56 protein-coding genes are annotated in these 56,740 nt (G+C 63.8%); 17 read left to right on the top strand and 39 right to left on the bottom strand.

Annotated features, from left to right (window positions below):
• Positions 1-123: 123 nt before the first annotated feature.
• The 19 genes from AU465_RS32155 to AU465_RS32245 form a co-directional block, all read right to left on the bottom strand.
• Positions 124-2,265, bottom strand: a complete 2,142-nt coding sequence (locus AU465_RS32155) for a sodium-translocating pyrophosphatase (RefSeq protein ID WP_192256945.1) — start codon at positions 2,263-2,265, stop codon at positions 124-126.
• A gap of 278 nt (positions 2,266-2,543) precedes the next feature.
• Positions 2,544-3,293, bottom strand: a complete 750-nt coding sequence (locus AU465_RS32160) for an ABC transporter permease (protein WP_192256947.1) — start codon at positions 3,291-3,293, stop codon at positions 2,544-2,546.
• Positions 3,290-4,225, bottom strand: coding sequence for an ABC transporter ATP-binding protein (locus tag AU465_RS32165; protein ID WP_192256950.1), 936 nt, complete (start codon positions 4,223-4,225; stop codon positions 3,290-3,292). Before AU465_RS32165 ends, AU465_RS32160 begins: the two co-directional genes overlap by 4 nt.
• Positions 4,222-5,385, bottom strand: a complete 1,164-nt coding sequence (locus tag AU465_RS32170; RefSeq protein WP_192256951.1) for an ABC transporter permease — start codon at positions 5,383-5,385, stop codon at positions 4,222-4,224. The genes AU465_RS32165 and AU465_RS32170 overlap by 4 nt, the downstream gene beginning before the upstream one ends.
• Positions 5,386-5,708: 323 nt before the next feature.
• Positions 5,709-6,620: a glycine betaine ABC transporter substrate-binding protein OsmF gene (gene osmF, locus AU465_RS32175; RefSeq protein WP_192256953.1), complete on the bottom strand. Its 912-nt coding sequence runs from the start codon at positions 6,618-6,620 to the stop codon at positions 5,709-5,711.
• Between the two features lie 159 nt (positions 6,621-6,779).
• Positions 6,780-8,000, bottom strand: a complete 1,221-nt coding sequence (locus tag AU465_RS32180) for an MFS transporter (RefSeq protein WP_192256955.1) — start codon at positions 7,998-8,000, stop codon at positions 6,780-6,782.
• Positions 7,997-8,491 (bottom strand): transcription antitermination factor NusB, encoded by a 495-nt coding sequence (nusB, locus tag AU465_RS32185; protein WP_192256957.1) that lies wholly within the window; start codon positions 8,489-8,491, stop codon positions 7,997-7,999. The genes AU465_RS32180 and nusB overlap by 4 nt, the downstream gene beginning before the upstream one ends.
• Positions 8,488-8,982, bottom strand: coding sequence for a 6,7-dimethyl-8-ribityllumazine synthase (ribH, locus tag AU465_RS32190; protein WP_192256959.1), 495 nt, complete (start codon positions 8,980-8,982; stop codon positions 8,488-8,490). Before ribH ends, nusB begins: the two co-directional genes overlap by 4 nt.
• A gap of 138 nt (positions 8,983-9,120) precedes the next feature.
• Positions 9,121-10,110 (bottom strand): methyltransferase, encoded by a 990-nt coding sequence (locus tag AU465_RS32195; protein WP_192256961.1) that lies wholly within the window; start codon positions 10,108-10,110, stop codon positions 9,121-9,123.
• 132 nt (positions 10,111-10,242) lie between these two features.
• Positions 10,243-10,860 (bottom strand): riboflavin synthase, encoded by a 618-nt coding sequence (locus AU465_RS32200; RefSeq protein WP_192256963.1) that lies wholly within the window; start codon positions 10,858-10,860, stop codon positions 10,243-10,245.
• Between the two features lie 61 nt (positions 10,861-10,921).
• A complete protein-coding gene (ribD, locus tag AU465_RS32205; protein WP_192256965.1) occupies positions 10,922-12,049 on the bottom strand; it encodes a bifunctional diaminohydroxyphosphoribosylaminopyrimidine deaminase/5-amino-6-(5-phosphoribosylamino)uracil reductase RibD in 1,128 nt (375 codons plus the stop codon).
• 2 nt (positions 12,050-12,051) lie between these two features.
• Positions 12,052-12,531 carry a transcriptional regulator NrdR gene (gene nrdR, locus AU465_RS32210; RefSeq protein ID WP_059184872.1) on the bottom strand — a complete coding sequence of 160 codons (480 nt, stop codon included), beginning with the start codon at positions 12,529-12,531 and terminating at the stop codon, positions 12,052-12,054.
• A gap of 214 nt (positions 12,532-12,745) precedes the next feature.
• Entirely contained in the window at positions 12,746-13,336 is a 591-nt protein-coding gene (locus AU465_RS32215; RefSeq protein WP_192257075.1) for an invasion associated locus B family protein, read from the bottom strand.
• 96 nt (positions 13,337-13,432) lie between these two features.
• On the bottom strand, positions 13,433-14,746 hold the full coding sequence (gene glyA, locus AU465_RS32220) for a serine hydroxymethyltransferase (RefSeq protein WP_192256967.1): 1,314 nt from the start codon (positions 14,744-14,746) through the stop codon (positions 13,433-13,435).
• Positions 14,747-14,875: 129 nt separating this feature from the next.
• On the bottom strand, positions 14,876-16,516 hold the full coding sequence (locus AU465_RS32225; RefSeq protein WP_192256969.1) for a Na+/H+ antiporter: 1,641 nt from the start codon (positions 16,514-16,516) through the stop codon (positions 14,876-14,878).
• A 224-nt stretch (positions 16,517-16,740) separates the two neighbouring features.
• The gene (locus tag AU465_RS32230) at positions 16,741-17,994 is read right to left on the bottom strand and encodes a L,D-transpeptidase family protein (RefSeq protein WP_192256971.1); all 1,254 of its coding nucleotides are present in this window, start codon (positions 17,992-17,994) and stop codon (positions 16,741-16,743) included.
• Between the two features lie 354 nt (positions 17,995-18,348).
• A complete protein-coding gene (ldtR, locus tag AU465_RS32235; protein WP_013896002.1) occupies positions 18,349-18,864 on the bottom strand; it encodes a transcriptional regulator LdtR in 516 nt (171 codons plus the stop codon).
• Positions 18,865-19,104: 240 nt separating this feature from the next.
• A complete protein-coding gene (locus AU465_RS32240) occupies positions 19,105-19,527 on the bottom strand; it encodes a DUF6163 family protein (protein WP_192256973.1) in 423 nt (140 codons plus the stop codon).
• Entirely contained in the window at positions 19,524-20,567 is a 1,044-nt protein-coding gene (locus AU465_RS32245; RefSeq protein ID WP_192256975.1) for an enoyl-CoA hydratase/isomerase family protein, read from the bottom strand. Before AU465_RS32245 ends, AU465_RS32240 begins: the two co-directional genes overlap by 4 nt.
• 167 nt (positions 20,568-20,734) lie before the next feature.
• Between AU465_RS32245 and AU465_RS32250 the strand changes: the two genes are divergently transcribed.
• From AU465_RS32250 to AU465_RS32260, 3 genes are all read left to right on the top strand, one after another.
• Complete coding sequence (locus tag AU465_RS32250) at positions 20,735-21,550, top strand: DUF2066 domain-containing protein (RefSeq protein WP_192256977.1); 816 nt, start codon at positions 20,735-20,737, stop codon at positions 21,548-21,550.
• A 228-nt stretch (positions 21,551-21,778) separates the two neighbouring features.
• Positions 21,779-22,810 (top strand): porphobilinogen synthase, encoded by a 1,032-nt coding sequence (gene hemB, locus AU465_RS32255; protein ID WP_192256979.1) that lies wholly within the window; start codon positions 21,779-21,781, stop codon positions 22,808-22,810.
• A 153-nt stretch (positions 22,811-22,963) separates the two neighbouring features.
• Complete coding sequence (locus AU465_RS32260; protein ID WP_192256981.1) at positions 22,964-23,611, top strand: dihydrofolate reductase family protein; 648 nt, start codon at positions 22,964-22,966, stop codon at positions 23,609-23,611.
• A 141-nt stretch (positions 23,612-23,752) separates the two neighbouring features.
• On the opposite strand, the gene ppk2 is transcribed toward AU465_RS32260, so the two are convergent.
• The gene (gene ppk2, locus AU465_RS32265) at positions 23,753-24,673 is read right to left on the bottom strand and encodes a polyphosphate kinase 2 (RefSeq protein WP_192256983.1); all 921 of its coding nucleotides are present in this window, start codon (positions 24,671-24,673) and stop codon (positions 23,753-23,755) included.
• 266 nt (positions 24,674-24,939) lie between these two features.
• On the opposite strand from ppk2, the gene AU465_RS32270 reads away from it, so the two are divergent.
• A complete protein-coding gene (locus AU465_RS32270) occupies positions 24,940-25,983 on the top strand; it encodes an aldo/keto reductase (protein ID WP_192256985.1) in 1,044 nt (347 codons plus the stop codon).
• Between the two features lie 40 nt (positions 25,984-26,023).
• Here the strand turns inward: AU465_RS32270 and AU465_RS32275 are convergent, their stop codons facing one another.
• The gene (locus AU465_RS32275) at positions 26,024-26,995 is read right to left on the bottom strand and encodes a glycosyl transferase family 90 (RefSeq protein WP_192256987.1); all 972 of its coding nucleotides are present in this window, start codon (positions 26,993-26,995) and stop codon (positions 26,024-26,026) included.
• A 170-nt stretch (positions 26,996-27,165) separates the two neighbouring features.
• On the opposite strand from AU465_RS32275, the gene AU465_RS32280 reads away from it, so the two are divergent.
• On the top strand, positions 27,166-27,318 hold the full coding sequence (locus AU465_RS32280; protein ID WP_192256989.1) for a hypothetical protein: 153 nt from the start codon (positions 27,166-27,168) through the stop codon (positions 27,316-27,318).
• A 34-nt stretch (positions 27,319-27,352) separates the two neighbouring features.
• Here AU465_RS32280 and AU465_RS32285 read toward each other — a convergent pair whose 3' ends face one another.
• Together AU465_RS32285 and AU465_RS32290 are read right to left on the bottom strand one after the other, a co-directional pair.
• Positions 27,353-27,613, bottom strand: a complete 261-nt coding sequence (locus tag AU465_RS32285; protein WP_192256991.1) for a DUF982 domain-containing protein — start codon at positions 27,611-27,613, stop codon at positions 27,353-27,355.
• Between the two features lie 59 nt (positions 27,614-27,672).
• A complete protein-coding gene (locus AU465_RS32290; protein WP_192257077.1) occupies positions 27,673-28,338 on the bottom strand; it encodes a GntR family transcriptional regulator in 666 nt (221 codons plus the stop codon).
• Positions 28,339-28,458: 120 nt separating this feature from the next.
• Between AU465_RS32290 and AU465_RS32295 the strand changes: the two genes are divergently transcribed.
• Both AU465_RS32295 and AU465_RS32300 read left to right on the top strand, forming a co-directional pair.
• Positions 28,459-29,712, top strand: coding sequence for a multidrug efflux MFS transporter (locus AU465_RS32295; RefSeq protein ID WP_192256992.1), 1,254 nt, complete (start codon positions 28,459-28,461; stop codon positions 29,710-29,712).
• Between the two features lie 39 nt (positions 29,713-29,751).
• Positions 29,752-30,126, top strand: a complete 375-nt coding sequence (locus tag AU465_RS32300; RefSeq protein ID WP_192256995.1) for a DUF423 domain-containing protein — start codon at positions 29,752-29,754, stop codon at positions 30,124-30,126.
• A gap of 23 nt (positions 30,127-30,149) precedes the next feature.
• On the opposite strand, the gene AU465_RS32305 is transcribed toward AU465_RS32300, so the two are convergent.
• Both AU465_RS32305 and AU465_RS32310 read right to left on the bottom strand, forming a co-directional pair.
• On the bottom strand, positions 30,150-30,287 hold the full coding sequence (locus tag AU465_RS32305) for a hypothetical protein (RefSeq protein ID WP_192256996.1): 138 nt from the start codon (positions 30,285-30,287) through the stop codon (positions 30,150-30,152).
• 57 nt (positions 30,288-30,344) lie between these two features.
• Positions 30,345-30,488 (bottom strand): hypothetical protein, encoded by a 144-nt coding sequence (locus tag AU465_RS32310; protein WP_192256997.1) that lies wholly within the window; start codon positions 30,486-30,488, stop codon positions 30,345-30,347.
• 177 nt (positions 30,489-30,665) lie between these two features.
• Here AU465_RS32310 and AU465_RS32315 point away from each other — a divergent pair, with 177 nt between their 5' ends.
• Positions 30,666-31,745 (top strand): LacI family DNA-binding transcriptional regulator, encoded by a 1,080-nt coding sequence (locus tag AU465_RS32315; RefSeq protein WP_192256999.1) that lies wholly within the window; start codon positions 30,666-30,668, stop codon positions 31,743-31,745.
• A gap of 54 nt (positions 31,746-31,799) precedes the next feature.
• Here AU465_RS32315 and AU465_RS32320 read toward each other — a convergent pair whose 3' ends face one another.
• Positions 31,800-33,005 carry an OpgC family protein gene (locus tag AU465_RS32320; protein WP_376774931.1) on the bottom strand — a complete coding sequence of 402 codons (1,206 nt, stop codon included), beginning with the start codon at positions 33,003-33,005 and terminating at the stop codon, positions 31,800-31,802.
• Positions 33,006-33,268: 263 nt separating this feature from the next.
• On the opposite strand from AU465_RS32320, the gene AU465_RS32325 reads away from it, so the two are divergent.
• Both AU465_RS32325 and AU465_RS32330 read left to right on the top strand, forming a co-directional pair.
• A complete protein-coding gene (locus AU465_RS32325) occupies positions 33,269-33,928 on the top strand; it encodes an alpha/beta hydrolase (protein ID WP_192257001.1) in 660 nt (219 codons plus the stop codon).
• Between the two features lie 106 nt (positions 33,929-34,034).
• Positions 34,035-34,763 carry a calcium-binding protein gene (locus tag AU465_RS32330; RefSeq protein ID WP_192257003.1) on the top strand — a complete coding sequence of 243 codons (729 nt, stop codon included), beginning with the start codon at positions 34,035-34,037 and terminating at the stop codon, positions 34,761-34,763.
• Between the two features lie 3 nt (positions 34,764-34,766).
• Here AU465_RS32330 and sthA read toward each other — a convergent pair whose 3' ends face one another.
• Positions 34,767-36,155, bottom strand: a complete 1,389-nt coding sequence (gene sthA, locus AU465_RS32335) for a Si-specific NAD(P)(+) transhydrogenase (protein WP_192257005.1) — start codon at positions 36,153-36,155, stop codon at positions 34,767-34,769.
• Between the two features lie 197 nt (positions 36,156-36,352).
• Here sthA and AU465_RS32340 point away from each other — a divergent pair, with 197 nt between their 5' ends.
• The 3 genes from AU465_RS32340 to AU465_RS32350 all read left to right on the top strand — a co-directional run bounded on the left by AU465_RS32340 (position 36,353) and on the right by AU465_RS32350 (position 38,748).
• Positions 36,353-36,823 carry an RDD family protein gene (locus tag AU465_RS32340; protein WP_192257007.1) on the top strand — a complete coding sequence of 157 codons (471 nt, stop codon included), beginning with the start codon at positions 36,353-36,355 and terminating at the stop codon, positions 36,821-36,823.
• Positions 36,824-36,963: 140 nt separating this feature from the next.
• On the top strand, positions 36,964-37,728 hold the full coding sequence (locus AU465_RS32345; RefSeq protein WP_192257009.1) for an arginyltransferase: 765 nt from the start codon (positions 36,964-36,966) through the stop codon (positions 37,726-37,728).
• Positions 37,729-37,851: 123 nt separating this feature from the next.
• On the top strand, positions 37,852-38,748 hold the full coding sequence (locus AU465_RS32350) for a DMT family transporter (protein ID WP_192257011.1): 897 nt from the start codon (positions 37,852-37,854) through the stop codon (positions 38,746-38,748).
• Here AU465_RS32350 and AU465_RS32355 read toward each other — a convergent pair.
• The 5 genes from AU465_RS32355 to parC all read right to left on the bottom strand — a co-directional run bounded on the left by AU465_RS32355 (position 38,736) and on the right by parC (position 44,906).
• Positions 38,736-39,935 (bottom strand): AI-2E family transporter, encoded by a 1,200-nt coding sequence (locus AU465_RS32355; protein WP_192257013.1) that lies wholly within the window; start codon positions 39,933-39,935, stop codon positions 38,736-38,738. The genes AU465_RS32350 and AU465_RS32355 overlap by 13 nt on opposite strands.
• 219 nt (positions 39,936-40,154) lie before the next feature.
• A complete protein-coding gene (locus AU465_RS32360) occupies positions 40,155-41,891 on the bottom strand; it encodes a guanylate cyclase (protein ID WP_246506607.1) in 1,737 nt (578 codons plus the stop codon).
• Between the two features lie 56 nt (positions 41,892-41,947).
• Entirely contained in the window at positions 41,948-42,265 is a 318-nt protein-coding gene (locus AU465_RS36880) for an adenylate/guanylate cyclase domain-containing protein (RefSeq protein ID WP_246506608.1), read from the bottom strand.
• 92 nt (positions 42,266-42,357) lie between these two features.
• Positions 42,358-42,654 (bottom strand): hypothetical protein, encoded by a 297-nt coding sequence (locus tag AU465_RS32365; RefSeq protein WP_192257014.1) that lies wholly within the window; start codon positions 42,652-42,654, stop codon positions 42,358-42,360.
• Entirely contained in the window at positions 42,651-44,906 is a 2,256-nt protein-coding gene (gene parC / locus AU465_RS32370; RefSeq protein ID WP_192257015.1) for a DNA topoisomerase IV subunit A, read from the bottom strand. The genes AU465_RS32365 and parC overlap by 4 nt, the downstream gene beginning before the upstream one ends.
• A 394-nt stretch (positions 44,907-45,300) precedes the next feature.
• On the opposite strand from parC, the gene AU465_RS32375 reads away from it, so the two are divergent.
• Complete coding sequence (locus AU465_RS32375; protein ID WP_192257016.1) at positions 45,301-46,491, top strand: aq_1923 C-terminal domain; 1,191 nt, start codon at positions 45,301-45,303, stop codon at positions 46,489-46,491.
• 97 nt (positions 46,492-46,588) lie between these two features.
• Here AU465_RS32375 and aspS read toward each other — a convergent pair whose 3' ends face one another.
• Positions 46,589-48,379: an aspartate--tRNA ligase gene (gene aspS, locus AU465_RS32380; RefSeq protein WP_192257081.1), complete on the bottom strand. Its 1,791-nt coding sequence runs from the start codon at positions 48,377-48,379 to the stop codon at positions 46,589-46,591.
• A 116-nt stretch (positions 48,380-48,495) separates the two neighbouring features.
• Entirely contained in the window at positions 48,496-49,254 is a 759-nt protein-coding gene (locus tag AU465_RS32385) for a DeoR/GlpR family DNA-binding transcription regulator (protein ID WP_192257017.1), read from the bottom strand.
• 111 nt (positions 49,255-49,365) lie between these two features.
• Between AU465_RS32385 and AU465_RS32390 the strand changes: the two genes are divergently transcribed.
• From AU465_RS32390 to rnd, 3 genes are all read left to right on the top strand, one after another.
• The gene (locus AU465_RS32390) at positions 49,366-50,598 is read left to right on the top strand and encodes an MFS transporter (protein WP_192257018.1); all 1,233 of its coding nucleotides are present in this window, start codon (positions 49,366-49,368) and stop codon (positions 50,596-50,598) included.
• A gap of 134 nt (positions 50,599-50,732) precedes the next feature.
• Complete coding sequence (locus AU465_RS32395) at positions 50,733-51,971, top strand: MFS transporter (protein WP_192257019.1); 1,239 nt, start codon at positions 50,733-50,735, stop codon at positions 51,969-51,971.
• 68 nt (positions 51,972-52,039) lie between these two features.
• On the top strand, positions 52,040-53,191 hold the full coding sequence (gene rnd / locus AU465_RS32400) for a ribonuclease D (RefSeq protein WP_192257021.1): 1,152 nt from the start codon (positions 52,040-52,042) through the stop codon (positions 53,189-53,191).
• Between the two features lie 46 nt (positions 53,192-53,237).
• On the opposite strand, the gene AU465_RS32405 is transcribed toward rnd, so the two are convergent.
• The 5 genes from AU465_RS32405 to AU465_RS32425 form a co-directional block, all read right to left on the bottom strand.
• Positions 53,238-53,657 (bottom strand): MAPEG family protein, encoded by a 420-nt coding sequence (locus tag AU465_RS32405; RefSeq protein WP_192257023.1) that lies wholly within the window; start codon positions 53,655-53,657, stop codon positions 53,238-53,240.
• A gap of 11 nt (positions 53,658-53,668) precedes the next feature.
• Positions 53,669-54,214 (bottom strand): hypothetical protein, encoded by a 546-nt coding sequence (locus AU465_RS32410; protein WP_246506612.1) that lies wholly within the window; start codon positions 54,212-54,214, stop codon positions 53,669-53,671.
• Between the two features lie 43 nt (positions 54,215-54,257).
• Positions 54,258-55,760, bottom strand: a complete 1,503-nt coding sequence (guaB, locus tag AU465_RS32415; RefSeq protein WP_192257025.1) for an IMP dehydrogenase — start codon at positions 55,758-55,760, stop codon at positions 54,258-54,260.
• Between the two features lie 140 nt (positions 55,761-55,900).
• Complete coding sequence (locus tag AU465_RS32420; protein WP_192257027.1) at positions 55,901-56,350, bottom strand: PIN domain-containing protein; 450 nt, start codon at positions 56,348-56,350, stop codon at positions 55,901-55,903.
• Positions 56,347-56,592 (bottom strand): type II toxin-antitoxin system Phd/YefM family antitoxin, encoded by a 246-nt coding sequence (locus AU465_RS32425; protein WP_192257029.1) that lies wholly within the window; start codon positions 56,590-56,592, stop codon positions 56,347-56,349. The genes AU465_RS32420 and AU465_RS32425 overlap by 4 nt, the downstream gene beginning before the upstream one ends.
• Between the last annotated feature and the right edge of the window lie 148 nt (positions 56,593-56,740).

The following is a 56,740-nucleotide window of genomic DNA, read 5'->3' on the forward strand; positions in this document are numbered from 1 at the left end:
GTCGACAATGCTCAAAACCGAGCCGCCGCCCCTTGACCCATTAGAGAACGAAACCGGTTGGTCGAAAAGCAAAGCCCGCGGGATTGCTCCCGCGGGCTTCTGTCCTGAAATAGGCGGCTTGGCTCAGCCGTGCGCGAGCACGGCCAACAGCAGCAGGGCCACGATGTTGGTGATCTTGATCGCCGGGTTGACGGCAGGGCCGGCGGTGTCCTTGTAGGGATCGCCGACGGTGTCGCCGGTGACGGAGGCCTTGTGCGCCTCGGAACCCTTCAAGTGCTTGACGCCGTCCTTGTCGGTGAAGCCGTCCTCAAACGACTTCTTTGCGTTGTCCCAGGCGCCGCCGCCGGAGGTCATCGAGATGGCGACGAACAGCCCGTTGACGATAACGCCGAGCAGCGAGGCGCCGAGCGCGGCGAAGGCCGAGGCCTTCGAGCCCGAGATCAAGAGCACGCCGAAATAGACGACGAGCGGCGCCAGCACCGGCAGCAGCGACGGGATGATCATTTCCCGGATCGCAGCCTTGGTCAGCAGGTCAACCGCACGCGCGTAGTTCGGCTTCGACGTGCCGGCCATGATGCCCGGATCTTCCCGGAACTGCCTGCGTACCTCTTCGACAATCGAGCCGGCCGCGCGGCCGACGGCCGTCATGGCGATGCCGCCGAACAGGTACGGGATCAGGCCGCCGAAGATCAGGCCGGCGACGACGTAAGGGTTGGAGAGGTCGAAGGAGACCGCACCCATGCCCTGGAAGTAAGGGAACTTGTCGCCATTGGCGGCAAAGAATTTCAGGTCGTTCGAGTAGGCGGCGAACAGCACCAGTGCGCCGAGACCGGCTGAGCCGATGGCATAGCCCTTGGTCACTGCCTTGGTGGTGTTGCCGACGGCGTCGAGCGCGTCGGTGGATTGACGAACTTCCTTGGGCAGACCGGCCATTTCGGCAATGCCGCCGGCATTGTCGGTGACCGGGCCGAAAGCGTCGAGCGCCACGATCATGCCGGCGAGGCCGAGCATGGTGGTAACGGCGATCGCGGTGCCGAAAAGGCCGGCGAGCTGGTAGGTGGCGATGATGCCGCCGACGATGACGATCGCCGGCAAAGCGGTCGATTCCAGCGAGACCGCCAGGCCCTGGATGACGTTGGTTCCGTGGCCGGTCACCGACGCCTGGGCGATCGAATTCACCGGCCGCTTGTTGGTGCCGGTATAGTATTCGGTGATCACCACGATGAGCCCGGTCACAGCCAGGCCGATCAGCCCGCAGATGAACAGGTTCTTGCCGGTGACGGCGACGCCGGCGACCGTGCCGATCTCGCCCCAGCCCAGCACCGCCGACGTGGCGATTGCGAGGCCTACGATCGACAGCAGGCCGGTGACGATCAGACCCTTGTAGAGCGCGCCCATGATCGAGCCGTTGGACCCCAACTTGACGAAGAAGGTGCCGACGATCGAGGTCAGGATGCAAGCGCCGCAGATGGCGAGCGGATAGAGCATCGCCGCACCCAGCACGGCAGTGCCGCCGAAGAAGATGGAGGCCAGAACCATGGTGGCGACGACGGTGACGGCATAGGTCTCGAACAGATCGGCGGCCATGCCGGCGCAGTCGCCGACATTGTCGCCGACATTGTCGGCGATGGTGGCCGGGTTGCGCGGATCATCCTCCGGAATACCGGCCTCGACCTTGCCGACGAGGTCGCCGCCGACGTCGGCGCCCTTGGTGAAGATGCCGCCGCCGAGACGGGCGAAGATCGAGATCAGCGAAGCGCCGAAACCGAGCGAGACCAGCGCGTCGATGACGACGCGGTCATTGGGCTGAAGGCCCATGGGCCCCGTCAGGATGAAGTAGTAGATCGAGACGCCGAGCAGGGCGAGGCCGGCGACCAGCATGCCGGTGATGGCGCCGGACTTGAAGGCGATGTCAAGGCCGGCGGCGAGGCTGTTGGAAGCAGCCTGCGCGGTGCGCACATTGGCGCGCACCGAGACATGCATACCGATGAAGCCGGCAGCGCCCGAGAGCACGGCGCCGATCAGGAAGCCGATCGCCGAGGTGATGGAGAGCAGCCACCAAGCAAGCAGGAGCACGACGATGCCGACAACGGCGATGGTGGTGTACTGGCGCGCTAAGTAGGCCTGGGCGCCTTCGCGAATGGCGGCGGAGATTTCCTGCATGCGCTGGTTGCCCTGATCGGACGCAAGGACCGAACGTGTCGCCCAGATGGCGTATAGAACTGACAGCAAGCCGCAGGCGATGACGGCGGTAATGATGGTCATTGCCGGATTTTCCTCGATTGATGGCCCAAAAGAACCCCTCCCTGGGCCGTTGGATCGGGTGTGAATGCCGCCAAGCGGAATCCACCCCTTGGCTGCGGTGTATGCGAAACAGGGCTCGGAACGTCAAGATATTGTTCGGTTTTTGCCCGGCTTTCGCCCGAAAGACGAAGACGGCGACTCACCGGCAGGCGCCGCCGTGCTTTTAGATCGATTGAAATGACGTACCGTAAATCAGCCAGCGCGCAAGTCGCCGTCGGGCTGGATGACGAAAATCAGCACTATTCTGCTTCCCGCCCCATGCGGCGCGCGGCGTAGCGCTCGATCGCCGACAGGCCGTCATAGATCAGCACCGCAAGCGCCGCGACGATCAGGCCGCCCTGCAGCACGAAGGCCAGGTTGTTCGAGATCAGGCCGGCGATGATCACCTCGCCCAGCGTCTTGGCCGCCACCGTGGAGCCGATAGTGGCGGTGGCGAGGCTGATGACCACGGAAAGCCGGATACCGCCGAGGATCACCGGGGCGCTGAGCGGCAATTCGACCTTCATCAGCCTTTGCCAGCCGGTCATGCCGGCGCCGCGCGCGGCTTCCATCACGTTGCCGGGCAGCGTGGTGAGCGCGGTCAGTGCGTTCTCGAAAATCGGTAGCAGCCCATAAAGGAAGAGCGCGATCAGTGTCGGCTTCTCGCCGAAGCCGACCGCCGGCACGGCGAGCGCCAGCACCGCGACCGGCGGAAAAGTCTGGCCGATGTTGACCAGGCTGCGCGACAGCGGCAGGAACTCGGCGCCGGCGGGCCGGGTGACCAGGATGGCGAGCGCGACGGCGACGATCGTCGCGGCAACCGTGGCGACCAGCACAGTCCTCAGATGCAGCAATGTCAGCGTCAGCAGGCTGCCCTGGTTGTAGATTGCAGGCGCGCCGTTCTCGGTCAGTGGCCTGAGCAACGGCTCGAACCAGCCCGGGCTGGCGATGAAGACCACCAGCAGCACCAGAAGCGCCAGCCTCAACAACGCGGGCAGCCAGGCCCTCATGCGGGCCTCGCGCGTTTCACCAGCCCTTCAACGGTGACGCGTCCGAGCGGCTTGCCGTCAGCACCCTTCACAGGCAGTGCCGGACGGCCTGTCCACAGAAGCTCGGCCAACGCGTCGCGCTGGCTGGCGTCGCCGGGGATCGCCTCGCCCTCGGCGCCGCCGGGCTCCACGGCATCGCGCACACGGCCGAGCGACAGGAGCCGGAACGGCCGCTCGCTGGAGCCGACCAGGGTTTCGACGAAGCCATTTGCGGGCCTTGCCAGGATCTCCGCCGGTCTAGCGTATTGCAGCAGCTTTCCGGCATCCATGACGGCGATCTTGTCGCCCATATGCACCGCCTCCTCCATGTCGTGGGTGACGAGGACGATGGTGGTGCCGAAGCGCTTCTGGATCGCCAGCAGATCCTCCTGCGCCTTGGTGCGGATGATCGGGTCGAGCGCGCCGAACGGCTCGTCCATCAGAAGTACGTTGGGCTCGGCGGCGAGCGCGCGGGCAACGCCGACACGCTGCTGTTGGCCGCCGGAGAGCTCATGCGGATAGCGCGGACCATAGGCCTGCGGATCGAGCTGGTAGAGCGTCATCAATTCTTCGACGCGCGCCTTGATGCGGTCCTTGTCCCAGCCGAGCAGAAGCGGCACGGTGCCGATGTTCTGCGCCACCGTGCGGTGCGGGAACAGGCCATGGCCCTGGATGGCATAACCGATGCTGCGGCGCAGTTGGTACCCGGGCAGCGAGCGATTGTCGGCGCCGTCGAGCTTGATCACTCCGGCAGTCGGCTCGACCAGCCGGTTGATCATCCTGAGCAGCGTCGTCTTGCCGGAGCCGGAGGTGCCGACGATCACGGCGATGGTACGCGGCTCCACGATCATCGAGACATCGTCGACGACAGCCGTTCCGTTGTAGCGCTTGGTGATGCCTTCGATCTCGATCATTCGGAGTCTGCCCTGCGCTTGGTGGAGGTCATTTCGATGACCGCGTCGAGGATAATCGCGGCTGCAAAGGCCAGCGCCACGGTGGGCACGGCGCCGAGCAGCACAAGGTCCATCGCCGTCTGGCCGACGCCCTGGAAGACGAAGACGCCAAAACCGCCGCCGCCGATCAGCGCCGCGATGGTGGCAAGGCCGATGTTCTGCACCAGAACGATGCGGATGCCGGTCAGGATCACCGGGAAGGCGAGTGGGAACTCGACATCGAACAGGCGCTGCCGGTCGGTCATGCCCATGCCGCGGGCGGCATCGTTGGCTGCGCGGGGCACACCGGCAAGGCCGACCACGGTGTTCGCCACAACCGGCAGCAGCGAGTACAGAAACAGCGCGACGAAGGCCGGCGCGGTGCCGATGCCCCTGATGCCGGCCGCCGCCGCGCCCGGCACATGCGCGGCGATCCAGCCGAGCGGCGCGATCAGCAGGCCGAACAGCGCTATCGACGGGATGGTCTGGATGATGTTGAGCACATTCAGCACCCCTGCCCGCAGCGCCTCGACGCGGTGGCAGAGGATGCCAAGCGGAACGCCGGCGACCACCGCAGCTGCCAGCGAGCCGAGCGCCAGCGTGATGTGCTTGGAGCCCTCCGCCCAGAAACTGTCGGCGCGGCTGGCATATTCCTTGAGAATGGAAAGGCTGTCCCAGCTTCCCGAAACGAGCAGCGCGCCGATGGCGAGCGCAGCGACGGCAAGAACGCCGACGCGGGCCGATGGCGAGAGGTCCAGCCTGGTGAGCACATCGGCCAAAAGCAGCGTGAAGGCGAAGATCAGCAGCCAGAAACCCGAGGCCGGCGCGATACGGGCGAAGGTGTTGCCGGCGGGCGTCAGGAGGCCGCCGGCAACGCCGATCAGGATGGCGAGGGCTGCAAGAGTAATCACGCTGGCGGCGAGCCTCAGAACAAGCGGCGTCCTCAATAGCGCGACAATGCCGCCAATGATCAATATCGCCAGCAGCAGGGTGCCAAGCGCCGCGGGCAGCGCTTCGAGTACCGAGCGCGCCTGTCCCGGCACGATGCGGTTGGCGCGGAACGTGGCGAAGGGTGCCGCGAAGGCGGCGTAGGCAACGATCGCGGCGATCACCACGCCGAGCTTGTCGAAGCGCAGGGTCATGACCGCCCCTCAAGAGAGGAGATCAGCGACTTTCCAGGCAGCAGCCACTCTTTGGAGATTTGCGAAAGGCGACGCGAGATCTGATCTCCCCCCTTGCGGGGGAGATGGCCGGCAGGCCGGAGGGGCGTGGGAAGGATCGCCAGCTTTCGAATTTCAGCTCGCCTGCCGAGACATCTCCCGGGGGGCGTAGCTGCGATAAGTCGATAGGTCGGCGGGACAGCACCCCCCTCTGTCCTGCCGGACATCTCCCTCGTAAGGGGGGAGATCAGCAGCTCCACCGGCCCCACCATTCCAACCCGCACTTGTGCCGCGATCTCTGTCTGTTACTTCAGGAAGCCGTTCTTCTTGAGGAAATCTTCCGCTACCCCCTTCGCCGGCTCACCACCCAGTTGGACGCGGCCGTTGAGCTGTTGCAGCGTGACGAGGTCGAGCTTGGCGAAGACCGGCTTCAGCAGCGTATCGATTTCCGGATGTTCCTTCAGCACCTGCTCGCGGATGATCGGCGCCGGCTGATAGACCGGCTGCACATTCTTGTCGTCCTGGAGCACGACAAGGCCAGAGGGCTGGATGCCGCCGTCGGTGCCGTAGACCATGGCTGCGTTGGCGCCGTTGGTCTGGTTGGCGGCGGCGGCGATGGTCGCGGCCGTGTCGCCGCCGGAAAGCGTGATCAACTGGTCCGGCTTCAGCTTGAAGCCGTAAGTGGTCTGGAAGGCAGGGAGCGCCGCCGCCGAATTGACGAACTCGGCCGAAGCGGCAAGCACGACCTTGCCACCGCCCGAGACGTATTTGCCGAAATCCGACAGGGTGGTGAGCTTGTTCTCGTCGGTCACCTCTTTGCGCAGCGCGATCGCCCAGGTGTTGTTGGCCGGCGACGGCGACAGCCAGACGATCTTGTTGGCATCATAGTCGAGCTTCTTGGCGGTCTCGTAGGCCTTTGCGGCATCTTTCCAGATCGGATCGTCCGCCTTCTGGAAGAAGAAGGCGGCGTTGCCGGTATATTCGGGATAAATGTCGATCTCGCCGGCGGTGATCGCCTTGCGCACCACGGGCGTCGCGCCAAGCTGGATGCGGTCGGTGGTCTTGATGTTGTTGGCGTTCAAGACCAGCTGGATGATGTTGCCGAGCACACCACCCTCGGTGTCGATCTTCGAGGAGACAACGACCTGCGCATTCGCAGAGGCTGCGGTGATGCCGAGCGCGATCGCTGCTACGGCGAGCTTTCCGATTGAAAACATTGTGAAAATCCCTTGCTGTGAACCGAGAGGTCGATGGCCGCATATGAGCATGGCTTTAACACGCCGTCGGGGCACACGGTTTCATAACTAGCGAGACGCGCGCAATAATTTTGTTCCCGGCGCAACTGGCGCGCAGCGCCGGGTCCTGACAGCGTAATGTCAGTTAGCGCTGCGCAAGCCTGGCAGCCTCAAGGCGCCGAGCGCCAGGAAGCAGAGCACGACAACCGGGAACACGACCCAGTTCAGCATGGTCCAACCCCAGGCATTGTAGATCGCGCCCGACATCAGCGAAGCAAAGGCAACGGAGCCGAACAGAACGAAGTCGTGGAAGCCCTGCACCTTGCCTTTTTCGGATGGATGGTAGCTCGCGGCGACCATGGCGGTGGCGCCGATGAAGCTGAAGTTCCAGCCGAGGCCGAGCAGGATCAGCGCCGTCCAGAACTGCCATAGCGCAAGGCCTGAAAGCGCCACCACGGCACAGCCTATGAGCAGGACCAACCCGATGGCGACGATGCGCTCGGCGCCGAAGCGGTGGATCAGCGAGCCGGTGAAGAAGCTCGGCCCGAACATCGCCATGACATGCCAGGAAATGCCGAGCGTCGCGTCGTCCATCGACAGGCCGCAGCCGACCATGGCGAGCGGCGCTCCGGTCATGACGAAGCTCATCAGCGCGTAGCTGCCGACGGCGCAGAACAGTGCCGCGACAAAGCGCGGCTGGGTGGCGATCTCAGCCAGCGGGCGGGCATCGCCGCCGGCGGCCTCACTGGCGCTGCTCGTGCGCCTGGACGTATGCAGGAAGGAAAGGATGATCGCGCCGAGGGCGGCCAGTATGAGGATCGATGCAAAGGATCCGGCAAACATCACCGGCGCCAGCAATTCACGGGTGTAGATGACGATCTGCGGCCCGAGGATGGCGGTGACGATGCCGCCCGCCAGCACGAAGGAAATGGCGCGCGCCTTGAATTCCGGCGGCGCGTTGTCGGCGGCGGCGAAGCGGAACTGCTGGACGAAGGCGCCGCCGACACCGATCACGCCGAGACCGAAAGCAAACAGCCAGAAGCTCGACTGAAACAGCGCCATCGTCGCGATCAGGCCGCCGAGCGCGGTGATGACGGTGCCGGTCATGAAGCCGCCGCGGTGGCCGAGCCGGCGGATGATGGCGGCGGCCGGCAACGCGCCGAGCGCCACCCCGAGATTGAAGCCGGTGACCGGCGCCGTCGCCAGCGACTTGTCGGGGCCGAGCAGATACTGTCCGGCAAGCGCGCCGAGCGAAATGGCGATCGGCGCGGCCGAGCCCACGACCGCCTGGGCGGCCGCGAGGAGCACTGCCGTGCGGCGCGCTTCCCTGCCGGCGCCAGCGACGACCGCTATGGCGGTCACGATGCGTCCTTGCCGCGTCCTTCGCCGCGCACCCGGCGCGAGACGCGATCGAGCACTGCGTTCACCAGCTTCGGCTCGTCTTCCTCGTAGAAGGCCTTGGCGATATCGACATATTCCGAGACGATGACGGCCACCGGCACGTCGTCGCGCTTCATCAGCTCGTAGACGCCGGCACGCAGGATGGCGCGCAGCGTCGAATCCAGCCGCGATAGCGGCCAGTCATCGGTGAGTGCCTGGCGAATGACAGGATCGATGGTCTTCTGGTTCTCGACGACGCCGGTCAGGATGGCGCGGAACCACTGCGCATCCGCTTCGCGATAGAGCGCGCCGTCGACTTCCTTGCCAAGGCGGAAGGCTTCGTACTCGGCGGTGATCTCGAAGACGCCGCTGCCGGCCACATCCATCTGGTAGAGCGCCTGGACGGCGGCAAGACGGGCGGCGCCGCGCTTGTTGGCGTGGCGCACCGCACCGGTGTGGGCAGGCTCGCTCACGATTGGGCTCCGAATTTCTCTTTCAGCGCGATCATGGTCAGCGCCGCGCGCGCGGCGAAACCGCCCTTGTCGCCTTCCGTTCGCCTGGCCCGCGTCCAGGCCTGCGCATCGTTCTCGGTGGTCAGGATGCCGTTGCCGATCGCGATCGCTTCCTGCACTGAGAGGTCCATGAGCGCGCGGCTCGATTCATTGGCGACGATGTCGAAATGATAGGTGTCGCCGCGGACGACGGTGCCGAGCGCGACGAAGCCGTCATAATGCGTGCCGCCTTCGGCGGCGCCGTCCAGCGCGAAGGTGATGACGGCCGGGATTTCCAGCGAGCCGGGAACGGTGACGACGTCATAGGTGGCGCCGGCCTCGTCCAGCGCGCAAGTCGCGCCTTCGAGCAGCGCGTCGGCGAGGTCGTCGTGGAAACGCGCCTCGACAATAAGCAGATGCGCCTTCGCCTTCGGACGAATGAACGCTTTGCCGTGTTGGGATATGCCTGCCATAAAAGTCTCCGGGGGGTTGCCGGTGACTTAGGCCGAAGCCGGGTTGATCGCAAGCACAAGATTGCCGAACCGACACCGGCCAGCATCTCTCGACGGTTTCGGGTCCCGCGCGGCGCGATCTTTCAGAACGTTCTTTTGCTAGACAGGCGAAGCCTCGAGGATCGAGATCGGCGCCCGGGTGCCGATCACCCGCTCGAGCTTCAGTCCGGCGCTTTCGAACAGGCGGGCGTATTGTGTCTCCGTCCGTTCCAGGCCGCCGGTGACCGCGAGCATGACTACATCGATGGCCTTGATCTGATCCGGCTCATCGCCCGGAGGCACGAGCGTCTCAGCCAGGAGCACCCTGCCATGCCGTGGCATGGCCTCGCGGCAACGCCGCAGGATCAACCCGGCACGTTCGTCGTTCCAGTCGTGGATGACCTTTTTGATCACGTAGATGTCGCCAACCGGGACACTCTCGAAGAAGTCGCCTGCGACGAAGTCGGTGCGCGGCAGATCGCCACCGGCGCCCCGGCGCGCCGCCGCCACGCCGGAGGGCAGATCGAATAGAATGCCGCTCAAATGAGGATTGCGGGCAAGGATGGCCGAGAGAAGCTGTCCATGCCCGCCGCCGACATCGACAATCCGCGTATATCGGCCGAAATCATAGGCGTCGGCCACTGCCTCGTTGCCGCCTTGGCTCAAGGCGACCATGGCTTTCTGAAACAGGGCAGCCTGCTCCGGGTGGGCCGAGAGCCAATCGAACCTCGGGCTCCCGAATACCTTGTCGAAGGCGGGCTTTCCCGTGCGGACGGAATGCAGAAGCTGCTCGAATGCAAGGTAGGCCTCACTGTTGATCATCCGGATGAAATCACGCGGTCCGGGCCGATCGGAACGCAGCACCGCGCCAACTTCCGTCAACGCAAAATGACGAGGGCGATTTTCAGTGAACACCCCCTCCGGCGCCAGAAGCCGCATCACGCGGTAGAGGGGTTCCGCATCCACCTTCGTGGCGGCTGCCAAGTCTTCAACCGACTGCTCGCCGGAGACTAGAAGATCGGGAATTCCGAGTTCGATAACGACGCGCAGCGCCTGTGACACAGCAAATCCGAAACCAAGTCTCACGACTTGTTGCGACGGGCTGCTCACGGTTTTCCCCTCCGGCCAAGGAGAGAGCTTATGTGGGGTGCGAACAGAAGTGAAGCCCTGCAGAACGGCGGATTTGCCCGTCCGGTGTCAGCAATCCGGGCCGCCGCCTCGCCGGAAACCGCACGGCTGTGCTCAAAGCCCCTCTTTCGCCGCCTCCGCCAGGCGCGCGGCGTAGCGGGCCATGGTGTCGATCTCGAGGTTGACGCGGTCGCCGGTCTGGCGCTCGCCCCAGGTGGTGACGCTCAGCGAATGCTGGATCAAAAGCACGTCGAAACGGGTGCCTTCGACCTTGTTGACGGTGAGCGAGGTGCCGTCGAGCGCGACCGAGCCCTTCGGCGCGATGAACTTCGCCAAATGCCGGGGCGCTTCGAGGGTGAAGCGCACGGCATCGCCCTCCTCCTTGCGCTCGACCAGCTCGGCCGTGCCGTCTACATGACCGGACACGATGTGGCCGCCGAGTTCGTCACCGATCTTCAGCGCCCGTTCGAGATTGATCCTGGTGCCGGATTTCCAGCTCGAAGCGCTGGTCAGCCTGAGCGCTTCTTCCCATGCTTCGACCTCGAACCAGCGCGCGTTCGAGCCTTGCTCGGGTAGTGCGGTGACGGTCAGGCAGACGCCGCCGCAGGAAATCGAAGCGCCGATCGCGATCGTTTCGGGGTCGTAGGCCGTATCGATGCGCAGACCGACACCTTCGCTGAGCGGCTTCACACTCGCGACAGTGCCGACGTCCGTGACAATTCCTGTAAACATCAGATCGCGTCTTCCAGCTTGACCATGATCCTATCCAAAAACCGGTTCCCACTTTTTGGGATCACGGTCGTACCCATTCGGCGTAGGCATCTTCGCCGAAGCGCATCTCGCGCAATTTGCGGAAACCTGCGGGGATATGGTCGGCGTCGATCGGCGATGCAATGCCGTCCTCGCCGATCGCTTCCGGCCCCTGAAACAGCACAATGCGGTCAACAAGGTCTTCTTCCAGGAAGGCCCTGGCCACCTGCGCGCCGCCTTCGACCAGCACGCTCGCCATGCCGAGTGCTGCCACGTCCTCCAGCAACTCCGGCAAGGCTATCTCGCTTTCATAGGTTTCCGTGCCGATGAAGCGCACGCCGGCGCGTTCGAGAGCCGCTCGCCGATGCGGATCGGCTTCGAGGCATGCCGCGACATAGAGCGGCACTCGGTCGAGGCCGGACACCAGCTTCGATGTCTCCGGCAGCCGGATCTGGCGGTCGAGAATGATGCGCGCCGGCGAGCGGTTCTCCAGTCCCGGCAGGCGCACGGTCAGCGCCGGATCGTCCTCAAGTGCGGTACCGATGCCGACCAGGATGGCATCGGCCTCGGCGCGCATCAGATAGACCTCGCGTCTGGCGATCTCGCCGGTGATGGCGACTTGGCCGGCGCCTTTCCTGCCGATCTTGCCGTCGCTCGAAAGTGCGAGCTTCAAAGTCACTTCCGGGCGTTTCTTCAATGACCGGATCAAATAGCCGGCCATCTGCTCGGCAGCTTCGGTGGCGAGCACCTTCTCCGCCACCTCGACGCCGGCGGCGCGCAGGATGGCGTAGCCCTTGCCGGAGACGCGCGGATCGGGGTCGCTCGCCGCGCCCACAACGCGCGCGATGCCCACATTGACCAGCGCGTTGGCGCAAGGCGGCGTGCGGCCGTGATGCGCGCAAGGCTCCAGCGTGACATAGGCGGTGGCGCCGCGCGCCAGCTCGCCGGCCTCGGCCAGCGCTTCGGTCTCGGCATGCGGCCGGCCGCCAACAGCAGTCACACCGGTGCCGATGATCATCGGGCCAGCGCCGTCGTCGCGCACGATAATCGTGCCGACGGAAGGGTTGGTCGAAGTGCGGCCGGCGTTGCGGCGCGACAGCCTGATGGCGGCCGCCATGAAGCGGCGGTCAAGGGCCGCTTGATCGGCCTCGGTCAGTCGAGATCCAGCCATGATCAGCCGGCGTCCTCCTCGGTCTTTTCCTCGTCGCCTTTCAGCTCGCCCAGCAATTCGTGAAAATCCTTGGCTTCACGGAAATTGCGATAGACCGAGGCGAAGCGGACATAAGCGACGTCGTCGAGCGACTTCAATGCCTCCATGACCAGCCGGCCGACCTCGCCGGAGGCCACTTCCGTCTCGCCGGAGCTTTCGAGCTGGCGCACGATGCCGGTCACCGCGCGGTCGATGCGCTCGGGGTCGACGTTGCGCTTGCGGACCGCGATCTCGACCGAGCGCAAAAGCTTGTCGCGATCGAACGGCACCTTGCGGCCAGACTTCTTGATGACGACGAGATCGCGCAGCTGCACGCGTTCGAAGGTGGTGAAGCGGCCGCCGCAATCCGGACAGACGCGGCGCCTGCGGATCGCCGCGCCATCCTCGGCGGGACGCGAATCCTTCACCTGCGTATCTTCGGACTGGCAATAGGGGCAGCGCATGGAGAGCCTTCGGTTCGCGATTCTAGAGCATGATCCCGAAAAGTTGCAGACTTTTCGGAGAAGATCATGCTTCAAAAACAAAATCTTAGAGCGAGATGGCGATCCAAGGAAGCGCCATCTCGCTCTAGTGGGCGAAAGGCTTAGAGCCTTTTAAGCCTCAGAGATAGCGAGGCGCGAGGAAGATTGCCAGCGCCCTGCCCGACCGGCCGTCGTGTCAGGGCGTGACGTCCTTTGTCTGGAACCCACAGGACGTGCCGAGATTGCGATAGGCCTTGGTGAAGCCGTCCATCGGGATGCTGGCGACGGTCTGCGTGCCGAAGACGACGTCGAGCGAGGTGACTTTTCGCATGGCGCGCAGCAAGGCGAGGCTGGTCTTGGCCTGGTTGTCGACCGTCCAGCTTGGTCGGCCGTTGACGGCATCGTTCGAATAGACTTTCGCGGAAACCTTGACGCCGGGATCGCCGAAGGTCGCGGCGATGTTCTTGCCGGTCGGCAGGTCCTTGTTGTCGACAGTGATCATGATCGCGGGATAGGCATCGGGCGGCAGGGCGTCGCCGGTCGAGATCGACAGCGTGAGAGTGCCCGCATTGCCGATGCCGTCGACGAAAGCCGTGGAGGCTGCGCAGGTCTTGTGCGCGTCCTGCCCGGTATCGAGCGTGTCAAAGATAGTCGTCCACCTGCCGAAGGTGCTGGTCGCCGGCAAACTCGAATCCGGCTGTGCTTGCTGCTGGGCGACCGCGCCGGACACAGTGAAACCGGCCAGCGAGCCGAACAGGGCCACGGCGGCAAGACGGAAAATGCGCATCATCAAGTCTCCAGTTCGGAGCGCCGTCCAATCAGGACGGCGCTCTGCCGGCGGATAAAAGATGACGCGCGGCGCTCGGTCAACCAAGCGGGGGGGTCAACCAAGATAGGGGTAGAGCGGGAAACGATCGGTCAGCGCCGTGACCTTGGCCTTGACCGCAGCCTCGACCGCCGCATTGCCTTCGTCCGAATTCGCCACCTTCAGCCCGTCCAGCACCTCGGCGATCAGCTTGCCGATCTCGCGGAACTCAGCCTGACCGAAGCCCCGCGTGGTGCCTGCCGGTGTGCCGAGACGGACACCGGAGGTGACGAACGGCTTTTCCGGATCGAAGGGGATGCCGTTCTTGTTGCAGGTGATGTTGGCGCGCCCGAGTGCGGCCTCGGCGCGCTTGCCGGTGGCGTTCTTCGGACGCAGGTCGACCAGCATCAGATGGTTGTCGGTGCCGCCCGAGACGATGTCGAGGCCGGTTTCCTGCAGGCTCGAAGCCAGCGCCTTGGCGTTGGCGACGATGCTCTCGGCATAGGCCTTGAAGCTCGGCTTGAGCGCCTCGCCGAGCGCCACCGCCTTGGCGGCGATGACATGCATCAGCGGGCCGCCCTGAAGCCCCGGAAAGACGGCCGAATTCATCTTCTTGGCGATCTCCTCGTCGTTGCACAGGATCATGCCGCCGCGCGGGCCGCGCAGCGACTTGTGCGTGGTCGTGGTCACGACATGGGCATGGGGCAGCGGCGACGGGTGCATGCCGCCGGCGACGAGGCCGGCGATGTGGGCCATATCGACCATCAGATAAGCACCGACCGCATCGGCAATCTCGCGAAAACGCTTCCAGTCCCAGATGCGCGAATAGGCGGTGCCGCCGGCCAGGATCAGCTTCGGCTTGGTCTCGTGCGCGGTCTTCTCGATCGCGTCCATGTCGAGCAGATGATCGTCCTTGCGCACGCCGTAGGAGACGACCTTGAACCACTTGCCGCTCATGTTGACCGGCGAGCCGTGGGTGAGATGGCCGCCGGAATTCAAGTCGAGGCCCATGAAGGTGTCGCCGGGCTGCAAGAGCGCTAGGAACACGGCCTGGTTCATCTGGCTGCCGGAGTTCGGCTGAACGTTGGCGAAGTTGCACCCGAACAGCTTCTTGGCGCGCTCGATGGCCAGTTCCTCGGCCACATCGACGAACTGGCAGCCGCCATAGTAGCGCTTGCCCGGATAGCCCTCGGCATATTTGTTGGTCATGATCGACCCCTGCGCCTCGAGCACGGCGCGGGACACGATGTTTTCCGAGGCGATCAGCTCGATCTCATGGCGCTGGCGGCCAAGCTCGTTGCGGATGGCGCCGAAAATTTCCGGATCGGCATCGGCAAGCGTGGTCTCGAAGAAGGATTCGAATTTGCTGGAGGCTGCCGCGGCATTTGACATGGCTTGCTTTCCCTTGGGGCCGGAGGTCTTGCGAGGTCGCCGCGCCATTAACACAGTTGTTTGGAGCCCGCCACGTTTGCGGCGCGAAATTTGCTGGTCGGATTGCGCCAAAGCAAATCGGCTGAAACGTTATTTCCTGTCCTGCCGGCTCTTGAGCAGGGCTTCGGTCAGCGTGATCTCGGAAAACAGCGCCCGCATCGTGTGGTCGTTGATTTCGCGGCTGCGGAACATGGCGCGCACGGCGGCGCGCTCCGCCTCGATGCCGGCGCGCCTCAACTCCAGCTCCAGCCGTCCTGCTTCGCGCGCCTCGGCGCGCGCTTCATCGGCTTCGTCGGAGGCCGCGATGCGGCGGCGATAGCCGGCAACGATGCTGTCGGCGACCGCAAGCCGGGCCTCGGCCGCCTCGCCTTCGCCGCCCTCGCTGGCGAGGCTCTCGATCCTAGCGATGGCCGCATTGGCGGCGCCGACACGCGCCCGTCGCTCCTCGGCCGCGCCCGGATCCTCGCCCGGCTCGACCAGCCCGCGTGCGATCCTCGGCAAGGCGAGGCTGGCGATGACCAACGAGCAGATGATGACGCCGGCGGCGAGGAAGATCACCACGTCTCGCGCCGGAAAGGGCGAGCCGTCCTGCAGCGCCAGCGGCAGCGACAGAATGCCGGCCAGCGTGATCGCCCCGCGAACACCGGCCACCGACCCGGCAAGCCTGACACGAAAACCGAAGGGTTCGGCCTTGCGCTTGCCCAACCGCGCCGCGATCCCCGCAGCCATGTCGCCGATCCAGATCCAGAGAAAGCGCAGGCCGATCAGGCATAGGGTCAAAAGCAAAATGGTCAGCGCCGGCTCGAACAGCCAGTGCCGGCTGGTGAGCTCCGGCGGGACCTTGCGGATGATGTCGGGGAGCTGGAGGCCAAGCAGGATGAAGAGAGCGCCATTGAAGATGAAGGTCAGCGTCGACCACAGCGACATCGCCTGGATGCGCGCCGAGACCGCCAGATGACGGAAAATGCCCGAGGTCCCGGTGAGCAGGCCGGCGGTGACCGCGGCCAGGATGCCGGAGGCGCCGACATGTTCGGCGATGAGATAGGCGACGAAGGGCAGCAGGATCATGACCAGCACCTGCGCCTCCGCCGGCGTGCCGCCGATGCGGCCAAGCACCTGCAGCGCCTTGGCGGCGATGAACAGCGCTGCGATGCCGGCGAGGATGCCGGTCGCCACAGCATAGAGAAAACTCAGCGAGGCGGCGACGAAGGAGAAGCTGCCGGTCAGCGCCGCCGCGACGGCAAAGCGGAACATGACCAGGCCGGAGGCGTCGTTGAGCAGGGATTCGCCTTCCAGTATGTGCATCAGCCGCGCCGGAACGACATTGCGGTCGACGATCGAGGACACGGCGACCGCATCGGTCGGCGACAGCACGGCGGCCAAAGCGAAGGCCACCACCAACGGGATGCTCGGCACCAGCCAGTGCAAGGCGTAGCCGAAGCCGACGATGGTGAAGAAGACCAGTCCGATCGCGAGATCGAGGATCGGCCCGCGCAGCTCGGTCAGCTCACGTTTCGGCGCCGCGAAGGCGTCGCCGAACAGAAGCGGCGGGATGAATACCAGGAGGAAGAGTTCCGGATCGATCTCGACATGCAGGCCCCGCGCCGGCCAGGCAAGAGCGGCGCCGATCGCAATCTGCAGCATGGGTAGCGGCATCCGCACCAGTCGCACCAGCGCGCCGGACAGCGCCACGAAAGCGAGCACGACGAGAATGAAGACGGCGACTTCCATGATGCGATTCCGGCTCTGAGGCCGACCATGCGCAATTGCCGGCGTCGCGTCCAGCCGCTGAGGGGCGACGGGAGATCTCGGGGACCCTGGGCATCGCGGAAGCGACAGCACGCTTCCATGTCGACAATGCCCGGCGCAGGCGGTGGCGCCGGTCAACCAGCGACTGATCCAAACAAAAAAGGCCGCTCATATGAGCAGCCTTTTTCATATTTTATATCAGCCGCTTACAGCGCAGAGGTAATCTGCAGCTCGCTGTTGCCGTCGAGGCCGTAGATGTCGTCGCGGAACTGCACGACGCCGGGTCCGGTCGACCACGCCGACAGATAGAGGAAATGGACCGGCACCGGATTGACGACCTCGACCGGCGTGTTCTCGCCGGTCTTGATCGTCGCCTCGAAATGCTGGCGGTCCCAGCCGGGCGTGTCGCGCAGGATCCAGGTGACGAGATCGCGCACGTTCTGGACACGCACGCAGCCGGAAGAGTCGAAGCGCATCAGCTTGCCGAACAGGCTCTGCTGCGGCGTGTCGTGCATGTAGACACCATCTGGGCTTGGGAAGTTGATCTTGACCGAAGCCATGGCGTTGTTGCCGCCCGGATCCTGGCGGAAGCGGTATTTCGCGGCATCGTCCGTCGACCAGTCGATCGACATCGGATCGACCTCGCTGCCGTCCGGCGCGAACAGGCGGATGTGGCTGTCCTTGAGGTAGTTGGGATCCTTCCGCATCAGCGGAATGATGTCCTTGCGCACGATCGAGACCGGCGCGTTCCAGTACGGATTGACGATGATCTCGTTGATCTTGGAATTCACGATCGGCGTCTGGCGGTCGATCTTGCCGACGATCGCGGTGTGGCGAAGCACGACGCGGTCGTTCTCGACCGCTTCCACCTGCGCCGCCGGAATATCGACCAGCACGTAGCGGCTGCCCAGCGTGCCAGCCTTTTCCTTCAGGCGCTGCAGATTGGTCTGCAACTGGCCGAGCCGAATCGGAGCCTGGACGTTCATGGCCGCATAGGTGTATTTGCCCATGGCGCCATCGGCCGGCAGGCCGTGGCGAAGCTGGAAGCGCTTGACAGCCGAGTCGACATAGGAATCGAAGGCCGTCGAAATGCCGGCGCTCTGCGACAGGTCGCCCGAAATCATCAGCCGCTTGCGAAGCGGCACGACATCAGGATCGTCGACGCCGAGCTGCAATTTCTTGGTCGCCGGCACCTGCTCCCAGCCGCCCTGACCGACGATGTTCTGGTACTGCGCCACCGCCTGCTCGGTGAAGGCGACGGTCTGCAGGCTGAAGATCGGTAGCGTGGAGGCAACCTTGCCGCCCTCGCTGGCGCGGGCATCGAACTGATCGTCCCAATTGCCGCGGGCCGAGGATTTCAGGATATCGCCGATCACGTCCTGCGCGCTGGCGTGGCCGGCGACCATGGCGGCGGCGAGCGCGGAGGCTCCGGAAAGGAAGAAACGGCGGCTGGTTCTCATGGACGTTCCAGACATTCTAGCTGTATCTAATCTCGCTCAGTTCGCTCTACTGGCGGGTTGCCCGCACTCTAGGATCGGCAATCTTAACAATTAGCCAACCATGACCTGCATCACATGGGGCGTGAAACACGCTGTGGCGATGTGGGCTCGAGTAAGCGCACGGCCCTCGCCCGCGGCATCACCCGCATCCTCGCTTTCACTGGGATTATGGCGGCAACGTGGCCTTGGCCCGCGATTTGCCTCCAACGGCGCGATGAATGAAAAGGGACCGATGCTTTTCTGCACCGGTCCCGGATTGCTTGCCCCGGCCGCGCTTCTTCGGCGCGGCTTCGATGTCTCAGATTTCGAATGCGCTTACATCCGGTAAGCGATGGTGTCGTTCCAGAAGCGATCCAGGCGCTGCAGCGCGCGGTTCATCTGCTTGAACTCGTCGGTATTGATGCCGCCGACCTGTTCGATCGAACCGACATGGCGCTCGTAGAGGCCGGCGACGACGTCGGCTACCTCGTTGCCCTTCGGCGTCAGCGAGACGCGGACCGAGCGGCGGTCGATGCGCGAGCGCTGGTGGTTGATGAAGCCGAGGTCGACCAGCTTCTTCAGATTATAGGAGACGTTCGAGCCGAGATAATAACCACGCGAGCGCAGCTCGCCGGCGGTCAACTCCGAATTGCCGATGTTGAAGAGCAGCAGCGCCTGGATGGCGTTGATGTCGGAGCGGCCGTTGCGGTCGAACTCGTCCTTGATCACGTCAAGCAGACGGCGATGCAGACGCTCCACCAGCTGCAGCGATTCCATGTACAGCGAACGGATCGCCTCGCGGCGATCGTCGGAAACGTTGGCGGTCTTCGCCGCCGGACGCGAATTGATCATTGTCTTTGCCTCTCGTTTGTCGCCCGGTGATTTTTTTGTTCTTCACCTTGATCGCGACACTATCGAATACTCATAAAATTCGACTTAAACGCCAGGGCTAACAAGAGCTTACCGGTAAGTGGTTTCGAAAGAGGCTTAACGAACGGTCACGCGAGCAAGAACAATTAACCTAAAGATTTAGCCAATGGTTTTTGGGCAAATCGCTGACCCGAATTTAGGGTCCCGGGGCCGTCCGGCAACCTATTGCCGAAGCTGGCGCTTCTGCAGCCAGATCGTCACGCGGAAGATGATATAGAGCAGCGCCACGCAGGCATGCGAAACGACGATCAGCAGCCGGTGGCCGAAGAGATCGGGAAAGCCGGCATACATGACGGTCTCGGTCGCCGCGCAGATGAACCAGATGACCGGCCCCCAAGAGGCGAGCATCCAGAGGCCCGCGGCGGCGAAGGGAAAGAAGACTGCGAGCGTGGCCGCCGCCACCTGCCAGTGCACCGGCATCAGGTCGAAGCGCCAGAGCTCGCCGGGATAGATGCCGATCAGCCGGATCCAGTAGAGAATGCCGAAGAGCAGGCAATAGCCGGCAATCAGGCGCTGGAACCAGGCGAAGATGACCTCGGTGGTCGAGGGCTGCAGCACCACGCGCCTGGAGGTGAGCTCGCTCACAGATCGAGCTCCCCAGCCCCGAGCGGCGCGAAATAGGCATCGACGTCGGCTGCTTCGACCGCATCGATGCTTGCCGGCCGCCACTCGGGCCTCGAACCCTTGTCGATGATGGCGGCGCGGATGCCTTCGTAGAAGTCATGGCCGGCCAGCATGCGGTTGAGGATGCGGAACTCCATCTTCATGCACTCGTCCATCGACAGCGTCAGTCCGGCGCTGATCTCGCGCCAGGCGACGTTGACGCTGGTCGGCGATCGCATCCTGATCGTCGCCAGGGTCTTTGCGGCGAAGGTGTCGGCAGCGGCAGCCTCCTCGAGGCTGGCGATGACGCCGGCGAGAGAGGTTTTCGAAAAATGCCGGGCGATCGATTCCAGATCCTGCCGCTCCGTCTCGCGCTTGGCAGGCGTGAAGAAGCCGCGCAACTCCTCACCCGGATCTCCCGATAGCGCCAGCTCGTCGAGCAGGCCGGCCTGGTCCTCGGCCTTGATGGTGTGCGTGGCAAGCCCGGACCACAGCGCATCGCCATGGCGGATGCGATTTCCCGTCAGCGCCAGATACATGCCGAAGCTGCCGCCGAGATCGGGTAGCAAATGGCTGGCGCCGACATCGGGAAAGAAGCCGATACCGACTTCCGGCATGGCGAACTGGGCGTTCTCGGTCAGCACGCGATGCGAGCCGTGGAAGGAGATGCCGACGCCGCCGCCCATAACGATGCCATCGATCAACGCGACATAGGGTTTCCTGAAGCGCGCGATGCGGGCGTTGAGGCGGTACTCGTCGGCGAAGAAGTCGACCGGCGGCTTGCCGGCGCGGCCGGCCTCGTAAATGTGCAGGATATCGCCGCCGGCGGAAAACGCCCTGCCCTCGGCCTTGACGACGACGACGCTCACGCCGGCATCGCCCTCCCAGGCGTCGAGCGCCGTGCCGAGCGCCTTCACCATGCGGTGGGTGACGGCATTGAGCGCTTGCGGCCGCGTCAGCGTGACGACGCCCGCCTTGCCCAAACGCTCGAAGCGAATCTCGTCGCCTCCGCCAAAATCCATCACCAGAGAATCCTTCTCTCCGCCCTCCCAGGGGGATTGAAGTGCTAAAGGCGGCATAGGGATGCGTCAATGGCGGCATCGCCGCGCTGGCGGCCAGCCGCGTCCGGTGTTAGGTAACCGGCAAAGTGTTGCGCCCACGCGGCCCGACAGATTTCGAGCAAATCGACATGGCTGGATTTTCTCGTCTCGTGGCTGGATTGGCAGGTCTCCTTTGCCTGGGAGTTCCGCCGGCCGTCGCCGCGCCAGCCTCCGAACTCTACCAGGCGCAGACCATCGTCACCGGCACCGACGAACCGAACCGCGAGATCGGCTTCAAGGATTGCCTGGACAAGGTGCTGGTCAAGGTTTCCGGCGATCAGCGGCTGACGCAGAAGCCGGAAATGCTGGCGCTGCGCAACAAGGCGGCCGACTTCGTCCAATCCTTCCGCTATCACGACCGGCTGGAAGGCATTCCTATCCATGACGAGCAAGGCACGCATGACCGGCCGCACGACCTCACCTGCCTCTACAAGCCAGCCGTGGTCGATAAACTCCTGGCGCAGCTCGGCAGCAAGCCCTGGCACGGCGAGCGGCCGTTGATCGCCGTCTTCCTCACGACTGAACAGGGCGCGAGACATTTCGCGCTGACGGCCGACGAGGATCGCGGCGCAACGATGCGCGAATCCTTCGCCAACGCTACCGGTCCGCTCTTGATGCGCGTTACCTTTCCAAAGGCCAGGCAGCTTGCCGGGTTAGATGAGAAGGCGCTCTCCGCGACGGATATGGCAAGGCTCGACCAACTCGCGAAAAAGGCGGGAGCGGCCCGGGCGCTCGCCGGCAGCATCGTGTGGAGCGACAAGGAACTCGGTTGGATCGCCGACTGGCGGCTGGCCGATCGCGGCAAGACATATCAGTGGCAAGTGCGCGGCGTCAGCTTCGACGAGGCTTTTCGCGTGGCTGTGAGGGGCGCAGCGCAGATTTTGTCGGGCAATGGGCAGCCGTAACGCGAAGGTTCCTCGCCCCCACGAGAGTGAGGGAGAGGTGGCTCGGCGAAGCCGAGACGGAGAGGGGGAGCGCCCTACGAAGGCCCCTCTCCGGCCGCTTCGCGGCCACCTCTCCCCCGCCTGTGGCGCGGGAGAGGAACTTGCGGTTCAGTTCCTGGCACAATCGTGTCGCATTGGTCAGCGGCGGACGTGCGTGGTAAAAAGCCCGGTCGAAAGAGAGTTTTGGCGATGAACAAATTCACACCCGCAAAGCCGGCCGGCGCGCGCAGCATCGACGAAATCACCGGCAGCCGGCGGCTGCGCCGCATGCGCAAGGCCGACTGGTCGCGCCGGCTGGTGCAGGAAAACCGGCTCTCGGTGAACGACCTGATCTGGCCGATCTTCGTCGTCGACGGCAGACAAGTGCGCGAGCCGATTGCCGCCATGCCTGACGTCTATCGCCTGTCCGTCGACCTCGCGGTCAAGGAAGCGGAGCGCGCCGCCAGGCTCGGCATCCCGGCGATCGCCACTTTCCCCAATATCGAGCTTTCGCTGCGCGACCAGACCGGTTCACACATCCTCGATCCGGAAAACATCATCAACCGCGCCACGCGCGCCATCAAGGACGCGGTGCCGGAGATCGGCATCATCACCGACGCCGCGCTCGATCCGTTCACCAGCCACGGCCATGACGGCATTTTGCGCGACGGCATCATCGTCAATGACGAGACCGTCGAGCAGGTCACAGCCGCAGCCGTCATCCAGGCGGCGGCGGGCGCGGACATCATTGCGCCGTCCGACATGATGGACGGCCGCATCGGCGCGATCCGCGACGCGCTCGATGCCAACGGTTTCCAGGACGTGGCGATCATGTCCTATGCGACGAAATTCGCCTCCGCCTTCTACGGCCCCTATCGCGAGGCCGTTGGCACCGCAGGCCTGCTCAAGGGCGACAAGAAGACCTACTATATCGACCACGCCAATTCCGACGAGGCCGTGCGCGAGGCCGAGCAGGATCTGGCCGAAGGCGCCGACATGCTGATGGTGAAGCCGGGGCTCCCCTATCTCGACATCATCCGCCGGCTGAAGGACGAATTCCAGATGCCGACCTTCGCCTACCAGGTTTCGGGCGAATATTCGATGATCAAGGCCGCCAGCGCCAATGGCTGGATCGACGGCGAAAAGGCGATGCTGGAATCGCTTCTCGCGCTCAAGCGCGCCGGTTGCGACGGCATCCTCACCTATTTCGCGCCGACCGTGGCGGAGTTGCTGAGGGGCTAGGCTCCCTCCTCTGCCGCTTTTAATTCTCGCTGCGTCGCCCGGACGTCCGCTCGGGTGAGTTGATTTTGCTCGCCGGAGATACTGCTTGCATTCCGCAATCAGTTAAGCTACTCCATAACTGCTTGCAAATTACAACTGGCTTAGGAGGCAACGATGTCCAAGCTGCGTGTCAATGCTTTCACCCTGTCGCTCGACGGCTACGGCGCCGGTCCCGATCAAACTCTCGAAAACCCGCTCGGCGTCGGCGGTGAGAACCTGCATAAATGGATGATCGGCACCCGCACCTTTCGCGAGATGGTGGTCGGCAAGGACGGCGGCACCACCGACATCGATGACAGCTTCACCGTGCGCAGCTTCGAGAATGTCGGCGCCTGGATCCTCGGCCGCAACATGTTCGGGCCGATCCGCGGCGATTGGCCCGACGAGAACTGGAAGGGCTGGTGGGGCGACAACCCGCCCTATCACGTGCCGGTCTTCGTGCTCACCCACCACAGGCGGACGCCGATCGTCATGGAGGGCGGCACGACGTTTTACTTCGTCACCGACGGCATCCATTCAGCGCTCGAACAGGCAAGGGCCGCGGCCGGCGGCAAGGACGTGCGCGTCGGCGGCGGCGTTTCGACCATCCGGCAATATCTCCAGAAGAAGCTGATCGACGAGATGCATCTCGCGATCTCGCCGATCCTGCTCGGCTCCGGCGAGCATCTTTTCGCCGGCCTCGACATGCTGAAGCTCTGCTACCGTTGCACCAGCCAGGTCGCGACGGCGGATGCCACGCATGTGATGATCGAAAGGGCATAAGGGGCTCCCCTTCTCCCCTTGTGGAAGAAGGTGTCACCGAAGGCGACGGATGAGGGGTGTTCCAGATTGGCGATAACCCTCATCCGTCTCGGCGCTGCGCGCCGATCCACCTTCTCCCGCAAGGGGAGAGGAGAAGTGCTCTCAGTACTTCTCCGGCACGTAAAGCTCACGCGGCAGCACCTGGCGCTCGTATTCGGGATTGAAGACGCGTTCCGGCAGCGTGATCTCCTCGTGCGGCACCTCCTCATAGGGCATCTGCTGCAACAGGTGGTCGATGCAGTTCAGCCGCGCCCGCTTCTTGTCGTTGCCCTCGACGATGAACCAGGGCGCTTCCTTGATGTTGGTGCGGGCAAAGGTCTCTTCCTTGGCCTTGGTGTACTGCTCCCAGCGCACCCGCGACTGCAGGTCCATGGGCGACAGCTTCCACTGCTTCATTGGGTCGTGGATGCGCATTAAAAAGCGCATCTGCTGCTCCTCGTCGGTGATGGAGAACCAGTACTTCACCAGCGTGATGCCCGAACGCACCAGCATGCGCTCGAATTCCGGCACGTCGCGGAAGAATTCTTCCACCTGCTCGGGATTGGCAAAGCCCATCACACGCTCGACGCCGGAGCGGTTGTACCAGGAGCGGTCGAACAGCACGATCTCGCCGCCGGCTGGCAGGTGCGGGACATAACGCTGGAAATACCATTGCGACTTCTCGCGCTCCGTCGGCGCCGGCAGCGCCACCACTCGGCAGATGCGCGGATTGAGCCGCTGCGTGATGCGCTTGATGACGCCGCCCTTGCCAGCGGAGTCGCGGCCTTCGAAGACCACGACCAGCTTCTTCTTGTGGTAGGCGACCCAGGACTGCAGCTTGATCAGTTCGGACTGCAACCGCAACAGTTCGCGGAAGTAGGTCAGGCGCTCGATGGAAGGCGGATGCGCGTTCTTGTAGATCCTGGCGATCTCGAGCGACAGCGCAGGCTCGGAAATCTCCAGCTCATAATCCTCGTCGAGCGTGTCCTCGAGCTCGGCCTCCAGCCAATCCTTGGCTCCGGAATTCGTTTTGAGTTCGTTCATTGCGCAGCTCCTGCCTGTCGGCCACCATCGCCTCGGATGCCTTCCAGCCATTGGCCGGAAACGCAACTCCGTAAGCCGACTGAGATACAGGCCCGCAATGACGGTTTTATTGCAAGCGCACACCGGCAACCGGGGATAGCCGATATGTGATCGGTCCGTATCGATGGCGAGGCGACAAGCCGCTCGAATTGTCCTACAAATGCCCCCGCTTCTTTCCGGCGCACGCCACGGCGCGCCTCTTCAAAACAAAATCGCGAGGACCAGACATGGAATACCGCACCCTTGGCCGTTCCGGCCTGAAGGTTTCGACATTGACCCTTGGCACGATGACCTTCGGCGGCGCGGGCCCGTTCGCCGCTGTCGGCAATTCCGATCTTTCGGAGGCCAGGCGCATCATCGACACCTGCATCGACGCCGGCATCAACCTCATCGACACCGCCAACGTCTATTCGAACGGCATTTCCGAGGAGATCGTCGGCGAAGCACTCGGCGGCAAGCGCAAGAACGATGTGCTGATCGCCTCCAAGGTGCGCATGCGGATCGGCAACGGCCCCAACGACGAAGGCCTGTCGCGCCATCATCTGATCCGCGAATGCGAGAGGAGCCTGAAGCGGCTGAAGACCGATGTCATCGACATCTATTTCCTACACGAATGGGATGGCGTCACGCCGCTGGAGGAGACGATCGCCGCGCTCGAGACTTTGGTCGGCCAGGGCAAGGTCCGCTATGTCGGCTGCTCCAACTATTCGGGCTGGCAGGTGATGAAGGCGCTCTCTATCAGCGACAGCCACCAGCAGCCGCGCTTCGTCACGCAGCAGATCCACTACACGCTGGAAGCGCGCGAGGCGGAGTACGAGCTGCTGCCGATCGCGGTCGATCAGGGCCTTGGCGTGCTGGTGTGGAGCCCGCTGGCCGGCGGCCTGCTTTCCGGCAAATACCGCAGCGACAGCCCGACCGCGCGCCAGCTCGGCGGCTGGTCCGAACCACCAATCCGCGACGAGGACAGGCTGTGGCGGATCGTCGACGTGCTGGTCGAGATCGGCAAGGCGCGGGGCGTTTCGGCGGCGCAAGTGGCGCTTGCGTGGCTGCTCGGCCGCCCGGCCGTTTCCTCGCTGGTGATCGGCGCCCGCAACGAAACCCAGCTCAAAGACAATCTTGCCGCGGCAAGCCTGACGTTGTCCCTGGACGAACGCCTGCGCCTCGACGCCGTCAGCAGGCCGCCGGTGCTTTACCCATACTGGCACCAGCAGTTCACCGCCAAGGACCGCTTCGGCCCGGCCGATCTGGTGCTCGACCGCAGCGACATCTGAAAGCTTTGCGAAAGTGTCCCGCGCCCGAAAAGGCGCGGGATCAGCCCGATATAAACCGCCAGACTTCCGGGTCGGGTTCGATCTGGCCGCTCAGCACGAAATATTTGTAGAGGACGAGCAGCGAGACCGCCCGCTCGTCCTTTTCGTTGCTGAACCGGCGGCAATAAGCGTTGGCTGCCGTTACGATGCGTTGAGCTTCCGCCGGATGCTTTTCGAAATAGGCGATCTTGTCGGCGACGTCCGAAAAATCCGGCGCCAGCGGCGCGTAGTGCACATTGGCCTCGAGTTCAGCTTCGGCGAACCAGGTCTCGTAAGTCGGAGGCGGCATCAGGCAGAGCGAATTCGAGCTCATGATCCATTTCAGGTTCGTCGCCACGTCGTTGCCTTCGAGCGAGACTATGTAGCGGAACTGCCGCTGCTGCGGGATCGTGAGATACGGCTTGCGGTAGTTCTCCGGCGCGCTCGGCTTGGGCGAGCCCACATCGCAAAGCGGCAGGTCGCGCACGGCATCGACGAACCGCTTGCGGATCGGATTGTTGAAATCGCCGCGCCAGACCGCCATTGGGCGCTTGTCGGCGAAGGACAGATTGTCCCTTGGCATGTTGAAATGGCGGAACTTGTCGAGCTTCATGATCACGGCGTTGCCGTTGCCGTCGCGGATCGGCCGATCCTTGACGATTGCCGGCATCGCCGGCACGTCGACGACATCGCCGAACTCGAGATCGATGAGCAGGTCGCGATCGAAGTAGCGGGCGAACTCCTTCAGGTCGTAATAGTACATGCTCCCGAATTTGGGTATTCGACCGGCCGGGATGGCAGCCGGGCTCGGCACGAAGCTATGGTCGAGCTTGTTGTAGTAATTGACCCGGTCGCGGACCGTTTTGCTGGAGAGCTTCGCCTGCTGCAAGCGGCCGGCCAGGCGCTGGCGAAAGAGAGCCTGCGGCACCACATCGCGCGTGATGTTGCGTACGAAATAAAATACCCGCGCTGCGGTGCGTAAGGGCGAGGCCATGCGTCCGTCGTTTCAGTAGTGCGGTGTTGTTCCCCGCACCTCCTACAGCATTGCGCCGCACATCTTGCAAGCCCCGGCCGCGATGCCCAGGCAAGCCAGCCGCGCCTTATAGCTGTTGTGTTTGGCGGCCAATGCTCCTAGCAAGGACGCACAAAATGAAAGGAAGCGATATGGCCCGAGCACCGAATTACGGTCAGGAACGCAAGGAGCGCGATCGGCAAAAGGCTGCCAAGAAGGCCGAGAAGCTGGCGGCAAAGGCCGCAGCCAAGGAGCGTTCGAGACCCGAGGACAAAACCGACGTTGGAGCGGAGGCGACCGAATAGAGCCCGGCAGCCAGTCCGGTACGGGTTCGGTGCGCTAGCCCGGCGCCTTGTCGCTGACGAAGACGTTCACTTCGCGGGCTGCGGCAATGAAAGCGCGCCGCGCGCCCATAGCGGGCTTGTCGCCCGCCAAGGCATCGTGACAGGCCTGCAGCGCTTCGCGGTGCTTTGGCGTGCGCTTTCCGGGCCAGCTGTTGAGCAGGTAATCCGAAGCCTCGCGGGCCGAGCGCAAGAGCTGATTGGGCCCAGCCGTGGCCGACTTGACGGTCACCGGTATTTCAAAACGGTTGTTTTCCATCGCCGCTCTTACGCCATCGACGTGTGCGAAGCGAGGCCCAAAATGCCTGCACGGGCCAATCAAGCGGCAACGACGGCGAAGCCCCTGGCCCGCAGGCCGCGCCGGTCGTCATGCAGCGACGTCACCAGCCGGTCGCGGCTGCCCGTGATATGGGCCGAGAGCAGCCGCGCCGCCTCGTCGGCGTCACCAGCCCGCACGGCCGCCAGGATGGCATGGTGCTCGGCCCAGGCGCGGCCGAGAGCCGCCTCGTCGCGCACTTCCAGCCAGCGCGCGCGGGAGAGCCTAGTCATTGCATCGCGGACTCCCCTAAGCAGGAATTCATTGCCGGAAAGCCTGGCCAGCTCGATGTGAAAATCCATGCCGACGCGGTGCCATTCCTCGCGCGGCGTGTCGGCGTCGCAGGAATCGAGCATCGCCGCGATCACTTCGACACCGCTGCGATCCTCAAGCGCCGCCGTCAACCGCACCGCCGCCACCTCGACAGCCTCGCGATAGACGGCGATCTGGCCAAGCTCGGCGAGATTGATCGGCGCCACCGTCCAGCCGCGGCCGTCGCGGCCTATCAGCCCTTCGGTCTCAAGGCGCAGCAGAGCCGCCCTGACCGGCGTGCGTGAGGCGCCGAAGCGGCTTTCGATCCAGCGCTCGGTCAGCCGCTCGCCCGGGCCGATCTCCAGTCCGAGGATCATCTCGCGGAGCTGCCTCTCGACATTCTGCATCTGCGACATCGTCGTTCCGCTCTTCTTCGGCGCCGCATTGACAGCGGCTGGGTTGAGGTTCATGAGGATACCGCTGTGGTATCCCCAAATGGTATCCAGAACAATCCAGGATTTTCGGACAGGCAGAAAATGGCTGAGAATGGCGTGGAACAGAGCGACTACAACATCCATTGGCGGCGCAATCTCGCGGTCTGCTTCGCAGGCTCGTTCAGCACGCTGATTGCCATGACGCTGCTGTTGCCCTTCCTGCCGCTTTACGTCGAACAGCTCGGCGCCGAGGGACACGCGGCGATCGTGCAATGGTCGGGCATTGCCTATGGCGCCACCTTCTTTGCCGCGGCGCTGGTCGCACCCTTGTGGGGACGACTCGGCGACCGTTACGGCCGCAAGCTGATGCTGGTGCGTGCCTCGTTCGGCATGGCGATGTGCATGTCGCTGACCGGCATGGTGCAGAGCGTGTGGCAATTGGTGCTGCTGAGGCTCCTGATCGGCTTTGCCGGCGGCTACTCTTCGGGATCGACGATATTGGTGGCGATGCAGACGCCCAAGCAGCGCTCCGGCTGGGCGCTCGGCGTGCTGGCGGCCGGCATCACGGCGGGCTCGCTGGTCGGCCCGCTGCTCGGTGGCGCGCTGCCGCCGGTGATCGGCATCCGCGCCACCTTCCTGCTGTCCGGCGGCGTCATCTTTCTTGCCTTCCTGGCCACGACCTTCCTGATCAAGGAAAACCCGCGTCCAGTTGCGGCCAACGCCGCTTCGGCGGCGAAATCGAAGAGTGGCTGGTCGCAGATCCCCGACAAGCGCCCGGTCGCCGCGATGCTGACGACCGGCATGCTGCTTGCCTTCGCCACCATGTCGATCGAGCCGATCATCACGGTTTATGTGCAGCAGCTCGTCGAGGACCAAGGTAAGGTGACGATGGTCGCGGGCGTGGTGATGTCGGCGGCAGCACTCGGCACCATCCTGTCCTCTTCATGGCTGGGCAAGCTCGCCGACCGCGTCGGCCACTGGAATGTCGTCGTCGGCGCCCTCGCGATCTCGGCGCTGCTGCTTATTCCACAAGCTTTCGTCACCGACGGCTGGCAGCTGATCGGGCTGCGCTTCCTGATGGGCCTGGCGCTGGGCGGCTTGCTGCCCTGCATCACCAGCGTCATCCGCCACAACATCCCGGACGGCGTCGGCGGCAATGTGCTTGGACTGTCGATCTCGGCGCAGTATGTCGGCCAGGTTGCGGGACCGCTCGCCGGCGGCTTCGTCGGCGGACATTTCGGAATGCGGGCGGTGTTTTTGGGCACGTCCATGCTGATGGCGCTGGGTGCGGTCTATAACTGGACTGTCCAGTCGCGGCGGGCGCGGCATATGCTGCTCGAAGCCGGCGAATCCTGATCGGCTCGCCCGCTCGACCGAAGCATGGAGTCATTCAACATGAGCCTCGCGGGGCAATCCTCAAACGGCGGCAGCCGTATCCTCGTGCTGGCAGGCGGCCTCGTCGGCGCGGCAGGCGTGGCGTTGTCGGCGGCGGCCGCGCATCGCGGCGGCGCCTTCACCGGCACGGCGGCGTCCTTCCTGTTGATGCATGCGCCGGTCTTCCTCGCCATCGGCCTTATCGGCGGCAACCGGTGTCTCAGGATCGCAAGCCTGGCGCTGCTCGTCGGCCTGCTCCTGTTCTCGGGCGATCTTCTCGCCAGAGACTTCCTGGGCTCGCGGCTGTTTCCGATGTCGGCACCTATCGGCGGCACTCTGCTTATCGCCGGCTGGCTGGCGATTGCCGTCTCGGCGCTGTGGCGCCCCCGATCTTAAACCGACCGCCTGACGCGGCGGGATTACCCGCGCCCGGGACGAAGCTTGCGCCTGCGCGTCGCCGGCTCCGCCGCGCGCTGCCGCTCCGGCCGGTCGGTCGCCGGCGAAATGCCCCAATAGTTGCGATAAATGTCCTGGAAAAGATGGCTGATCGGATGCATGACTGACCTCCAATTATTGAATCGATCCAATCGATCGACGTGAAAAAGACTGACTTCTTAGGCGCGCTTGCGCTCCACGATGAAGCGCAATTCACGCTTCCATGGGCTTGCCTCGCCCCGGCGCCGTTCGCTCAGCGCGGCCGAGGCAATGCCCCAATCGTTGCGGTAGACGTCCTCGAACAGATAGTTGACCGGATGCATGGCACCCTCCTTCTGGAATTTTGCTCCAACCCATCTAAACAGATTGGATCGATTCAAATCATATACCTCGCACCGCCTGAGTCAAGCGAAAATTTGAATCGATCCAAGAAAAATGTTAGATGACCGGCAACTATTCCGCGGTCATGTTCGTCACGTGACCGGATTCGGAGGAACGACATGGCACCACCCGTCGAAGGCCAGGCACGACCGATCCGGCTGGCGGATATCGCCAAGGCAGCCGGTGTCTCGCATGGCACGGCCTCCAATGTCTTCAGCCGCCCGGAGATCGTTCGCGCCGAGGTGCGCGAAAGGGTCAAGGCGGTGGCGGAAGCGATGGGCTATGCCGGTCCCGACCCCAAGGGGCGCCTGCTGCGTGCCGGCAAGGTCAACGCCATCGGCGTCGGCACGACCGAGCCCCTCTCCTATTTCTTCGAGGATCCGTTTGCCCGCGTCATGATGGCCGGCATCTCCGAGGCCTGCGATGCCACCGGCGCCGGCATCGCCCTGGTTTCGGCCGCCAACCAGGAAAAGCTCGCCTGGAACATCCAGAGCGCGCTGGTCGACGGCTTCATCCTGTTCTGCATCGAAGGCGGCTCGCGCTTGGTCGACCTGACGCGCGAGCGCAGGCTGCCTTTCGTGGCGCTGGAGCTCGGCTTTCACGATGAGACCATTTCGGCCATCGGCGTCGACAATGTCGCCGGCGGACGGCTCGCGGCGCGCCATCTCGCCGAGCTCGGCCATCGTCGCTTCGCGGTTCTGTCGCTGACCCTCGGTGAGGACCGCACCGGCTTCGTCACGCCGGAAATGGTCCGCTCGGCGGTCTACACTGGAACGCGCGATCGTCTCGCCGGCTATTTCGAGGAACTGTCCCGCTTCGGCGTCGACACGGCAAAGGTCCCAATCTTCGAAACCGAGAACGAGCAGAAGAGCACCAGGGCCGGCCTCGAAGCGATCTTTTCCGGCGGCGAGCGGCCGACCGCCATCCTGGCGATGTCGGACAGGATGGCCATGATCGCCATCGAATGGCTGACCGCGCGGGGCCTCAAGGTGCCGAAGGACGTCTCCATCGTCGGCTTCGACGGCGTGCCGGACGGCGCGCTCTGCGACCCGCCGCTGACCACGATCGCCCAGCCGATCACCGAGATCGGCCGCCGGGCCGCGCGCATGATCCTCGACTTTGACGGCGCGGTGCGACGCGAGACGATGGGCGTCGAGCTTGTCGTCAGGGCCTCGAGCGGCCCTGCCCCGAAAGGCTGAACAATTCCAGGCAGTTCAGGCCCGAATATCGCTGAACTGCTTTCCTGGATCTCTTCAGTACCCACCAACCCTTGCCGGCATCGGCTGCGCCCTGAACGGAGCACGCGCAGCTTCCTCGCGCGCCGGCTTGGCGCGGGCCGGGCCGAGACCGGCGAGCCATTCGAGATACAGCGCCAGCGCGAACTGCATGGCGATGCCGGCCGCGATCAGCAGCGTGTCATAGGCGAGGCCGCCCGGATTGATCAGCTTCAGCACCTGAGCGGCCATGGCAATCAGCGTTCCCGCCACGAACACCGGCAGCGAGCGCTTGCCGAGGATCGCCAGCGGATTGTCGGGCCTGGTGCGGAAGAGGTTCGACACCGCCGGCAGGGCGACGGTCAGGTAGCTGACGGCCAGAATGTGCAGCAGCCGCGGCAGCGACAGGAAAGTCTTATCGAAGCCACCGATCACCACCGGCAGATTGAACCAGGTGATCTGCCCCCAGAGCGGGCTGTGCACCCAGATCGCCGCGCCGATCACATAGACCAAGGCAAAGCCCACCAGCCAGCGGTTGACCGGAATCTCCCCGCCGCGCTTGACGTGGAGCATGGCGGCAAGGCCGATGTTGAACAGGAACTGCCAGGAAAGCGGGTTGAGGAACCAGAAACCCGGCTCTGGATAGTTCGGCGGCGCGATCTGCCACACCCCGGCAACCAGCCACAGCAGGCCGGACACGGTCAGTGCCGCCACTGGCCTGTAGCTGACGAACAGAACGAAGGCCGGTGCCGCCAGAAGGAGTGCCGCATAGACCGGCAGGATGTTGTTGTAGCCGAGCTGATGGCCGAGCGTGACGATGCCGAGCAGCACCTGCGGCGTGTCGCGCATCAGCGGCTCGATGTTGATCATCTTCAGCAGCTCCGGCCGGTGGGCAAAGACCGCCGTGGCGCAGAACAGGGCGATCACCAGCATGGTGATGACGATGTGCGTGACATAAAGCACGCCGGCGCGCCGCCACATCTTCAGGGCCGCCAGCAGCCTGCCGCCCGGCTTGAACTTTGTGCCATAGGCAAGCGCCACCGAGATGCCGGAGATCAAAACGAAGGCCTCGGCCGCATCGGAGAAGCCGAGGTTCTTGTAGGTCAGGTTTTCGAAGATGGTGCCCGGCACATGATCGATGAAAATGGTGAGCAAGGCGAGCGCGCGCAGCACATCGATACGCGTATCGCGATCTTTGATACGCGTATCGCGATCCTTGATACGCGGGTCGCGCTGAGAAGCGATCTTTGATACGCGTATCGCGATCCTTGATACGCGGGTCGCGCTGAGAAACGGGGATAGTCATCGACAAAAGGCCTCAGAGCTGGTGTTTCATGTCCAGCAATGCGACCCCCGACGCACCGCTTCGATTCCTCCCGTTGGGAGTCTATCGGCGCAGAAACGGTCTGAAATGCGCCCGGTTCAATCAACTTTCGCGGAACTTGAAAACATTCCGTTTTGAAGCCGGCAAATCAGTGAAATCACCGTAAAATCAACAGGATGTGATCATGTCCGAACATGTCAACAAAAACAGCATGCTGCAGGATGATCTGCCTTTTTCCTATCGCTTGATTCGACCGGCAAATGCGAGCGGCGAATGCCTTTTCGCGCTGCATGGATCGGGCGTGGACGAAACGACGCTGGTGCCGCTTGCGAAGCAGATCGCGCCACGCGCGGTGCTTGTCGCGGCGCGCGGCCGCATCCGCCAGGAGGGCGGTTTCCGCTGGTTCGAGCGAATCACGCCGACCAGCTTCGATCAGTCGAGCATCCGCATGGAGACGGCCGCTTTCGCCCAATTCACAACCGAAGCCGCGCGGCGCCACGGGCTCGACCTCGGACGCGCGGCCTTCATAGGCTATTCGAACGGCGCCAATCTGGTATCCACACTCATGCTGCTTCATCCCGGGCTGGTGAGGCAGGCCGCGCTGCTCAGGGCGATGCCGGTGCTGGATGATACGCCGGCGAGCGATCTTGCCGGAACGCGGGTGCTTGTCATCGCCGGCGCAGCGGACCAGACCTACGGACCGTTCGCCCCGGCCCTGGTGACGCTGCTGAGTGGGCGCGGTGCCGCAGTCGATGCGCGCATCGTCGCCTCCGGCCATGAATTCGGCGACGCCGACGCCGCGATCGCCCGGCAATGGCTGGGTGCTACCCCCTCCAAGGCCTGACAGATAAAGCACTCCGGACCTTGGGACGGGGGCGCGGTTGACCTTCGCGACAGCTGTCTCGAATAAACATCCGTGGATATTGCGGACTTCGTGAACGGCGTCCGAAATGACGAAGACAAAAGCCATAACGGCAGTGGTTGCAGCCGGGTTCTTCATAACAGCGGCGGAAATGCTGATTTTCCACGGGCCTGGCTCGACCCCGATATTCCTTATTGGAAAGAATATCGGCGCTTCAGGAAGCACCAGCTCCGACGAAATCTATGGCGAGAGAGGCAATGACCGGATCGCCGGCTTCAGCGGCGGCGACTATCTCGACGGCGGAGGCGGGGACGACGTGTTGATCAGCGAAAACGGCGCCGATGCGCTGGTTGGCGGCGCCGGCAACGACCGTCTCAGTTCCGGCGACGGCGACGATTATCTCATCGGCGACGAAGGAGACGACGTGCTGGTTGGCGGCGATGGCGACGACATGATCGAAGGCGGCTCGGGCAACGACCGCCTGGAGGGCGGCAGCGGCAATGACCGGTTCGTCTTCAACAGCCCGCTCGACGCTTCGAGCAACGTCGATACGATTGCCGACTATTCACCAGCCAACGACTCTTTGTTGCTGGCGAGCTCGGTGTTCACCGCGCTGGCCGCCGGCCCGCTGCCCGAGGACGCTCTCCATGCGGGGACGGCCGCAGCCAGGGAAACCGACCGTATCATCTACGATGCCGGCAGCGGCTGGCTCACCTACGATGCGGACGGCACCGGCGCGCAGGCAGCAGTCCACTTCGCAACGATATCGCCTGGCCTCGCCCTTTCGAGCGCCGACTTCAGTATTTCTGGCAGATAGCGCCTAGCCTCGCCCCATCCGGTTCCAGGCGTCCAGGCCGGCGATCTTGTAGGCCTCGGCAAGCGTCGGGTAGTTAAAGGTGTTGTTGACGAAGAAGTCGACCGTGCCGCCGAGATTGATCACGGCCTGGCCGATATGGATGAGCTCGGTGGCGCCCTCGCCGACGATATGGGCGCCGAGCAGGCGACGTGTGTCGACCGAGAACAGGAGTTTCAGGAAGCCGGAGTTGACGCCCATGATGTGGCCGCGCGAGGTTTCCCGAAAACGCGCGACGCCGACCTCATAGGCGATCCCGCTCTCGCGAACCTGTTCCTCCGACTGGCCGACGGTGGAGATTTCCGGCACGGCATAGATGCCATAGGGAAAGGTTTCCGGCGGCGGCGGCAGCGCCACGCCAAAGGCATGGCAGGCGGCCACCCTGCCCTGCTCCATCGAGGTCGAGGCCAGGCTCGGAAAGCCGATGACGTCGCCGGTGGCGTAGATGTTGGGCACGCTGGTTTGGAATGTCTGGGGATCGACCTTGATGCGGCCGCGGCTGTCGGCCTCGATGCCGATCGCATCGAGGCCGAGGCTGCCAAGATTGCCGCTGCGGCCGGCGGCGTAAAGCACGATCTCGGAGCGGATGGTGCGGCCGTCGGCAAGGGTCACTTCGGCATAGTCGGGCTTGGAAGCGATTTCCTTGACCGTGCTGCCGAGACGGATGGTCATGCCGCGGTCGCGCATCTGGTGGATGAAGTCGTCGACGATTTCGCGGTCGACGAAATCGAGGATGGTGTTGCGCGGCTCGACCAGCGTCACCGGCACGTCGAGCGCCGAAAAGATGGTTGCGTATTCGACACCGATGACGCCGGCGCCGATGACGGTCAGCGTGCGCGGCAACCGGTCGAGTTCGAGCATCTCGTCGCTGTCGAAGATGCGTGTCTTGTCGAAAGGCACGTCGCGCGGACGGTGCGGCCTGGTGCCCACAGCGATCAGCGCGTTGGCGAAACCGACCTCGCTGTGGTCGCCATTGTCGGTCGTCAGGCTGACCTTGTCGGGACTGAGGAATTTTGCCGTGGCGCGCACGCTTTTGACCGCGTTGCGCATGAATTGGTGCTGCAGCACCTCGACCTCGTGATCGAGCGTCTTGTGCAGGCGCTCGATCAGATCGGCGATCGAGATGTCCTGCTTGACCCGGTAGCCCCGCCCGTAGAAGCCGCGCTCGCGCCAGCCGGAAAGATTCAGGACCGTCTCGCGCAGCGTTTTCGACGGGATGGTGCCGGTGTGCACGGAGACGCCGCCGAGGCGCCGCCCTCGATCGACCACCAGAACCGATTTGCCAAGCTTGGCCGACTGCACCGCGGCACGGCGCCCGGAGGGGCCACTGCCGATGACCAGCATGTCGTAGTCCATAATTCCCCATCCCCTCGGCGTCTTGTTGCGCCGCAGCAAGCTAACGCGATCCGCGCCATGAATTCAACCGCTGCAACCGCGCTTGCCATGGCTTGCGTGCATGCGTTGGAAGCCGTCGATCTTGATTCCGCCACCGGCTTCACCATTTCAATGGCGAATGGCCGAGACCTATTTCGGGCCTGTTACGAGGGCATGACATGAACACGCGCGTGCTTGACGGCGAGATCGTCACCACCAGGTTCGAGGACACGCGCGCCTATCGCGGCGTGCGCACAAGGCGCATCTTCGCCTTCATCCTCGACTATTTCATCGTTGCGCTGCTCACCATCCCCTTCGCCATATTGGTCGCCCTCCTCGGGCTTTTGACCTTCGGCCTGGGCTGGGCGCTGTTCTCCATCCTGGTGCCGGCGGTTGCCATCCTCTACATCTGGAACACGCTGGGCAGCCGCGATCAGGCCACGACGGGCATGAAGATCATGGGCATCCGGCTCGAAAAGCTCGACGGCACCCGCATCGATGGCCTGACCGCGGTGGTGCATTCGGTGCTGTTCTGGGCCGGAAATGTCATCCTGACGCCGCTGGTGCTGCTGGTCACGCTGTTTTCCGATCGCAAGCGCACGCTGCACGACCTGCTTCTGGGCACGGTCGTGACGCGCGCCAATGTCTGACGGTGCCTGCGCCCCCCATCGCCGCGCCGGTTGTGCTAGAATATGAACAGCCTGGGCCGGCCGCGGCCACACAATCCTGTTGAATTTTTCGCCGGCCGGGCCAAAGGTAGGGCGATTCGCAGGAGCGTTTCCAAGGATCGATGACGCAGCATCCGACCCAGTCGCCGCAGTTCTTCCTGACCGCGCCGTCGCCGTGTCCTTATCTGGAGGGCCAGTTCGAGCGCAAGGTGTTCACGCACCTTGTCGGCGACAAGGCGCCCGAGATGAACGACCTCTTGACCCAGGGCGGCTTCCGGCGCTCTCAGAACATTGCCTACCGGCCGGCCTGCGAGTCCTGCCGCGCCTGCGTGTCGGTGCGGATCCTTGCGCAGGAGTTCACCGCCAGCCGCAACATGCGCCGCGTGATGCAGCGCAATGCCGATCTCATCGGCGCCATGCACGACGCCCAGCCCTCGACAGAGCAGTATTCGCTGTTCCGTGCCTATCTCGACGCCCGCCACCGGCGCGGCGGCATGTCTGACATGACGGTGCTCGACTATGCGATGATGGTCGAGGACACGCATGTCGATACCAAGATCATCGAATACCGGCGCCGCGGCCCGGACACCTTCATCACCGGCAAAGGCCAGGGCGAATTGATCGCGGTCGCGCTGACCGACAAGATGGCCGACGGGTTGTCGATGGTCTATTCCTACTTCAATCCCGATTTCGAGGACCGCTCGCTCGGCACCTTCATGATCCTCGACCATATCGCCCGCGCCAAGGCGATGGGACTGCCCCACGTCTATCTCGGCTACTGGGTCAACGGCTCGCGCAAGATGAACTATAAGATGCGTTTCATGCCGCAGGAGCATCTCGGTCCGAAAGGCTGGGAACGCTACGACCACGAAGCGGTCACGCGCTGATCCGCTTCGCGCTTCATCCTTAAACTCTATCAAGGAGGAGGACGCTGGTCTTTCGGCCGTCAGGCTGGAAGGAGCGGCGCATGGCCGCTGCGCGCCTCCTCAAGATTGTTGCGAGATTGCCGAGTGTCCACCCATACCGATCACCAGAAGGGCCTCCTGATCACTGCCTTTGGCGGATTGACGCTCACCGTCGACATCCCGCTGATCCGGCTGGCCGACGGCAGCCCCTGGACCATCATGATGCTGCGTACCGGCACCACGCTCATCGCCGCCTTGGTGGTCTGGGCCGTCTGGCGTGCGCTGCGCGGCGATGCGCCAAAGCTCATCCCCGGCTGGTCGGGGCTTGCCGTGGCGCTGTGCTACGGTTTGACCGGCGTCACTTTCGTCACCGCCGTCTACCACACCTCGACCGCCGATCTCGTCTTCATCCTTGCCTTCAACACGGTGTTCGCGGCGCTGCTGTCATGGCTGTTCCTGCGCGAAAGGCCCCGGCTCGGAACGTTGATCGCCATGTTGGCAATGATCCTTGGCGTGCTGATCATCGTTGGCGGTTCGGTCGGCACCGGGCATCTGTTCGGCGACTTCATGGCGCTGTGCTCGGCTCTGTTCGTGGCGATCGCCATCACCCTCTCCCGCGCCAGCGGCAAGGACATGGGCTTCACCGCGCTGGTCGGCGTCGCCCTGCCGCTGGCGGTCGCGGCCTTCATGGTCTCCAGCGAGGGGCTGAACGTCACCGCGCCGTGGTGGATCATCCTCAACGGCGCCGTGATCATGCCGATCTCGTTCTTCTGCCTCGCCAATGGGCCGAAATACATCTCGGGGCCGGAAGTCGCGATGTTCTACCTGCTGGAGACGGTGCTGGCGCCGATCTGGGTCTGGCTCATCTTTGCCGAGACGCCGTCGCGCAACAGCCTGATCGGCGGCACGATCCTGATCGTGACGCTGGTCGTGCATTCGTTCTGGCAATTGCATGAGGGTCGCAAGCGCCGTGCTGCGCTTGCCGTCGGTCACCCGGCCTGAATTTTCCTGCCCTCCGGCGTCGCCTCGATCTGGGGCGGCCCGTTCTCTTCGTCGGTGGCTGGCGCAACCGCGTCCATCAGTTCCACCTCGCGCAGCCATTCGCGCCAGATGGCGACCAGCAGCGCCATCAGCACCGGACCGATGAACAGGCCGAGGAAGCCCATCGTCTTGACGCCGCCGATCAGGCCGAAAAAGGTCGGCAGGAAAGGCAGCTTGATCGGCCCGCCGACCAGCTTCGGACGCAACGTCTTGTCGACGATGAAGAGTTCGACCGCGCCCCAGATGAACAGCGCCATGCCGGCAAACAACTTGCCATTGGCGGCGAGATAGATCGACACCAGCGTGAAGGAAAGCGGCGCACCGCCAGGGATCAACGCCATGATGCCGGTAAGCGCGCCGAGCGTCACCGGCGACGGCACGCCGGTGAGCCAGTAGGCGATACCCAGCACCAGGCCCTCGCCGATGGCGATGACGGTCATGCCCGTGACGGTCGATGAGATTGTGGCCGGCACGACGCGCGAGATCCGCTCCCAGCGCGTCGGCAGGATACGCTCACCCAGACGATCGACCTGCGCCGCGAAGGCTTCGCCGTCACGATAGGCGAAGAACAACGCGATCATCATGAACAACAGTGTCAGCAGCAGACCGAAGGCGCTGCCGCCGGCGGCGAGCGCGCCGCGATAGATGGAGCCGATGTTAGCGCCGCTGACCAGCTGGATCACCTCGCCGATGCCGCCGGGATGGCCGAGATTGGTGGTCCATTGCTCGTTCAGCCACTCACCGATGATGGGCATTGTGGCGATCCACTGCGGCGTCACCGCGCCGTGGCGGTTGGCCTCGATCGCCCAGGTTACCCATTCGCGCAGCTCGTTGATGGCGTAGGTGCCGGCGAGCGCGATCGGCACCACCAGGAAGGTCAGGATGAACAGGATCGCGAGGGTCGCGGCGATCGTGCGATTGCCGCCGACGGCGGCGAGCAGCCGGCAGTAGAGCGGCCAGCTGGCGAAGGCGATGACGAGCGCCGCCAGCACCGGGAACAGGAAGCCGTGGAAGAAATAGACACCGGCGGCGGCGATCAGCACCAGGAGCCAGCGCGCCGCGGACAAAGGCGGGATGACGGCCGCCCTCAGCGGCGTCGACAGGCCGAACAGACGCTGCCCCGGTTTCTGGATCTCAGTCCGCTTCAACCGCGCGTTTCTCCCCTGCCCAATGGTTCAATGGATGCTTATGCACCACGATAGTGCAGCAATCGTGACGATAGTCCAAATGGTGATGGAGAAGCTCTGCTACCAGCAGGTCGCGCCGGACTTGACCTTGGGGTCGGCGTGGGCCGGCGCGACCGGAGCCTCAAAGGGTCACTTTCGCATTAGCCGAAGCTAATATTCGCCGGTAGGTCCCGGGTGGTCTTATTTGACGGTCGAAAACTCAAAACGATCGAAACGGAAGACTGCCGTATACTCGTTGTGTCGCTCCGGCGTCCCGGCAGGATTGCGGAAGATCGCGCCGCAGGTTGTCTGAACTTTCGGAATGGCGTCGCACAGGAAGTTCTGCTGCACCCAGCTGGTTCCTTTATCTATCCATGCGCCTCCCCCGTTCAGGTCACGACCGAGGATGAGCGACCTGATCTCCGAACCGGTAAGCCGGTCCTTCGCATCCAGATCGACCTCTTCCGGCAACTCCGGCAAACCGGCCTTGTCCAGGCCGTCCAGCAGACGCCCGATGTCAGCCGGGTTCTTGAACACAAAATACCTCTGCGTGACCAACTGATTTGCCCCTCCATCCTTTCGTTCCAACATGACGTTCCTTAGCCTGTCACTATAGGCCGCGACCCGGTCCCTGCGCCCGAGATGTGCGTAGGCCGAAACCAACACCTGCAGGCCGTAGAATTTCGGCCATGGATCGGGCGATTGGAGATCGATCCTTTCAAGGTAGTCGACAGCTTCCTCGAAACGACCCTGGCCAAATTCAGCGAGCCCAGCCTGGTAGTGCCGATGGTCATTGCCGCCTGGGTCGACACGGTTGGCCGCGACGAGATAGTCGCTCGCCTCGTTCGGCCTGCCATTGAAATTCAGGGCTTCCGCCAGCCCGACATAGTTCAGGGGATCGCTCGGGTCGAGCGCCACTGCCTTGAACATGACCGCGACTGCCTCGTCGGACCGGTGCTCGCGAACCAGCAAACTGGCGACGAGCTGATAGTAGGACGGCGAAGGATGCTTGGCCGCCTCCCCCAGGTACTTGTAGACGTTGTACAGCGCACCGATGTCCGACAAGGCTAAAGCTTTGCCCCGCGGCCCGTCCATGTCCCAATAGGCCCATGCGAGCGAGGCTGCCGCCGCGCCGAAATTCGGATCGAGTTCCAGCGCCTGCCGGAAAAACCTCACCGCCTGCGCAAACTCGTCTGGAGTATTACGACGATTGTAGATTTCCATGCCCTGGAGGTAAGCCTCGTAGGCTGCAGGATTGCGCGTGCCGCCCGCGACATCTGCCTTGCCTTGGTCGCTGACGAGACGGAGCTTGAGCGCGCCTGCGATGCTGACGACGACCTTGTCCTGCAGGGCAAACACATCCGTCCACTGGCCGTCGAAACGTTCTGCCCAGAGATGACCGGTGGTCGAGCCGTCGATCAATTGCGCGTTGATACGCATGTCGTCGCCGACCCGACGTATCGAACCTTCCAGTATGTACCGGACACCAAGCGCTGCGGCGACCTCAGCGGGTTTAGTCTCCTTGTCCTTGTAGGTGGAAGCCGCGTTTCGCGATACGACGAACAGGCCGGGCACGCGTGCAAGTTCTGTGGTCAGGTCCTCGGTGAAACCGTCAGCCAGATAACCTTGCGCCTTGTCGTCGCTGAGATTGTCAAATGGAAGCACGACGAGGGATGGCCGGGTGTCGGCTTTCGCATTGGCCGTCAGAGGAGGGGGCAGAAGCGGTGGCTCCCACGGTCGCCACCACGCTGCTGCAAGGCCGACTGCGACAACAAGAACCCCAATGGCGACGGCCAGATTGCGCCTGAAGCGTGGGAGTCGATTGACAGCCATGGGCTTTCCCGCCACCGCGGGATCGAGCGGCACCCGGTACACCTGCACCGGTTCGGCGATGTTCTTCAGCTTCTGTTGGCCCATCAGCTCAAAGACGAAAGCCAACTTCTTCTCAACCTCTTTTGCGACCTTTGCCGAGACACAAATGCCACCAGGTTCCGCTAGTTATTGGAGCCTGGCAGCGACGTTGACGCCATCGCCATATCGGTCCTCGCCCTTTCGACAATCACCTCGCCGAGATTGATCCCGATCCTGACGCGAATCCGATGATCCTCGGAAACGGCGGCGTTGCGTTCCGCCAGGGCGTGCTGCAACGACACGGCACATTCGACCGCGTCCACGACGCTGCCGAATTCGGCGAGCAGTCCATCGCCCATCAGCTTGAAGATGTGGCCGTGGTGGCGGGCAATCTCAGGCTCGAACAGTTCCTTGCGTCGAGCACGAAGGCGCTCGAACGTGCCGGCCTCGTCGCGTTCCATCTGGGCGGAATAGCCCACAACATCGGCAGCGAGAATGGCGGAAAGCTTACGGTCCATCGGTCCGGCCTGTCCCCCGTGGAGTATAGACCTGGTCACACTGAAATGAAACGACCGACCTCTCCAGCGTCCGTCGCCGGTGTCTCGGGATCATCCAGCAAAAAGCCGTCGATGAAACGCGCAGTTCGCAGATACGGGCGCATCGTTGGCACCGATCTTGCCATCGAGGATGACGGAACTGTCGCTTTGATGCTGAGCGCCGAGGCGATGCTCGCCTCCCGCAATCTCGATGGCGAACCGCAGTTCCAGCGGGACAGTAGGAGGGCGCCGCGGCGGTGGTCGACTTGGCATTGCGCAATCTCCCCCTTTGTGGGGGAGATCAGCAGCTTCATCCGAACTTCCCTGTCCTCGGGAAACCCTTCGGCACCATGCGGCCGGCGGCGGCGCGGGCGCCGATCCATTCGGCCAGTTCCTCGCGCGACTTGGTGAAGGTGCGGTCGGCCGAGTCCTGCCAAGTGAGCCCAGTCCCCAGCGTGAAGGTCTTCAGGTCCAGCACGCCGCCGTCCTTGTATTTCTGTAGGCGCACACCCTTGCCGCGCGCCATCTCTGGAATCTCGGCGAGCGGGAAGATCAGCATCTTGCGGTTCTCGCCGACGATGGCGAGATGGTCGCCCGTGACCGGAATGCAGCGCTTGGCCTCGTCCGGCGCCTTGACGTTCATCACCTGCTTGCCCTTGCGGGTGTTGGCGACGACCTCTTCCTCGGAGACGACGAAGCCGTTGGCATCGTAGGAGACCAAGAGCAGCTTGCGCTTCGGGTCGTGGACGAAGGCAGTGACGATGTCCTGGTCGTTCTCCATGTCGACGATAATGCGGATTGGCTCGCCATGGCCGCGCCCGCCCGGCAGCCGGTCGGCGCCGATGGTGTAGAATTTGCCGCCGGTGGTGAAGACCAGGATCTTGTCCGTGGTCTGGGCGTGGAAAGCAAGCTTCAGGCTGTCGCCTTCCTTGAAGGCAAGCTGCGAATGGTCGGTCAGATGACCCTTCATCGCGCGCAGCCAGCCCTTTTCGGAGACCACGACGGTGACCGGCTCGCGCTCGATCATCGCATGTGCGATGTCGGTCAAGTCATGCTCTGGCGCGTCGGCGAACTGGGTGCGGCGTCTGCCGAGCTCGGTCTCGGGGCCGAACTGGTCGCGGACCTTGGTGACTTCCCACTTGATCGTCGCCCATTGCTTGGCGTCGGACGCCAGCAAGGCCTCGATCTGCTTCTTCTCCTCGGTGAGGCCGTCATATTCCTTGCGGATCTCGATTTCTTCGAGCTTGCGCAGGGCGCGCAGCCGCATGTTGAGGATGGCTTCGGCCTGGTTGTCGGTGAGCGACCAGCGGGCCATCATCACCTGCTTGGGCTCATCCTCCTCGCGGATGATCCTGATTACCTCGTCGATGTTGAGATAGGCGATGAGGTAACCGGCAAGGATTTCAAGGCGCTTCTCGATCTCGCCCAGCCGATACCTGGAGCGGCGGAGAAGCACGTCACGGCGGTGGTCGAGCCATTCTTTAAGTACGCCCTTCAGCGATAGGACGTTCGGCACCTTGCCGCGCGACAGAACGTTCATGTTGAGCGGGAAGCGACTTTCGAGCTCGGTGAGCTTGAACAACGATTCCATCAGGATGCCGGGATCGACGGTGCGGCTCTTCGGCACCAGCACGACGCGGATATCCTCGGCGCTCTCGTCACGAATGTCTTCGAGCAGCGGCAGCTTGCGCGCCATCAGGAGCTCGGCGATCTTCTCGATCAGCCTGGCCTTCTGGACGCCATAGGGAATTTCGGTGACGACGATGCTCCAGGTGCCCCTGCCCTGGTCCTCCTGGCTCCATTTGGAGCGCACGCGAAAACCGCCGCGGCCGCTCTCATAGGCTTCGAGAATCGAGGCGCGGCTGTCGACGATGATGCCACCGGTCGGGAAATCCGGCCCCTGGACAAAATCCATCAGCTTCGCCACGGGCGCGTCCGGATGCTCGATCAAGTGGAGCGCAGCGTCACAAAGCTCGGCGGCGTTGTGCGGCGGGATCGAGGTCGCCATGCCGACCGCGATGCCGGACGAGCCGTTGGCGAGCAGGTTCGGGAAGGCGCCGGGGAGAACGGACGGCTCCTCATCCTCTTCATTGTAGGTCGGCCGGAAGTCGACGGCATCCTCGGTGATGCCGGCAAGCAGCTCGGTCGCCACTTCCGTCATGCGCGCTTCGGTGTAGCGCATGGCGGCGGCGTTATCGCCGTCGATGTTGCCGAAATTGCCCTGCCCGTCGACCAGCGGGTAGCGCATCGAGAATTCCTGCGCGAGGCGCACCAGCGCGTCGTAAATCGACTGGTCGCCATGCGGATGGAACTTGCCCATCACCTCGCCGACGATGCGGGCGCATTTGGCGAAGCCCTGGTCGGGGTTGAGCCGCAAGAGCCGCATGGCATGCATGATGCGGCGATGGACCGGCTTCAGTCCGTCGCGCACATCCGGCAGCGCCCGGTGCATGATGGTCGACAGCGCATAGGCGAGATAGCGCTTTTCAAGCGCTTCTTTCAGGTCGACAGGTTCGATGTGGTCGCCGCCGCCATTGTCTTGCGGCGGCAAATGCCTTTTTCCCATGGATTTGGACTAGCCGAGCGGGTGATTCGCGGCAAGCGCCGGGTTGGGTATCGGCGGATTCGTCGCAAACAGCGATGTGAAAGATTTCACTGAACCGCCAGGCCGGGCACTCCAATTTGCCGCCCATCTGAAACAGGCTTCGGCTGCAAAGTGGGGCGCCGGCCAACATCAATCTGTTACATGCGCCCTCTATCTGGGCAGGCAACGCGCCGGCGGAGGAGAGCCGCGGTCTTCATGACAAATTCACCGCACCATAAAAAGCGTGCCGGCCGGCATTTGCTTTTCATCGCCGTTTTCGACAAATGGGCCGGGAAGCGCCTTTTTCCCGTCCCGTTCGTCGCGGAATGGTGATGGGGCAGGAATTCAAAATACTTTCAGGACAGGGAACTCGCCAATGACAATCCAACACTCAATGCTCAAGAAACTGGCCTTTTCAACCTTTCTGCTGACCCTGCCACTCAATACCGCCTTGGCCGCCGATCCGGCCGTGGCCGAGCGCGTCAAGGCAACGCTTGCCGCCCAGGGCGTCGATATTTCCTGGACCGGGGTCTCCGGCGACGATTCGAACGCTGTGCTGCAGGGCGTCTCCATCAAGCCGGCTGCCGAGAAGGAAGCACTGCCGATCGGCGACGTGAAGCTGGAGGGTGTCACCGCGGCCAATGGCGGCTTCGAGATCGCGACCGTCTCGACCTCGGCCTTCGAGCACTCCAAGGATGGCGTGACGCTCAATCTCAGCCCCTTCGTCATCCATGACATGAAGGTGCCGGCCGAAGGCAGCACCGACCCGCTCGGCTCGCTGATGATGTACAAGTCGGCCGAGCTCTCCAACATGACGGTCAAGGTCGGCGACAAGACGGCCTTCTCGATGGACGGGCTTGCCGTCCAGATCACCCCGCCGGCCGATGGCAAGGCGATGGACTTCACCGCCAATACGGAAAAGTTCAATGCCGACCTGACGCTGGTCGACGACCCTAAGTCGAAGGAAGCGATCGAGGCGCTCGGCTACCAGAACATCTCCGGCACCGTCTCGATGGCCGGCACCTGGCAGCCCAGCGACGGCAAGATGGAGCTGTCGAAATACGACATATCGGTCGACAACGCCGGCACGCTCGGCATGACCTTCGACCTCGGCGGCTACACGGTCGACTTCATCAAGTCGATGCAGGCTATGCAGAAGCAGCTCGCCTCGCAGCCCGAGGGCGCCGACAATTCCGCGCAGGGCATGGCCATGCTCGGCCTGCTGCAGCAGTTGTCCTTCAATGGCGCGTCGGTGCGCTTCGACGACGATTCGCTGACCGGAAAGGTGCTCGACTATGTCGGCAAGCAGCAGGGCATGTCGGCCAAGGACGTCGCCAACCAGGCCAAGGCGATCGTGCCGTTCGGCATGGCGCAGCTGAACAACCCGGAACTGACGGCCGAGGTCTCGGCGGCGGTCAACAAGTTCCTCGACGATCCCAAGAGCCTCGAGATCTCGGCCGAGCCGCCGTCGTCGGTGCCATTCGCGCTGATCATGGCCGGCGCCATGTCCAACCCGCTCGACTTGCCCAAGACGCTCGGCGTCAAGGTCAAGGCGAACGAGGACTGATCAAACGAAACGTTCAAACAAAAGCCCGGCATCGCTGCCAGGCTTTTGTTGTCCAAACTCGATTCTTCGAGCAAGTCGAATCGCTTGAGCGCGATTCCTAGCCTTCTTTCTTGGCCGCCGCGACGCGCAGCGACAGCTCGCGAAGCTGCTGCGGAGTGGCTTCCGACGGGGCGTTCATCAGCAGGTCGTAGGCCTGCTGGTTCATCGGGAACATGGTGATCTCGCGCAGGTTCTTCGCGCCGACGAGGAGCATGACGACGCGGTCGATGCCGAACGCCGCCCCGCCATGGGGCGGCGCGCCATACTGGAAGGCGCGATAGAGGCCGCCGAAGCGGTCTTCCACCGTCTGGCGGTCGAAGCCGACAATCTCGAAGGCCTTGACCATGGTCTCCGGCAGATGGTTGCGGATGCCGCCCGAAGCGATCTCATAGCCGTTGCACACCGCATCATACTGGAACGCCTTGATGCTGAGCGGGTCCTGGCTGTTGAGGGCATCGATGCCGCCCTGCGGCATCGAGAACGGATTGTGGGCGAAATCGATCTTTTTCTCGTCCTCGTTCCATTCAAAGAAGGGAAAGTCGACGATCCAGCAGAGATCGAACCGGTCGCGGTCGACGAGGTTCAGCTCCTCGCCGGCGCGCGTGCGCGCGGCGCCCGCGAAGGCGACGAACTTCTTCGGGTCGCCGGCGACGAAGAAGGCGGCGTCGCCATCGGCGAGGCCGAGCTGCAGGCGCAGCGCCTCGGTGCGCTCCTCGCCAATGTTCTTGGCGATCGGGCCGGCGCCTTCGAGCTTGTCGCCTTCCTTGCGCCAGAAGATGTAGCCGAGGCCCGGCTGGCCCTCGCTCTGTGCCCATGAGTTCATGCGGTCGCAGAAGGCGCGGCTGCCGCCGGTCTTGGCGGGGATGGCCCACACCTCGGCCTTCGGATCGTTGGTCAGGATGTTGGCGAAGACCTTGAAGCCGGAATCGCGGAAGTGATCCGAGACCGAATCCATCACGATCGGATTGCGCAGGTCCGGCTTGTCGGTGCCGTATTTGCGCATGGCGACATCGTAGGGGATGCGCGGCCATTCCTTGGTGACGGGCTTGCCGTCGGCAAAGGCTTCTATGACCGACGTCATCACCGGTCCCATGGTCGACAGCACGTCGTCCTGCTCGACGAAGCTCATCTCGAGGTCGAGCTGGTAGAATTCGCCGGGCAGGCGGTCGGCGCGCGGATCCTCGTCCCGGAAGCAGGGCGCGATCTGGAAGTAGCGGTCGAAGCCGGAGACCATGATCAGCTGCTTGTACTGCTGCGGCGCCTGCGGCAGCGCGTAGAAGCTGCCGGGATGGATGCGCGAGGGCACCAGGAAGTCGCGCGCGCCCTCCGGCGACGAGGCCGTCAGGATCGGCGTCGAGAATTCGGTGAAACCCGCCTCGCCCATGCGTTTGCGCATCTCGGCGATGATCTTCGTGCGCGCCACGATATTCTTGTGCAGCGTCTCGCGACGCAGGTCGAGGAAGCGGTATTTCAGCCGGATATCCTCGGGGTATTCAGGCTCGCCGAACACCGGCAGCGGCAGTTCCTTGGCCGCCGACAGCACCTCGATCTCACGCGCGAAAATCTCGATCTCGCCGGTCGGCAGGTTCGGGTTGACGGTCTCCGGCAGGCGCGCCTTGACCTCGCCGTCGACGCGGATCACCCACTCGCCGCGCAGGGTCTCGGCGGTCTTGAAGGCCGGCGAATCCGGATCGGCGACGATCTGGGTCAGGCCGTAATGGTCGCGCAAATCGATGAAGAGCAGCCCGCCATGGTCGCGCACGCGATGCACCCAGCCCGAGAGACGGACGGAATTGCCGACGTCGCTCTTTCTCAACTGGGCACAGGTATGGCTGCGGTAACGATGCATTGTCATGGTGAAGTCCGGAATTGCGGGCGAAAGCCCGGCTCGAAAAATTGGCGCGAAAAGCGCATGAGAGGCCCGCTTTGTCAAGGTAAGCAGTCACACAGGCGCGGTGCCCGAGATCAGGCAAAGTGGATTTCGGCACCCAGGCGTTCGAAATCGGCAAGGATGGTTGAAGGCGCCGTCTTCTCCACCACCAGATGGCGGATCGCATCGGGCGCGGCAACGCGATAGGGCGCCGCGGTGGCGAGCTTGTCCGTGGTGGCGGCGATGACGATGCCGGCGCTGTTCCGGGCCATGGCTCGCTTCACTTCGGCTTCGGCCGAATCGAAGGCCGTGACGCCGCGCGAGGCGTCCAAGCCACAGGAGCCAAGGAAGAACAGATCGGCGCCGAGCTGCGCCACGGCGGCAAGCGTGTCCCCGCCCACGCAGGTGCCGAGGTCGCGGACGTACCGGCCGCCGAGCACAATCAGCTCGACCAGGGGAAGACCGGCGAGAGCCGACGCGACGGCGATCGAATTGGTGGCCACCGTCAGCTCGACGTCGCGCGGGATGGCCCTGGCGATCGCCTCATTGGTCGTGCCGCCGTCGATGAAAAGGGTCTGCCCTGAGGCGAGCACGCCCACCGCCACTTTCGCCAGGCGCATCTTCTCCTCGACGGCATGGCCGCTGCGCTGGCTGATGGTTGCCGCCGCAAAGGGCGCCGATGGGACCGCACCCCCGTAAACACGGCGCAATTGCCCGGCTTTCGCCAGCTCGCGCAGATCGCGGCGAACCGTATCTTCCGAAACGCCGAAGCGGCTGGCGAGCTCGCCGGCCAGCACCTTTCCTTCCGCCGCCAGCCGGTCGCGAATGAATTGGTGTCGTTCTTCGGTCAGCATGCACGATCCTATTTCTTTGTGCACATTCTTGCATGTTCTGCATGTTTATGCAAGAAATAGCGCAATGGACCGGCGATGCCGTCCCAGTCTCCCCCAATGGAAAGTGCCGCAATGACCTTTGGCTTGAAACTCGCCCCTCAGCACCGCGTCTATGCCGGTTTCGCGATCTACTCCTTCGCCATGGGCAACATTTTCCCGCGCCTGCCGGACATCAAGCGCGCCATGGACATCGAGGACGGCATGCTGGGTCTCAGCCTGATCGGGACGCCGATCGGCACCTTGACGGCGCTGACGCTGGCGACGCCTGTGCTGGAGCGTGTCGGCTTTCGGCGGGCGCTGCTTTGGCTCGTGCCGTTGATCGCGCTTGTCTATTCCATTGCCGTGCACGCGCCGGGACCGGTCGCCCTGTTCCTGATGCTGCTGCCGGTCGGCCTGATGATCGGCAGCGTCGAGATCATCCTCAATGTCGAGGCCGACAGGACGGAGTTCCTGCTCAGGCGCCGCATCATGAACCGGGCGCATTCCTTCTGGAGCGCGGGCTTCTTCGGCGCCGGGCTCTTCGGCGGCGCCTTGGCGCATCTCGGCCTGTCGCCGCAGCTGCATCTGGCGCTGGTGGTGCCGATGGTGGCGGTTTCGATGGCATTGTTCCTCGGCGGCTTCGAACCGGCGCCTGCCCGCTTCGCCGGCACCGGCGACAAGGCGCCGATGTTCGCCCGGCCGACGCTGTCGATTCTCGTCCTCGTGGCGGTGACGCTTTCGGCGATGCTTTTGGAAGGCGCCAGTATCGACTGGTCGGCGATCTACATGCGCACTGTGTTCGTCTCGGGCCCCTTCGTCGCCGGCTTCACCGTGGCGCTGTTTGCCTTCTCGCAGGCGACCACGCGCTTCTTCGCCGACTCCTTTGTCGACCGCCACTCGCCAAGCGGGGTCGCGCGCGTGCTGCTTGCAGCGATGGCGGCCGGCGTTCTTTTCGTCTTCTTCTCACCCGCGCCGTTGGTGTCGATGCTGGGCTTTGCCCTGTTGGGCATCGGCAGCAGCGCCCTCTTCCCGCTGGCGATCTCCGCCGCCGCACAACGGACGGATCGCCCGGCGGCGATCAACGTCGCGGCGCTTTCGCAGATCTCCTTCATCGCCTTCCTGCTCGGTCCGCCGCTGCTCGGCTTCGTATCGGAGCACTGGGGCATCCGCTCCGCCTACGGGATCGGCATTCCCTTCATCGTGCTCAGCCTGCTGACCGCAGGCTCGCTTGGCCGGAGGCCATCCCGGGAGAATATCAGGACAATTCCAAGCGACGGGCCGGCTGTGACCGGCCGGAAAATAGAAGTGCCAGCGGGCAAAGCGTAGAATCCTGTTGCTCGGGGACATGCTTCGAGCCGGGTTCGAGGACGTGGCCGGGTCTTCGTCCAGGCATTTGCCGCTGGCATTGACGCCATCTATGGTCCAAGAAGAGGTCACAGATCCGTGATTGCCTCTCTTCAATGTCCTCCATCCGCCCGCTTATCCCACTCCTCATCGCCGCAGGCATCCTGCTTGGCGGCAACGGGCTGCAGGGCACGCTGATCGCATTGCGCGGTGCGCAGGAAGGTTTTTCCGCTTCCGATATCGGCCTCATGGGCACGTTCTATTTCGCCGGCTTCCTGCTCGGCTGCCTGGCCGTCACCCGCATCCTAAAGGCGGTCGGCCATGTCAGGACTTTTGCCGCGCTCGCCGCGATCGCCTCGGTCAGTACGCTGCTTCTGGTACTCGTCATCGACCCCGTCATGTGGTGCGCGGTGCGCTTTGCCGGCGGCTTCTGCTTCGCCGGCCTGTTCACCGTCATGGAAGCCTGGCTGAATTCGGGTGTCGGCAACAAGGACCGCGCCCGGGTGCTAGCCATATACCGCATGGTCGACATCGGCTCGGTGACCGGCGCGCAATTCCTGATTCCGATCTTCGGCGCCGGCGGTTTCGCCATCTTCGCCGTCATGTCGATGATGATCACCTTTTCGCTGGTGCCGGTCTCGCTCGGGGACCGCTCGAACCCGGCGCCGCCTGAAGACGTCAAGCTCGACCTGCCGCGCGTCTGGCGGATCTCGCCGCTCGGCTCGATCGGCTGCATCGCCGTCGGCGTCACCAACAGCGCCTTTCGCACGCTGTCGCCGGTCTACGCCGAGGAGATCGGCATGTCGGTTGCCGATGTGGTGACCTTCGTCAGCGTCGGCATATTCGGAGGCGCCCTCATCCAGTATCCGCTGGGCTATCTCTCCGACCGCCGGGACCGGCGGTCGGTGCTGTTGACGACGACGTGCTGCGCCATGCTTGCCGCGCTGGCGCTCGCCTTCGTGGCGCGCGCCGACCCGTTCCTCAACTTTGTCATCGTCTTCATCTTCGGCAGCTTCGCCATGCCGCTCTATTCACTGTCAGCCGCGCATGCCAACGACCGGGCCGACAAAGGCGAATTCGTGCTGATCAACGCGGCGCTGATGCTGTTCTATTCCTTCGGCGCGATCAGCGGTCCGATCGCGGCGTCGGCGGTGATGCAGCATTTCGGGCCGAGCGCGCTGTTCGTCTTCAGCGCCGCCGTCTACGCCGTTCTCATCATCGTGATCCTTTACCGTATGCAGGTGCGGTCGGGTGTGCCGGCCGGCAGCCGCAGCCGCTTCACCGCGCTTTTGCGCACCTCGACGCTGTTCGCGCGGCTGGCGCGGCGGAGCGGCGATTCAGACAAGCAGGACTAGCTGCGGCTTGACGAAAGCGTTTGCGGCTGAAATTGAAGAAGGCCTGATATGATGCCAAAAGCGATTTGATGCACGTCATCTCCACCCAAGCTGAACTCGAAAGCGTTATCGCGGCGTTCGAAAAATCGGACTTCGTCACCGTCGATACCGAATTCATCCGCGAAACGACCTTCTGGCCGATCCTCTGCCTCATCCAGATGGCAGCGCCCGGCGTGACTGCGCTGATCGATCCGCTGTCGCCCGACATCGACCTGAAACCGTTCTTCCGGCTGATGGCCAACGAAGCGGTGGTCAAGGTTTTTCACGCCGCCCGCCAAGACATCGAAATCATCGTCCATCTGGGTGACCTGGTGCCGCATCCGGTGTTCGACACGCAGGTGGCGGCCATGGTCTGCGGCTTCGGCGACAGCGTGTCCTACGATCAGCTGGTGCAGCGCATCACCGGCGCGCGGCTCGACAAATCCTCGCGCTTCACCGACTGGCGGCACCGGCCGCTCTCCGACAAGCAGCTCGAATACGCGCTCGCCGACGTCACCCATCTGATCAAGGTCTACAAGCACCTCAGCGCCGAGCTGAAGCGGGAGGACCGCGCCCATTGGCTGAACGAGGAGATGGACGTTCTCACCTCGCGCGAGACCTACGATCCGCATCCCGAGGATGCCTGGAAACGCCTGAAGATGCGGCTGCGCAAGCCGCAGGAACTGGCGATCGTGCAGGCGATAGCCGCATGGCGCGAACGCGAGGCGCGCGAGCGCGACGTGCCGCGTGGCCGCGTGCTCAAGGACGACGCGATCTACGAGATCGCGCAACAGGCGCCGCGCGATGCAACGGCTCTCGGCCGGCTGCGCACGACGCCGAAGGGCTGGGAACGGTCGGCGACAGCGACCGCGCTGCTCGGCGCGGTCAACACGGCGCTTGCCCTGCCGAAGGAAGCGATGCCCAAACTGCCGAAGACGTTCCAGCCACCGGAAGGCTCGAGCGCGGCGGCGGAACTGCTCAAGGTGCTGCTCAGGATCGTCGCCGAGAAGGAGGGCGTCGCCTCCAAGGTGCTCGCCTCCAGCGACGACATCGACCGCATCGCCGCAGAGGGCGACGCCGCCGACGTGCCGGCGCTGCAAGGCTGGCGGCGCGCCGTGTTCGGCGAGCAGGCGCTCAGGCTGGTGCGTGGCGAGATCGGCATCAAGTTCGACAAGCGCAGGATCGCGGTGTTCGATCTCTAGCATCGACCTTTCCTTCTCCCTTTCTTCGGAGAAGGAAAGGCGAGACTCACACTGCCCCAAGCAGGTGCAGCGCGAACCAGATCCAGGCGACGAGAAGCACGAAAGCGCCAAGGAAGAAGGTTCGGCTGCGGTGCAGCACATAGTTTCTGCTGAGATGCACCCAGGCGTGAACATAGCGCGTGACGATGAACAGCCACATCAGCGCCAGCGTCAGGTAATTCACGCCATTGGTGACAAACAGCGCCAGGCAGAGCACGTGAAACAGAACCGGCAGCTCGAACCGGTTGATCAAATTGTTGGCGACGGTGACGCTCGAGGCCGGCTCGGTCGAGCGGACCTTGTACTGGCTGATCTTGGCTTCGCCGGACTTCACGGCCAAATAGCGCCGCTTCAGCATCACCAGATAGACGATGTAGACCAGGAGCACATGCGCCAGCATAGGCCAGAAGATGGCGGTCTGGTTCATCCCCTGCCCGCTCAGCGCCGTTGCACTGCCAGCGCGAACACCGCGACGACTACGACCGGAATGGCCAGTAGCGCGAACTTGGTCACGGTCAGCGACGAGGCGAAGGACAGCGAATCGGGATTGGCCAACTGGAAATCGGACAGCAGCCGCGCAATTGCGAAGTTCTGCGCGTAATCGGCGACTGTGTAAGGCAGAACCAGCACCAACGCCGTCAGCGCCTGCAATTGGGCAGGCATGGTGCGGAAATTGCGCAGCCGCCGGCCAAAGGCCAGGATCAGGCTGAGCAAGGTGAGCGAGAGCAACGCCGGGAACAGCAGATCGAAAGTCAGATAGTGCCAGACGATGATGATCTCGCCGCCGCGCCGGCCAAGGGCCGTCAGCCATGCCATGCCTTCATCGGGCGTGAAGCCGGTGACACGCATGTCGAGCGAGGGGAGCCCGCCGCTCAGCCGGCGGAAATAGAAAAACTCGAGCGCCGTCATGGCGATGAAGATCGCGGCGCAAGCGACGGAGAGCGCCGCCGCATGACGCGACAGGCGCAACACCGTCACGGTCAAGCCACGCCACAAGCCCGGGCGATCCGGCCGCTCGTCGGCCTGATCAAATTCCGCCCGGATAGTTCGGGCTTTCGCGGGTGATCGTGACGTCATGGGCGTGGCTTTCACGAAGTCCGGCGTTTGATATGCGCACAAAGGTGGCGCGTTCCCGGAACTCGGCAAGATCGCGTCCACCGACATAACCCATAGCGGCTTTCAGGCCGCCTGCAAGCTGGTGCAGCACGCCAGCCACAGGTCCTTTGTAGGGAACCTGCCCTTCAATGCCCTCCGGAACCAGTTTCAGGGTGTCGCGGACCTCGGCCTGGAAGTAGCGGTCGGCCGAGCCGCGCGCCATCGCGCCGACCGAGCCCATGCCGCGATAGGCCTTGAAGGAGCGGCCCTGGTGCAGATAGACCTCGCCCGGGCTTTCGTCGGTGCCGGCAAGCAGCGAGCCGATCATGGCGGCACTTGCACCGGCGGCGAGCGCCTTTGCGAGATCGCCCGAATATTTGATGCCGCCGTCGGCGATCACGCTCACGCCAGACTTCTCAGCCATCTCGACCGCCGACATGATCGCGGATAGCTGCGGCACGCCGACACCGGCGACGATGCGGGTGGTGCAGATCGAGCCCGGGCCGATGCCGACCTTGACGGCGTCGGCGCCGGCATCGATCAGCGCCTGCGTGCCTTCGGCGGTGGCGACATTGCCGGCCAGGATGCGCACGGAATTGGAGAGCTTCTTGGCCCGCGTCACCGCATCCAGCACGCGCTGCGAATGGCCGTGCGCGGTGTCGATGACCAGAAGGTCTACGCCGGCGTCGATCAGGCGTTCGGCGCGCTCGAAGCCGTCGTCGCCGACGCTGGTGGCGGCCGCGGCGCGCAGGCGCCCCTGCGCGTCCTTGGTGGCGTGCGGGTTGAGCTGCGACTTCTCGATGTCCTTGACGGTGATCAGGCCGACGCAATTGCCCTTCCGGTCGACCACCACCAGCTTTTCGATGCGGTGCTTATGCAGGAGGCGTTTCGCTTCGTCCTGGTCGACATTCTCTTTCACCGTGATCAAGTTCTCACGGGTCATCAGCTCGTAGACCTTCTGCGACGGATCGGAGGCGAAGCGTACGTCGCGGTTGGTGAGGATGCCGACCAGCCGGCCGACGGTGTGGCCGCCGGTGCCGCCATTTTCCACCACCGGAATGCCGGAAATGCCATGCGCGCGCATCAGCCCCAGCGCGTCGGCCAGCGTCGCGTCGGGGCCGATGGTGACGGGATTGACCACCATGCCCGACTCGAATTTCTTCACCTGCCGGACCTGCTCGGCCTGCTCTGCCGGCGAGAAATTGCGGTGGATGACGCCGATGCCGCCGGCCTGCGCCATGGCGATCGCCAGCCTCGCTTCGGTAACGGTGTCCATGGCGGCCGACAGGATCGGCGTGTTGAGATCGATGTCGCCGGCGATGCGGGTGCGGATGTCGGTCTGGCCGGGCATCACCTCGGAATGGCCGGGCTGCAACAGCACGTCGTCAAAGGTCAGCGCCAACGTGCCGGTGGACGTCTCGATGATTTTTGCCATGGCCAGTCCTTTTGAATGCGGAAAAGGCGCTGGGCCGAAATGGCCAGCGCCGACTCTCATCTTCCCTTTCAGGATTGGCGCTGGCTGGTAACACGTCCTGCTGCGGTTGAAAAGCCGATCGTTGCGAGACGCTTCAGGTTCTATTCCGCACCCAGGAGAGCATCCAGCAAAGCATGACGCGGCGATGCAAAAGGATTGACGACGGTTACACCGCCCCAGGTGAAGCCGTCCTGCAGGTCTTCCGACAGGAGCAGCCGGCAACCTGTGTGCGAAGCAGCGGAGAGAGTGACAGCATCCCAGATGCCGAAGCGATGGTCCGCTGCAAGATCGACAGCCGTCATCATCACGTCCGGCGTCGTTCCAGCAACCGGGAAGGCGTCGCTCCAGCCAAGCAACGCATCCCGAGCTTCCTGAGGCGACCTTCCGGCTTTGCGGACGAGAACATTGAACAGTTCGCCCAGCACCTGGACCGGAATAATGGCGGCCTCTGGTGGAAGGTTGTGCAGCAGTTCGAGAACGACGTCGCGTTTCTCCATATTATTGACGCCCTCCGCACAGGCAAGGACGTTGGTGTCGATCGCGACCTTCACCGATCGTCCTCATAAAGCTCGTCGCGGGTCCAGCGTCCGGCATCGACGATCGGCTGCCGTTCGAGCCGCGACAGCAATGCCGCGCGCGAGCGGGAGGCTACGCCCTCGTGCTTGTCCGCAGGCACGATCCGCGCCACCGGCCGCCCATGGCTGGTCACGACGTAGCTGTGGCCCTCCCGTACCTCACGCAGGATATGGGAGAATCTGCGATTGGCATCGGCTGCCGAAACGGCTTCGTCCATGATTGCACCTGCCTGTAGTTATTTTCACTACAATAGTGATGCGTCCGAATTTAGCAAGCCATTTGCCGGGTCGTGACGGCCACCAATGGTTGCGGTCGCACAAAAGTGACAGCAATTTAATGCGACATCCGGGCCTGTGCGTGATAAC

The organism is Mesorhizobium silamurunense (genome assembly GCF_014843905.1).
Lineage (GTDB): Bacteria > Pseudomonadota > Alphaproteobacteria > Rhizobiales > Rhizobiaceae > Mesorhizobium > Mesorhizobium silamurunense.

Coding starts and splice junctions, on each gene's coding strand:
- AU465_RS32155 (WP_192256945.1), bottom strand. CDS start 2,265: ATGACCATCATTACCGCCGTCATCGCCTGCGGCTTGCTGTCAGTTCTA.
- AU465_RS32260 (WP_192256981.1), top strand. CDS start 22,964: ATGTCCAAGCTGCGTGTCAATGCTTTCACCCTGTCGCTCGACGGCTAC.
- AU465_RS32330 (WP_192257003.1), top strand. CDS start 34,035: ATGACGAAGACAAAAGCCATAACGGCAGTGGTTGCAGCCGGGTTCTTC.
- AU465_RS32230 (WP_192256971.1), bottom strand. CDS start 17,994: ATGAGAACCAGCCGCCGTTTCTTCCTTTCCGGAGCCTCCGCGCTCGCC.
- AU465_RS32200 (WP_192256963.1), bottom strand. CDS start 10,860: ATGTTTACAGGAATTGTCACGGACGTCGGCACTGTCGCGAGTGTGAAG.
- AU465_RS32165 (WP_192256950.1), bottom strand. CDS start 4,225: ATGATCGAGATCGAAGGCATCACCAAGCGCTACAACGGAACGGCTGTC.
- AU465_RS32425 (WP_192257029.1), bottom strand. CDS start 56,592: ATGGACGAAGCCGTTTCGGCAGCCGATGCCAATCGCAGATTCTCCCAT.
- AU465_RS32295 (WP_192256992.1), top strand. CDS start 28,459: ATGGCTGAGAATGGCGTGGAACAGAGCGACTACAACATCCATTGGCGG.
- AU465_RS32225 (WP_192256969.1), bottom strand. CDS start 16,516: ATGGAAGTCGCCGTCTTCATTCTCGTCGTGCTCGCTTTCGTGGCGCTG.
- AU465_RS32280 (WP_192256989.1), top strand. CDS start 27,166: ATGGCCCGAGCACCGAATTACGGTCAGGAACGCAAGGAGCGCGATCGG.
- AU465_RS32385 (WP_192257017.1), bottom strand. CDS start 49,254: ATGCTGACCGAAGAACGACACCAATTCATTCGCGACCGGCTGGCGGCG.
- aspS (WP_192257081.1), bottom strand. CDS start 48,379: ATGCATCGTTACCGCAGCCATACCTGTGCCCAGTTGAGAAAGAGCGAC.
- ppk2 (WP_192256983.1), bottom strand. CDS start 24,673: ATGAACGAACTCAAAACGAATTCCGGAGCCAAGGATTGGCTGGAGGCC.
- AU465_RS32250 (WP_192256977.1), top strand. CDS start 20,735: ATGGCTGGATTTTCTCGTCTCGTGGCTGGATTGGCAGGTCTCCTTTGC.
- AU465_RS32405 (WP_192257023.1), bottom strand. CDS start 53,657: ATGAACCAGACCGCCATCTTCTGGCCTATGCTGGCGCATGTGCTCCTG.
- AU465_RS36880 (WP_246506608.1), bottom strand. CDS start 42,265: ATGGAACGCGACGAGGCCGGCACGTTCGAGCGCCTTCGTGCTCGACGC.
- sthA (WP_192257005.1), bottom strand. CDS start 36,155: ATGGACTACGACATGCTGGTCATCGGCAGTGGCCCCTCCGGGCGCCGT.
- AU465_RS32340 (WP_192257007.1), top strand. CDS start 36,353: ATGAACACGCGCGTGCTTGACGGCGAGATCGTCACCACCAGGTTCGAG.
- AU465_RS32160 (WP_192256947.1), bottom strand. CDS start 3,293: ATGAGGGCCTGGCTGCCCGCGTTGTTGAGGCTGGCGCTTCTGGTGCTG.
- AU465_RS32305 (WP_192256996.1), bottom strand. CDS start 30,287: ATGCATCCGATCAGCCATCTTTTCCAGGACATTTATCGCAACTATTGG.
- AU465_RS32275 (WP_192256987.1), bottom strand. CDS start 26,995: ATGGCCTCGCCCTTACGCACCGCAGCGCGGGTATTTTATTTCGTACGC.
- AU465_RS32345 (WP_192257009.1), top strand. CDS start 36,964: ATGACGCAGCATCCGACCCAGTCGCCGCAGTTCTTCCTGACCGCGCCG.
- AU465_RS32285 (WP_192256991.1), bottom strand. CDS start 27,613: ATGGAAAACAACCGTTTTGAAATACCGGTGACCGTCAAGTCGGCCACG.
- AU465_RS32215 (WP_192257075.1), bottom strand. CDS start 13,336: ATGCGCATTTTCCGTCTTGCCGCCGTGGCCCTGTTCGGCTCGCTGGCC.
- AU465_RS32290 (WP_192257077.1), bottom strand. CDS start 28,338: ATGTCGCAGATGCAGAATGTCGAGAGGCAGCTCCGCGAGATGATCCTC.
- AU465_RS32390 (WP_192257018.1), top strand. CDS start 49,366: ATGACCTTTGGCTTGAAACTCGCCCCTCAGCACCGCGTCTATGCCGGT.
- ribD (WP_192256965.1), bottom strand. CDS start 12,049: ATGGCTGGATCTCGACTGACCGAGGCCGATCAAGCGGCCCTTGACCGC.
- parC (WP_192257015.1), bottom strand. CDS start 44,906: ATGGGAAAAAGGCATTTGCCGCCGCAAGACAATGGCGGCGGCGACCAC.
- AU465_RS32270 (WP_192256985.1), top strand. CDS start 24,940: ATGGAATACCGCACCCTTGGCCGTTCCGGCCTGAAGGTTTCGACATTG.
- AU465_RS32245 (WP_192256975.1), bottom strand. CDS start 20,567: ATGGATTTTGGCGGAGGCGACGAGATTCGCTTCGAGCGTTTGGGCAAG.
- hemB (WP_192256979.1), top strand. CDS start 21,779: ATGAACAAATTCACACCCGCAAAGCCGGCCGGCGCGCGCAGCATCGAC.
- rnd (WP_192257021.1), top strand. CDS start 52,040: ATGCACGTCATCTCCACCCAAGCTGAACTCGAAAGCGTTATCGCGGCG.
- AU465_RS32325 (WP_192257001.1), top strand. CDS start 33,269: ATGTCCGAACATGTCAACAAAAACAGCATGCTGCAGGATGATCTGCCT.
- ribH (WP_192256959.1), bottom strand. CDS start 8,982: ATGGCAGGCATATCCCAACACGGCAAAGCGTTCATTCGTCCGAAGGCG.
- ldtR (WP_013896002.1), bottom strand. CDS start 18,864: ATGATCAATTCGCGTCCGGCGGCGAAGACCGCCAACGTTTCCGACGAT.
- glyA (WP_192256967.1), bottom strand. CDS start 14,746: ATGTCAAATGCCGCGGCAGCCTCCAGCAAATTCGAATCCTTCTTCGAG.
- AU465_RS32310 (WP_192256997.1), bottom strand. CDS start 30,488: ATGCATCCGGTCAACTATCTGTTCGAGGACGTCTACCGCAACGATTGG.
- AU465_RS32315 (WP_192256999.1), top strand. CDS start 30,666: ATGGCACCACCCGTCGAAGGCCAGGCACGACCGATCCGGCTGGCGGAT.
- osmF (WP_192256953.1), bottom strand. CDS start 6,620: ATGTTTTCAATCGGAAAGCTCGCCGTAGCAGCGATCGCGCTCGGCATC.
- nrdR (WP_059184872.1), bottom strand. CDS start 12,531: ATGCGCTGCCCCTATTGCCAGTCCGAAGATACGCAGGTGAAGGATTCG.
- guaB (WP_192257025.1), bottom strand. CDS start 55,760: ATGGCAAAAATCATCGAGACGTCCACCGGCACGTTGGCGCTGACCTTT.
- AU465_RS32395 (WP_192257019.1), top strand. CDS start 50,733: ATGTCCTCCATCCGCCCGCTTATCCCACTCCTCATCGCCGCAGGCATC.
- AU465_RS32365 (WP_192257014.1), bottom strand. CDS start 42,654: ATGAAGCTGCTGATCTCCCCCACAAAGGGGGAGATTGCGCAATGCCAA.
- AU465_RS32170 (WP_192256951.1), bottom strand. CDS start 5,385: ATGACCCTGCGCTTCGACAAGCTCGGCGTGGTGATCGCCGCGATCGTT.
- AU465_RS32375 (WP_192257016.1), top strand. CDS start 45,301: ATGACAATCCAACACTCAATGCTCAAGAAACTGGCCTTTTCAACCTTT.
- AU465_RS32300 (WP_192256995.1), top strand. CDS start 29,752: ATGAGCCTCGCGGGGCAATCCTCAAACGGCGGCAGCCGTATCCTCGTG.